Source organism: Rothia sp. HMSC036D11 (assembly GCF_001814205.1).
Classification (GTDB): domain Bacteria; phylum Actinomycetota; class Actinomycetes; order Actinomycetales; family Micrococcaceae; genus Rothia; species Rothia dentocariosa.
In genome coordinates this window covers 169,549-217,453 of the sequence record NZ_KV815278.1, presented here as the reverse complement: position 1 = coordinate 217,453, position 47,905 = coordinate 169,549, and the positions used below count along the sequence as shown (strand labels likewise).

The 47,905-nt window shown below is 54.4% G+C and carries 39 protein-coding genes, 3 tRNA genes and 1 pseudogene; 16 read left to right on the top strand and 27 right to left on the bottom strand.

Features of this window, described 5'->3' with window-relative positions; genetic code table 11:
* Positions 1-153: 153 nt before the first annotated feature.
* Positions 154-588 carry a lysozyme gene (locus HMPREF2958_RS03150; RefSeq protein WP_246828005.1) on the bottom strand — a complete coding sequence of 145 codons (435 nt, stop codon included), beginning with the start codon at positions 586-588 and terminating at the stop codon, positions 154-156.
* Between the two features lie 179 nt (positions 589-767).
* Positions 768-2,564, bottom strand: a complete 1,797-nt coding sequence (locus HMPREF2958_RS03145; RefSeq protein WP_083313685.1) for a long-chain-fatty-acid--CoA ligase — start codon at positions 2,562-2,564, stop codon at positions 768-770.
* A 240-nt stretch (positions 2,565-2,804) separates the two neighbouring features.
* Here HMPREF2958_RS03145 and HMPREF2958_RS03140 point away from each other — a divergent pair, with 240 nt between their 5' ends.
* Positions 2,805-3,344, top strand: coding sequence for a potassium channel protein (locus HMPREF2958_RS03140; protein WP_070696500.1), 540 nt, complete (start codon positions 2,805-2,807; stop codon positions 3,342-3,344).
* Positions 3,345-3,374: 30 nt separating this feature from the next.
* On the opposite strand, the gene HMPREF2958_RS03135 is transcribed toward HMPREF2958_RS03140, so the two are convergent.
* From HMPREF2958_RS03135 to HMPREF2958_RS03125, 3 genes are all read right to left on the bottom strand, one after another.
* A complete protein-coding gene (locus HMPREF2958_RS03135) occupies positions 3,375-4,331 on the bottom strand; it encodes a hypothetical protein (protein ID WP_141755785.1) in 957 nt (318 codons plus the stop codon).
* Positions 4,332-4,968: 637 nt separating this feature from the next.
* Positions 4,969-6,093, bottom strand: coding sequence for a helix-turn-helix domain-containing protein (locus tag HMPREF2958_RS03130; RefSeq protein WP_070696493.1), 1,125 nt, complete (start codon positions 6,091-6,093; stop codon positions 4,969-4,971).
* A gap of 24 nt (positions 6,094-6,117) precedes the next feature.
* Positions 6,118-6,906 (bottom strand): hypothetical protein, encoded by a 789-nt coding sequence (locus HMPREF2958_RS03125; RefSeq protein WP_070660298.1) that lies wholly within the window; start codon positions 6,904-6,906, stop codon positions 6,118-6,120.
* A 223-nt stretch (positions 6,907-7,129) separates the two neighbouring features.
* Between HMPREF2958_RS03125 and HMPREF2958_RS10960 the strand changes: the two genes are divergently transcribed.
* The 3 genes from HMPREF2958_RS10960 (at position 7,130) to HMPREF2958_RS03115 (ending at position 9,200) form a co-directional block, all read left to right on the top strand.
* Positions 7,130-7,282, top strand: a complete 153-nt coding sequence (locus HMPREF2958_RS10960) for a hypothetical protein (protein WP_004005629.1) — start codon at positions 7,130-7,132, stop codon at positions 7,280-7,282.
* Positions 7,279-7,953, top strand: a complete 675-nt coding sequence (locus HMPREF2958_RS03120; RefSeq protein WP_070696489.1) for a sugar O-acetyltransferase — start codon at positions 7,279-7,281, stop codon at positions 7,951-7,953. The genes HMPREF2958_RS10960 and HMPREF2958_RS03120 overlap by 4 nt, the downstream gene beginning before the upstream one ends.
* A gap of 107 nt (positions 7,954-8,060) precedes the next feature.
* Complete coding sequence (locus tag HMPREF2958_RS03115; RefSeq protein WP_246828004.1) at positions 8,061-9,200, top strand: hypothetical protein; 1,140 nt, start codon at positions 8,061-8,063, stop codon at positions 9,198-9,200.
* Positions 9,201-9,422: 222 nt separating this feature from the next.
* Here HMPREF2958_RS03115 and HMPREF2958_RS03110 read toward each other — a convergent pair whose 3' ends face one another.
* The 6 genes from HMPREF2958_RS03110 to HMPREF2958_RS03085 all read right to left on the bottom strand — a co-directional run bounded on the left by HMPREF2958_RS03110 (position 9,423) and on the right by HMPREF2958_RS03085 (position 17,492).
* Positions 9,423-10,913: a dihydrolipoamide acetyltransferase family protein gene (locus HMPREF2958_RS03110; RefSeq protein ID WP_070696483.1), complete on the bottom strand. Its 1,491-nt coding sequence runs from the start codon at positions 10,911-10,913 to the stop codon at positions 9,423-9,425.
* A 77-nt stretch (positions 10,914-10,990) separates the two neighbouring features.
* Positions 10,991-11,986 (bottom strand): alpha-ketoacid dehydrogenase subunit beta, encoded by a 996-nt coding sequence (locus HMPREF2958_RS03105; protein ID WP_070696480.1) that lies wholly within the window; start codon positions 11,984-11,986, stop codon positions 10,991-10,993.
* Between the two features lie 2 nt (positions 11,987-11,988).
* Positions 11,989-13,155 carry a thiamine pyrophosphate-dependent enzyme gene (locus HMPREF2958_RS03100; RefSeq protein ID WP_070696477.1) on the bottom strand — a complete coding sequence of 389 codons (1,167 nt, stop codon included), beginning with the start codon at positions 13,153-13,155 and terminating at the stop codon, positions 11,989-11,991.
* 297 nt (positions 13,156-13,452) lie between these two features.
* Entirely contained in the window at positions 13,453-14,586 is a 1,134-nt protein-coding gene (locus HMPREF2958_RS03095) for a histidinol-phosphate transaminase (protein ID WP_210400874.1), read from the bottom strand.
* 86 nt (positions 14,587-14,672) lie between these two features.
* Positions 14,673-16,850, bottom strand: a complete 2,178-nt coding sequence (locus tag HMPREF2958_RS03090) for a hypothetical protein (RefSeq protein ID WP_070696470.1) — start codon at positions 16,848-16,850, stop codon at positions 14,673-14,675.
* A 27-nt stretch (positions 16,851-16,877) separates the two neighbouring features.
* Positions 16,878-17,492, bottom strand: a complete 615-nt coding sequence (locus HMPREF2958_RS03085; RefSeq protein WP_070696467.1) for a hypothetical protein — start codon at positions 17,490-17,492, stop codon at positions 16,878-16,880.
* Positions 17,493-17,925: 433 nt separating this feature from the next.
* Here HMPREF2958_RS03085 and purB point away from each other — a divergent pair, with 433 nt between their 5' ends.
* The gene (purB, locus tag HMPREF2958_RS03080; protein ID WP_070696464.1) at positions 17,926-19,365 is read left to right on the top strand and encodes an adenylosuccinate lyase; all 1,440 of its coding nucleotides are present in this window, start codon (positions 17,926-17,928) and stop codon (positions 19,363-19,365) included.
* A gap of 278 nt (positions 19,366-19,643) precedes the next feature.
* Here the strand turns inward: purB and HMPREF2958_RS03075 are convergent, their stop codons facing one another.
* Together HMPREF2958_RS03075 and HMPREF2958_RS03070 are read right to left on the bottom strand one after the other, a co-directional pair.
* Positions 19,644-21,386 carry a DUF5635 domain-containing protein gene (locus HMPREF2958_RS03075; protein ID WP_070696461.1) on the bottom strand — a complete coding sequence of 581 codons (1,743 nt, stop codon included), beginning with the start codon at positions 21,384-21,386 and terminating at the stop codon, positions 19,644-19,646.
* Between the two features lie 260 nt (positions 21,387-21,646).
* Positions 21,647-22,534, bottom strand: coding sequence for a hypothetical protein (locus tag HMPREF2958_RS03070; RefSeq protein ID WP_013397908.1), 888 nt, complete (start codon positions 22,532-22,534; stop codon positions 21,647-21,649).
* Between the two features lie 441 nt (positions 22,535-22,975).
* Between HMPREF2958_RS03070 and HMPREF2958_RS03065 the strand changes: the two genes are divergently transcribed.
* Positions 22,976-24,046: an EamA family transporter gene (locus HMPREF2958_RS03065; protein WP_070696458.1), complete on the top strand. Its 1,071-nt coding sequence runs from the start codon at positions 22,976-22,978 to the stop codon at positions 24,044-24,046.
* Positions 24,047-24,159: 113 nt separating this feature from the next.
* Complete coding sequence (locus tag HMPREF2958_RS03060; RefSeq protein ID WP_070696455.1) at positions 24,160-25,197, top strand: EamA family transporter; 1,038 nt, start codon at positions 24,160-24,162, stop codon at positions 25,195-25,197.
* 47 nt (positions 25,198-25,244) lie between these two features.
* On the opposite strand, the gene HMPREF2958_RS03055 is transcribed toward HMPREF2958_RS03060, so the two are convergent.
* Complete coding sequence (locus HMPREF2958_RS03055) at positions 25,245-26,090, bottom strand: spermidine synthase (RefSeq protein WP_070696452.1); 846 nt, start codon at positions 26,088-26,090, stop codon at positions 25,245-25,247.
* A 9-nt stretch (positions 26,091-26,099) separates the two neighbouring features.
* Positions 26,100-26,921 carry a DsbA family protein gene (locus tag HMPREF2958_RS03050; protein WP_048751815.1) on the bottom strand — a complete coding sequence of 274 codons (822 nt, stop codon included), beginning with the start codon at positions 26,919-26,921 and terminating at the stop codon, positions 26,100-26,102.
* A 159-nt stretch (positions 26,922-27,080) separates the two neighbouring features.
* On the opposite strand from HMPREF2958_RS03050, the gene HMPREF2958_RS03045 reads away from it, so the two are divergent.
* The 4 genes from HMPREF2958_RS03045 to HMPREF2958_RS03030 all read left to right on the top strand — a co-directional run bounded on the left by HMPREF2958_RS03045 (position 27,081) and on the right by HMPREF2958_RS03030 (position 29,201).
* Positions 27,081-27,155 (top strand) — tRNA-Thr (locus HMPREF2958_RS03045).
* A gap of 317 nt (positions 27,156-27,472) precedes the next feature.
* Complete coding sequence (locus HMPREF2958_RS03040; protein ID WP_070696449.1) at positions 27,473-28,075, top strand: TetR/AcrR family transcriptional regulator; 603 nt, start codon at positions 27,473-27,475, stop codon at positions 28,073-28,075.
* Between the two features lie 37 nt (positions 28,076-28,112).
* Entirely contained in the window at positions 28,113-28,682 is a 570-nt protein-coding gene (locus HMPREF2958_RS03035; protein WP_070696446.1) for a DUF4865 family protein, read from the top strand.
* A gap of 324 nt (positions 28,683-29,006) precedes the next feature.
* The gene (locus tag HMPREF2958_RS03030) at positions 29,007-29,201 is read left to right on the top strand and encodes a hypothetical protein (RefSeq protein ID WP_013397915.1); all 195 of its coding nucleotides are present in this window, start codon (positions 29,007-29,009) and stop codon (positions 29,199-29,201) included.
* Positions 29,202-29,293: 92 nt separating this feature from the next.
* On the opposite strand, the gene HMPREF2958_RS03025 is transcribed toward HMPREF2958_RS03030, so the two are convergent.
* The 3 genes from HMPREF2958_RS03025 to HMPREF2958_RS03015 all read right to left on the bottom strand — a co-directional run bounded on the left by HMPREF2958_RS03025 (position 29,294) and on the right by HMPREF2958_RS03015 (position 32,131).
* Complete coding sequence (locus HMPREF2958_RS03025; protein WP_004005648.1) at positions 29,294-30,169, bottom strand: HpcH/HpaI aldolase/citrate lyase family protein; 876 nt, start codon at positions 30,167-30,169, stop codon at positions 29,294-29,296.
* Between the two features lie 268 nt (positions 30,170-30,437).
* A complete protein-coding gene (locus tag HMPREF2958_RS03020) occupies positions 30,438-30,956 on the bottom strand; it encodes a dehydrogenase (RefSeq protein WP_070696442.1) in 519 nt (172 codons plus the stop codon).
* A gap of 164 nt (positions 30,957-31,120) precedes the next feature.
* Entirely contained in the window at positions 31,121-32,131 is a 1,011-nt protein-coding gene (locus HMPREF2958_RS03015; RefSeq protein WP_070696835.1) for an NAD(P)H-quinone oxidoreductase, read from the bottom strand.
* A gap of 149 nt (positions 32,132-32,280) precedes the next feature.
* Between HMPREF2958_RS03015 and HMPREF2958_RS03010 the strand changes: the two genes are divergently transcribed.
* A tRNA-Ser gene (locus HMPREF2958_RS03010) sits at positions 32,281-32,368 on the top strand.
* Positions 32,369-33,001: 633 nt separating this feature from the next.
* Here HMPREF2958_RS03010 and HMPREF2958_RS03005 read toward each other — a convergent pair.
* Entirely contained in the window at positions 33,002-33,571 is a 570-nt protein-coding gene (locus tag HMPREF2958_RS03005; protein WP_070449324.1) for a cell division protein FtsK, read from the bottom strand.
* Between the two features lie 228 nt (positions 33,572-33,799).
* On the opposite strand from HMPREF2958_RS03005, the gene HMPREF2958_RS03000 reads away from it, so the two are divergent.
* Positions 33,800-33,891, top strand: a tRNA-Ser gene (locus HMPREF2958_RS03000).
* A 190-nt stretch (positions 33,892-34,081) separates the two neighbouring features.
* Here HMPREF2958_RS03000 and HMPREF2958_RS02995 read toward each other — a convergent pair.
* The 8 genes from HMPREF2958_RS02995 to HMPREF2958_RS02960 form a co-directional block, all read right to left on the bottom strand.
* On the bottom strand, positions 34,082-34,603 hold the full coding sequence (locus tag HMPREF2958_RS02995) for a SixA phosphatase family protein (protein WP_004005656.1): 522 nt from the start codon (positions 34,601-34,603) through the stop codon (positions 34,082-34,084).
* A gap of 122 nt (positions 34,604-34,725) precedes the next feature.
* On the bottom strand, positions 34,726-35,493 hold the full coding sequence (locus HMPREF2958_RS02990) for a winged helix-turn-helix domain-containing protein (RefSeq protein ID WP_048754982.1): 768 nt from the start codon (positions 35,491-35,493) through the stop codon (positions 34,726-34,728).
* A gap of 544 nt (positions 35,494-36,037) precedes the next feature.
* The gene (upp, locus tag HMPREF2958_RS02985) at positions 36,038-36,676 is read right to left on the bottom strand and encodes a uracil phosphoribosyltransferase (protein WP_013397921.1); all 639 of its coding nucleotides are present in this window, start codon (positions 36,674-36,676) and stop codon (positions 36,038-36,040) included.
* A 47-nt stretch (positions 36,677-36,723) separates the two neighbouring features.
* Positions 36,724-37,365: a hypothetical protein gene (locus HMPREF2958_RS02980; RefSeq protein WP_070696439.1), complete on the bottom strand. Its 642-nt coding sequence runs from the start codon at positions 37,363-37,365 to the stop codon at positions 36,724-36,726.
* 6 nt (positions 37,366-37,371) lie between these two features.
* Positions 37,372-38,043 carry a hypothetical protein gene (locus HMPREF2958_RS02975; protein ID WP_070696436.1) on the bottom strand — a complete coding sequence of 224 codons (672 nt, stop codon included), beginning with the start codon at positions 38,041-38,043 and terminating at the stop codon, positions 37,372-37,374.
* 152 nt (positions 38,044-38,195) lie between these two features.
* Positions 38,196-39,038, bottom strand: coding sequence for a hypothetical protein (locus tag HMPREF2958_RS02970; protein ID WP_070696433.1), 843 nt, complete (start codon positions 39,036-39,038; stop codon positions 38,196-38,198).
* An 85-nt stretch (positions 39,039-39,123) separates the two neighbouring features.
* Entirely contained in the window at positions 39,124-39,276 is a 153-nt protein-coding gene (locus HMPREF2958_RS11125; protein ID WP_246828003.1) for a hypothetical protein, read from the bottom strand.
* Between the two features lie 354 nt (positions 39,277-39,630).
* Complete coding sequence (locus HMPREF2958_RS02960; RefSeq protein WP_070696427.1) at positions 39,631-45,882, bottom strand: DUF6531 domain-containing protein; 6,252 nt, start codon at positions 45,880-45,882, stop codon at positions 39,631-39,633.
* A gap of 384 nt (positions 45,883-46,266) precedes the next feature.
* Here HMPREF2958_RS02960 and HMPREF2958_RS02955 point away from each other — a divergent pair, with 384 nt between their 5' ends.
* The 3 genes and pseudogenes from HMPREF2958_RS02955 to HMPREF2958_RS02945 all read left to right on the top strand — a co-directional run.
* Entirely contained in the window at positions 46,267-47,202 is a 936-nt protein-coding gene (locus HMPREF2958_RS02955; protein ID WP_070450979.1) for a hypothetical protein, read from the top strand.
* 32 nt (positions 47,203-47,234) lie between these two features.
* On the top strand, positions 47,235-47,393 hold the full coding sequence (locus tag HMPREF2958_RS02950; RefSeq protein ID WP_070696424.1) for a peptide methionine sulfoxide reductase: 159 nt from the start codon (positions 47,235-47,237) through the stop codon (positions 47,391-47,393).
* A pseudogene (locus tag HMPREF2958_RS02945) lies at positions 47,383-47,905 on the top strand (hypothetical protein); the annotation flags it as partial. The gene HMPREF2958_RS02950 and the pseudogene HMPREF2958_RS02945, both read left to right, overlap by 11 nt.

Here is a 47,905-nt window from a genome sequence, read left to right as displayed (position 1 = left end):
CCTCGTAGTCTTGTAGAGCGTATCCGTTAGACCAGATCACGCACTACCTATTCTGAGTAGCCAGTCAGGGGTCTCCACCGATTCGGAAGCTTTGGAGCTTTTCCCCAAGAACCCGTCATGATAGCCGACCCCGACATCGTACCGCACTGAATCTTATGCTTGGGGAAGCGAAGAAAGATACATAGCCTTTTCCTCTTCCCTGCGCTTGTACAGCCCCGGGATGAATTCTCCGCCAGCGTGCGAGTATTGCAGCAGAGCATCCGCGGCAGCCTGATAATTTCCCTGGTTTGTGAGTTCGAGAACATCACTCGACTTAAAGGTACCCGCACCCAGGTTGAAGGTGAATGACACGAGCGCGTCGTATTGCTTCTGAGTAATTTCACGAGTAACAGCAGAATTCACAACGGCTTCGGTAGGCTTCAAATCTGCACGAAGGATCTTTTCCCCTTCTTCTTCGGTGATATGCTGCCCCTCATGGATGGGGTATTCCTCAATACTGGGCGCATAGATCGAATGCCCGTAACCAATCGTGAGAACACCCGCCACGTCGTAGTAGGCGTCACTCCTGAACCCTTCTTTCTCTTTCAAGAAGGCAATTCCTTCAGGTGATATCTGATGCATTGGTATCAACTCCTCTGAAGAATAATTACGATTTCATTAAGAGGTTCCGGTCCCCACCGTAACTAAGGATTCAGAGTCATACAAGAGGTATGACAGACAGTCTTCTGCCTTGACGCTCGAACTCGCAGTTGTGCCAGAGTGTGTTTTTAATCAAACTCCCCGCTGGCGATTAACTGTTCACGTACCTTGCGGCGCAGAATCTTGCCGAGCATCGACCGGGGCAGATCATCCACCGCCACAATCTTGCGCGGCACCTTATAGCGGGTCACACGCGCATAGCAGTGCTCGCGCAGTGCATGTTCATCAACCGCGTGCCCTTCGGCGGGAATCACGGCGGCGACTACCATCTCTCCCCCACTGGCCTGCGGGATGCCCACGACCGCCGCATCCGCCACGGAATCGTGCTGTTTCAGGGCGGTTTCCACTTCGGTGGGCGAAACGTTGAACCCGCCGGTAATGATGACTTCCTTAATGCGATCTACGATCTGAATGAAGTAGTCTTCGTCCAGGCGCACAATATCGCCGGTGCGCAGCCAGCCGTCAGCCGTAATGGTTTTCTGCGTGTCTTCTTCGCGTTTCCAGTACCCGGCGAAACACTGCGGGCCGTGAACCCACAGTTCCCCCTCTTCGCCGAGCGGCACATCCTGAAGGGTTTCGGGATCTACCACGCGAATATCGGTCGAGGGGAAGGGAATACCGATTGACCCGGCGCGGCGCGTATCGTTGAGCGGATTACATGAGACGAGCGGCGCGCACTCGGTCAGCCCGTACCCCTCAACCATGTACCCGCCGGATGCATCCTCCCACTCTGCCACCAGCTCGGGCGGCAGGTTCATGGCGCCCGAAACCGCATAGCGAACGCCCTGCAGCGATATGCCCTGCTCTTTGGCGACGTCCATCAGGCGGCGATATACCGGCGGTACTGCGGGCAGAATCGTGGGGCGGGTCTTCTTCATCGCCTTAGTAATCAGACCCATATCGACGGTTGGGAAGAGCACCAGCCGGGCGCGGCACAGCGCCGCAATCGTTACGCCCAAGGTCATGCCGTAGGCGTGGAAGAGCGGCAGCACCGAGTAAATACTTTCATCGTCGCCAGGCTGAATCCAGGCTTCGCCCATGCGCCCGTTCGATTCGAGGTTGCGGTGGGTGAGCATGACGCCCTTGGGCAGTCCGGTGGTGCCGGAGGTGTACTGCAAGAGCGCTACGTCGTGAGCGGTGGGCCGTTTAAAGTCGGGGTCGATCGGCGGGCTCTTGAGCAGCTGCGCCCAGCTTGTGGTTCCGGGGGCGGCTCCTTCGAGTTTTTCGCGGGATTCGCGCGCCTTTTTGACCGGCAGTTTGAGCGCCGCACGGGTGAGAGCGGGCATCGCTTTAATAAGGTTCACGGCGTAAATATGCGCCGGTCTGATGTCTGCGGGCAGGCCCGTAATATGCCCGGAAATTTTATCCCACACGATGGCGGCCTTCGCGCCGTGATCCTCAAACATGTGCCGCAGCTCGGCGCCGGTGTAGAGGGGGTTGTGCTCCACAACGATCGCACCCAGACGCAGAATCGCGTAGAAGGCAACAATATGCTGCGGGCAGTTGGGCAGAATCAGGGCGACCCGATCCCCCGCCTGCACCCCGGCCAGGCGCAGCCCTTCGGCGGCGCGGTCGATCTGACTGCCAAGTTCGGCGTAAGTGGTGGTTGCACCGAAAAATTCGAGGGCGACCTTATGGGGAACCTCGCGGACAGCATCGTCAATCAGGTGGCTCAGCGAGGTTTCGGGCAAGTGAACGTCTACGGCGACGCCGGGTGAATAATTTTTGAGCCAGGGGCGATGCGCCAGCGGGTTCTGCCCGGAAGCGGCATTAGGCGTAGTTTGAGCGGGTGCGGGTCTTTGAGATTCCTGCGTGGAGGCTTGGGCATCGTGCGGATGCGAGTCGTGATATTGCGGGTCAGTCATGCTTCGATTGTGCCTGTTGAGACCTGTTTCGCTCAACCCGCGACGCGCTGTACGCATCCATTTCGCGAGCAGATAGGATTTCGACGAGCAGATAACAATCCGCTATCTTTTCGTCGAAATCCTATCTGCTCGCGGGTGATATTCGAGGTTCCTTCGACTATGCGCTCCCGCTTACAACATCTCTATATACGACGACGTACACCATGCATCAGTACACATCGCAATGTTACGGTGGAAAATATGAGTGAGAAGTCTTTCGGTAATAATCCCACGCACCAGAATTCGAGCTCGCAGATCTCAGTAGCGGGCACCGCACGCCCGGCTCTTCCTCTCCGGAAGCTCTATGGTATGCGTTTGGGGTTGGCAGGTATAACGCTTGCGCTCATGGCTCAGACTTTTCTTGCCATCTTTTATCCGAGTTCTCTCAATTATTTCCCGATATATACATCCTCACCTATCCTCGTTACTGTGCTCTACTGGGCTCTGCAGATCACCGCGACAATATTTTATCTGCGGTCACGGTATTTAGGGTTTATCCTCGGAGCCAATATCGTAGGTGCGCTGCATCATGGGCTTGACCTCTTCATGCTTATCTTCCTGGGGATTCTGTATCATCCGAACGGTATCGGTCATTATCTCGAAGGTGCAAACGCTGTATATATAATTGCTTACTGGCTCGGACAGGCTGTTACCCTCATCGACTTTACGCTCTGCATTGTCTTTATCATCGTGCTCGTGCGTGTGTTTTCTCGCCGCCGCCAGAGCACAGTTCAGTTCTAGCGACTAGCCGAGTTCCCCTCGGTTAAGCCTCTATTTTTTAGTAGGTAACTTCCAAGGTTGTTTGAAAGTATCCAAAAAGTTCTCAAGGTACTCATTTACCTTAATGACAATCTCTGCCTTCAAAATAGGAAGAAGGCAATACTCCCATACAGCTCGATGTGCATATGGATTGGGGCACATAAGAAGAGCTAAAATACGCACATTCTGCTGAAGTTCGCCAAGCTTTGTTGTGATTGGAAGGGTTGATCCTTTTAAACTTTTCTTAACTATTTTTTCAACTAATCTCTTAGTCACGTTTTCCAGAAATACATCCCCTAATCCAGCTTCCTCATCTTTTTTGAGACGGGTTTTAGCCACTTCCCTCTTCTTTGACCGCGGGTTAGGGCTACCACTCGTCGTAGAACTACTTCGCTCTTGTTTGAGTATTTCCCATACCAAATTAGCTATATATGAAGAAATATTTTCAGAAATACTATCTATTTTTTTACTTACTTCATCGATAGCATGAGCCAAAGCCGCCAATACATCGCACCAAAAATGGTCAGCCAATCGTTTGTGCTTCCCAGGAAATTTTTTCAATATTTCCTCACAGGCATCACCAACCTGATTAGCTATCCACTCAATCTGCTTCCTCTCAGTCGGATGCTCAATGAGCCAATCAACGATATCAATAGAGCGGTTAGACTCGAAAAACCACCGAGCATCACCCTGGCGAGGCTTATTGTAAGGGTCAGGAAGTTTCTTATAAGATTCCTGCTGTTCTTCAACGCGATGCCTTACATAAGCCCTACGCCCCTGGGCGATATCTGCAGTACGATGTTGCCTACCTGTCCGTTTTTCTTTCGGCACCTCCAGAGCCTCAGCCCATAAGATACGCCCTTTTACCCCATGCTTGCTACCCCCACATGAGCAACAACAAATTTGACCCGTAGCATGACTGCAAGAACTACTACACCCTGATTGATTTTCACCTGTATTCTGTGACATATATAACCTAACTTCAAGTCGCTTCCTACGCCCAACTTATAAAACATTAATGTCAAGTTTTATATATTTAACTTGAATCTACCACATTTAATAGTAAGAGTAAACAATCCCTAGAAATGGATAGTATAGACCATAACTGCACGAACATTAGATTAGATATAGCAAAGTCTAGTGACTGCTTTGATTCCCCTAATAGTCCACACATTACATGAGAGAACACATTTACAGAATCAGCATTGTTAACACAGAGAACTTAGTCGGGATATCGCGGAAATATACCGAAACTTCTACGAGTCTAGGACTATCAAGAAAACAGTCTGTCACAGCACCGCCAAAGGCGTGAAATCTATAACTGATAGGCCACATCAAAAGATATATGTCCCTTTTTGAAATGTTCCAAAAATAGAATGATAAAGAAGCTCCTGAACCGTCACCGCGATGCGCGTTCTCTACTACCATCACTCGTTCCGGGAGCAGTTTTTCATTCCGCTGAGGAGAACGAGTCAAGTTTAACCGCTCCCTAATGAAGAAAATGCTCCCGCTTTAAGCACCAGCCCGCGGAATACAGTCTCACGAGACAAAAAAGGGATGGACGCACGCTATCAAACGCGCATCCATCCCCTTTTACACGATCCTGCTAGATAATCCTCTGCGTATAAGGCACTCGGGACGTAATCACCTCGAAATACTCCGGCGGCACCTGTGAACTCTCGCGCAAAAGCTCAGGGATAATTCCGTTCTCAGTAACCATTTCAAGGGCCCGCGGAAAGAGCGAAGGCTGTTCCAGCGTTGAAATAGCACCAGGTTCTTTCACCCTCCACTTATTCTTAGATACCGTGATCATTGCGTTACGGTACGACGTATCAGACAGGCACCCCAACGACTTAGCACGGTAGAGCAAGGCCTGCATACTCACGCCCCAATATTCTTTCAGTTCCTTGAGCTTCATCCAACCGGCACCAGTCATCCGAGTAGGCAGCTCCTCCCGAATAGAATCAGCGGGCATCAGGAACTCAGCCGCAAACTCGTGCGCCTGCGCTTCAATAGTTTTATTGCCGGGCTCCGCATCTGCATGCATAATCAGATGCCCCAACTCGTGCGCGGCATCAAAGCGCTGACGGTAATAGTCGTTCTTCAAGGGATGAAGTACAACGATAGGCAGGAAGCCGGTATCCACAGAATAAGCATCAATGGCGTCGCTCTGCTGAGGGGCGAATACAACCGCCGCACCGTGTTTCTCAAGCTCACGGATAACATGGCGAATCGGACCGGTTCCAAGACCCCAATCAGCACGAACCTGCTGCGCGGCAAGCTCAGGGATAGGGCTGTTCTTCACCTCAGGATCAGCGGGCAAATCCGGTATCTGCCGTTCGGGGAAATCTATATGCCGTGAAAGCGCCCCGGCCACATCATGCACAAGGTGCGTATAGGCTTCTGCCTGGTCGCGCTGAAGCTGCGTAGTTGCCCGAAGCGACCGAAAATGCGGTGCGCTGCTGGCAACAAGACCATTGATAGTTTCAACGTCTTGAGATTTTGTGTGCTGATACTCTGCGTTCACCTCAAAAAAAGAAGGCGGAAGCGAAAAAGCATCTGCGAGCGCTTCAATATTCTCCGTCGTGGGTTTCCGAGCACCGGATTCCCAGGTGGTGATAGCAGAAGCGCTCACGCCCGCCTTTGCTGCGAGTTCGTTCTTCCGGATTCCTGCAAGCTGACGTGCTAGGACCAACCGGTTCTTGTCAAAGATGACGTTGAAGGAAGACATAGTTCTTTCTGCGTAGTTATTGTGTTACTCATGAGTAGCCTCGCGCTTGAGTTGAAGCTCGATATCTGGAATCTGCTCTTGAGGCACGGGGCTGGCTTGAGTAGCCGTAGGTGTAACCTGCACTTTGCGATCGGGGTGAGCCAGGATATTGTGTGTCCAAAGCCACGGAGTATCAGACGTGTTGTGAGCCGGAGTAGGTACCCCAATCACACCCTCTAGCAACTCTCCCTCTGGAGAGATATTATATGCGACCACGAGCGCTGGCAGGTGCATAGGTACAGAGGCTTCGAAACCATCCAGGTCAAAGTCTTCAGGGGAGAATAGGGCATCGTCCCCTACATAATGTTGCGTCTCTGCGACTATGGTCTGCTTGGTGCTTCGCTCCCAGCGGACACCTTGAACACCATCTTCAAATCGGTTCGCACTCTGAACGATGAGAGAGCAGAAATCGTCTACTTCCCAATATGGAACATTTTTAAACGTATTCCACGTGTAGATGCCGTGAGTCGGTTCAAGTGGGAGAAAATTACGAGCTTCAGGCGGAAGACCCTCCATGAGTGTATCTATCTCCGTATGAGGCTCTACACCGTCGTCAAGCTGGTATTCTCCGGTGAGCGTCACACGCGACATGACGGAACGAACAAGGTCATAGTGAAAAGAACCTTTAGTCGTGTTCCTAGTGTAGGGGATGAACTCGTTACGATCGGCAGCTACCCTCAGGATACGAAACATAGCTTCAAGGCGACCTAGAACTCCAAGTTCTTGAAGCTTCTCAATAGTGGCACGTTGATTCGAAAAATCGAAGTCTTTCATAGATATGATTTACCTTTCATTATTTTTATGCGCAAAAATTTACATAATACACAAATTGTAGCAAATAATTTACATACAGGTTTGTTCGTGCTGAATCCTTATTGCAATTCCCATATCCTATAGATAGAAGTCCGGAAGTAGTATCTAACCCGGAATAACGCCCTTCTTGCGAGAACCATGAGTAAGCCTGCATCCGGTGGGGCCTTTCTGAGATACTAGGTGTATGAGCAACAGGCATGACATTACCGACGAGCAGTTTAAAAAGCTGCTCCGAGAAATCTCGAAACGCTTCGCCATTCTGGGCGGCATCGTGATTCTCATCGGCTTAGCGATTATCCTCATCATGTACTTCTGGATGGGAGGGACTCACTCATGAGCAAGCCCAACCGCCAGAACCTCAGTGAGGCTTTTGAACGCATGACGGCGGGCAAAGCCTACCGCTTTACCGAGGAGAATAAGCAAGTCGGCGATTCCATCTACCAGGCGGTCAAGTTTTTCGAGCAGTACTATGCGCGCGGCGAGCACGCCCACGGCATGCATGTGCTCCGCGAGCACTTGGGCAGCCTGGGTGAGCATACCCAGATGCGCCCGCCGGTTGCCTTCGATTTTGGGGTCAATACCCATATCGGCAAGTATTGTTTCTTCAATTTCAACACCACGTTCCTAGACGTAGCCCCCATTACCATCGGCGACTATGTGTTTGTCGGCCCCGGCTGCCAGTTCCTCACCCCCACCCACCCGATTAATGTTCAGGATCGCATCAATTTTTGGGAGGGTGCCCTGCCGATCACGGTGGGCAATAACGTGTGGATAGGCGGCGGAGCCATTATTCTTGGAGGCGTCACAATCGGCGAAAACGCGGTGATCGGGGCGGGATCTGTGGTCACGAAAGACGTGCCCGAGAACACGATCGTCGCCGGTAATCCGGCCCGCGTTATCCGCACGATTGACCCGCAGCAGCGACCGGCGCATCCGCACCAATACAGTGAACAGGAAATGACGCAGGCGCAGGAATTTTATGCGCGCCTTGAAGCTGATAACTTTTAATATCGCTCAACTTCCGACCCTTAAACCGAGCGCCACAAGCGCCACGGTTTTTATGAGCATATATAGATAAAAATTCTCAGATGCCAACCACCGATATGGAGGAGACCATGACATCTACCCCAAAGAATACCTCAGGTCCCCATCGCAATACCCCTGCTGAAGAAAATACCGCGCACGCGAAAAATAAAACGAACCAGAGTGAGCTTCGGGAGAGCTCTCATGACGCATGGGACGCCGCTTTTGAGAGCGACGACCCGACCGTTGTGCTCTCCCCCAAGGATGTACCGGTCGACGATATATCCGAAGAGAAAACCCGTCCTCTCTCTGCAGCCGACCAGCAGAAATATCTTGAGGAAAGCGCTTCATCCGCCAATGCACAGATGAAGACCGATGCGGGTACCGCCAAGGATCGTTCGCGCAATGGCGATTCTTCCTTCGACTGGTTAGAAGATTCCGACGAGTCTGCCAGCAGCGACTCCGTGGATCAGTTACGCCCCGCCGTGCCCAGCAGCATGGTTACCTACAGTACCGAGGCGCTTCCCCCGCTCCCCGAGCATCCCACAACGCCCAGGGAAGGCGGCGACAGTGATGCCATCGTAGCCGTGTCCGCTCCTTCCCCCGCGCAAAATTACCTCATAGAAGACGGTGAAGATACCGACGAGCACGCCCCCATTCTCACGGCGGCAACTGCATTCGAGCTTCAGAAAGCACGCTACGGACGACTTCAGGTTATCCCCGGGTTGATGGGCTGGTTCGCCGCAATGGGTGTTTTGCAGTTTTTGCTCTGGGTTACAGCGATTGTGGTCGAGGCTAATCACGGCACCCCCTACGATTCCATGGCTCCTATTGTGCGCGGGTTATTCTCGGGGAACGATGCGCTCGCTCTCTGGCAGGGTGTCGGAACCGGTGCCGCGTACCTGGTGGCGTACTGCATCGGCGGGTATGTGGCTGGCCGCATGGCGCGGTTCTCCAGCGCAAAGCAGGGCATTTCGGTGTGGCTGTGGCAGGTCATGATCATGTTTGCGGCAAGCCTGCTCACCTATTTCACGCCCCAGGTTTTCCAGGGAGGCTCCGCAAACCTTTCCGTGCAGTGGTATACGCAGCACGGTACGGCAAGCGCTATTCTTTCGGTTGCGTTGGTTCTCTGCATCACCTTCATCGCCGCAGTTCTGGGCGGCCTGTTGGGCGGTCTCTATCACCGTCGTGTGGAACGCTACGCACAAAACTATGTGGACCAGGAGTTATAGCGTTTCAGGTATATAGCCCATAGGGAATATAGCGATCGGGGCAGGGTTTCGTGACGACATGAGAACCCTGCCCCCATTTTTGTGTGCACGATATGGCTATATGCCAACTCGGGAATATTCCAGAAACAGAATATATGTGGTTTCAAGACCCAAAAAAATACACTAGGGCGCCGAAAGAGGAGAATCCTTCGGCGCCCTTGAGCGTTACTGTACTTGTAAGCGCTACATATCCAAAAGCATAGCGGGCTCTTCGAGAATCGCGGCAACATCCGCCATGAAACGCGCCGAGAGATCGCCGTCTACCACGCGATGATCGAAAGAACCGCCCAGCGTGGTTACCCAGCGCGGAATAACCTCACCATCAACCACCCAGGGCTTCTGCTTAATCGTGCCGAAGGCAACGATCGCCACCTCGCCGGGGTTGATAATCGGGGTCCCTGTATCGATACCAAGCGAACCGATATTCGTAATCGTCAGGGTTCCATTCGCCATCTCGGCGGGCTGGGTCTTCCCCTCACGGGCGCGAGTCGTCAGGTTATTCAAGGCGATCGCCAGCTCACGCAGAGAGAGCTCCTGCGCGTCCTTGATATTCGGCACCATCAGCCCGCGCGGGGTCGCCGCCGCAATACCCAAGTTCATAAAGCGCTTGATCTGAATCTCGCTGTCCGTCCACGTAGCGTTCACCTGGGGGTTCCGTTCGGCCGCCCAAATCACGGCGGCGGCAAGCACCAGCAGCGGAGTTACCTTCACGCCCTCGAAGTGGCGCGACTTCTTCAAACGCTTGATAAATTCCATGGTGCGCGAAGCATCGACATCTACGAAAATCGACACATGCGGGGCGCTAAACGCCGAAGAAACCATAGCCTTCGCGGTTGCCTTGCGCACCCCGCGCACCGGAATGTGCTGCATGCGGTCGCCCTGTGCGGACGGGGACTGCCAGAAACGCTGGCTCGTGGACTCCTGCACATCGTTAAGATGCGCCACATAGTTCAACAGGTCTTGTTTCGTCACCTGCCCGCGCGAGCCGGTCGCAGTCACATTCGCCAGATCGACGCCCAGCTCTTTTGCCGCCAAACGCACAGGTGGCGCCGCCAACGACGGACGATGCGGCACCGGCTCCTGCGTCGGCTGTGCAGTTACGACGGGCACCTCAGCCCCGCCCTGGAAACGCTGCACCACCGTATTGAACGGGCTGTTCTCTACGAATTTGGAGGCGCGCTCGGCAAGCTCGCTGAAAAGCCCCTGATTGCGCGGCTCGGGTGACGAGGGAGTATGCGCCACCGGCATCTCCTGAGCGGGCGAAACCTGGGCCTGCGGTGCGGCATTCTGAGCCGTTGCGGATGCGGGGCGCTTGCGGGCGCGGCGCTTCACCGAATCGGCCTTGGGTCCCGAACCTACGAGTGCGTGGTTACCACTCTCGCCCTCATCGGCGGATGCGGCGGGCGCATCCTGCGGTTCTTCTGCGGTGGATGCGGCACTGCCGGAGATCGCGATAATAGGCGTCCCAACTTCGATCGTCTCGCCTTCGCTCACCAGAATCTTCTCCACGGTACCGGTGTAGGGCGAAGGCAGTTCCACAACGGATTTTGCGGTCTCGATTTCGACAAGAACATCGTTGATACTGACCTCGCTGCCAACGCTGACTTTCCAGGTGAGGATCTCAGCCTCGGTAAGACCCTCACCCACATCGGGGAGATTAAAAATCTGGGACATTTTATGCCTTTCGCTAGGGAATATAGCCTATCGGGAATATTCTTCGCGGGTTATATAAAGAATATGGAATATACGATTTAGTATTCAAATGAGCGATCAACGGCTTCAAGAATACGGTCAATATCGGGCACGTATTCGTCCTCCGTGCGTGGTACCGGGTACGGCATATAGTAGCCGCCCACGCGCAGCACCGGGGCCTGCAGGCTGTAGAAGCAGCGCTCAGTGATCGCGGCGGCGAGTTCGCCGCCCATGCCCCCGAAGGTCGGCGCTTCGTGGGCAACGATCAGGCGCCCGGTCTTCACCACGGATGCGGCGACGGTGCGCACATCCATCGGGGAGATCGACCGCAGGTCAATGACTTCGATCGAGCGCCCATCTTCGACGGCAGCCTCTGCGGCGGCGAGCGCTACCGGAACCAGCGGACCGTATGCCACGATAGTCGCGTCTGTGCCTTCGCGCACCACCTGCGCCTGGAACGGATCAAAATCGGTGTCCGCAAAATTTACCTCGCCCTTGAGCCAGTAGCGGCGTTTGGGTTCGAAAATAATCACCGGGTCGTCGCATTCAATGGATTTGCGGGTCATCCAGTAGGCGTCATGCGGTGAGGACGGTGTTACGATGCGCAGCCCGGCGGTGTGCGCGAACAGCGCCTCGGGCGATTCTGAGTGATGCTCGACCGCCCCGATTACGCCGCCGTAGGGAATGCGTATCGTAACCGGAACAACGTATTTTTTGTCGCTGCGGTTGTGGATTTTGGCGAGCTGGGTGGTGATCTGGTTGTAGGCGGGGAAGACGAACCCGTCGAACTGAATCTCGGCTACGGGCCGATAGCCGCGCATCGCCATGCCGATGGAGGTGCCCACGATACCGGCCTCTCCAAGGGGAGAATCCATCACGCGCTTCTGCCCGTGCTTCGCCAGAAGCCCTTCGGTTACGCGGTATACGCCGCCGAGTTTGCCGATATCTTCACCGATCAGCACGACTTTGCGGTTATCTGCCATCGCGTCGTCGAGGCCGCGAGTGATCGCTTTCGCCAGGGTCAGGCGCTCAACCTGTGCATTCTGCTCGCTCATTCTTAGTCCTCCTCGAAACCTGCGACGTAGTTGCGGTAGAACTCGCGTTCTTCTTCTACCTGAAGGTGTTCTTCGGCGTAGGCGCGGTCGAAGAATCGGTCGAATTCATAGGGTTCGGAGGCAATCGCCGCCTCGCGCACCCCGTTGGCAAGTTCTTGTGCTTCTTCGGCGAGTTTTTCGAAGAAGGCATCATCTGCGTGCCCGTTCTCGCGCAGATATTTTTCCAGGCGAATCAGCGGGTCTGCGTTCAGACGCTGCTGGAGTTCTTCGTCGTCACGGTATTTGGTGGGGTCGTCGGCGGTGGTATGCGGGCCCAGGCGGTATGTTTCCGCCTCGATCAGTACGGGACCTTCGCCGCGGCGGATTTTATCGAGCGCGTAGCGGGTGACGGCGAGGGTACCGAGCACATCGTTGCCGTCAACGCGCAGCCCTTCAAAGCCGTAACCTTGGGCGCGGGTTGAGATGGGCACGCGCGACTGCACGTCGAAGGGTACCGAAATAGCCCAGCGGTTGTTTTGCACGAAAAAGAGCACGGGGGCATCGTAGGATGCGGCGAAGGCCATGGCCTCGTGGGCTTCGCCTTCGGTGGAGGAGCCGTCGCCGAAGTAGACGCCGACGGCGGGTTTCACGGTGTCGTTATCGGGGTTGGTAGCCTGCCCTTGGCCTGTCTGCAGCTGCCCGGTTTCCGCCGCAATATCGGCATCAAAGTTCAGTCCCATGGCGTAGCCGACTGCGTGCGGAATCTGTGCGGCAAGCACTTTGGTGTAGACGTGGAAGTTATGTTTTTTAGGGTCCCACCCGTGGGTGTGTGAACCGCGGAAAACCGTGATGAGTTCGCGGAAATCTACGCCGCGGGCAAAGGCGACCGCGTGTTCACGGTAGGAGGGAAAAATATAGTCGTTGGGGGCGAATGCCAGTGCAGAGCCGACCTGCGCCGCTTCCTGCCCGCGGCTGGGCACCCACAGAGCCATTTGCCCTTGCCTCTGAAGTGCCGTTCCTTCGTCGTCAATGCGGCGGGTGATGTACATCAGGCGGTAGGCCTCGCGAAGCTGTTCTGCGTCTACGTCCTGCACATAAGAGCTGAAGGTGGGGTTCTCGTGTACCTTGCCGTTCTCATCCATCAGCTGGATGCGTTCGGGTACTCCCGGATATTTTTCGTTCTCGTGCATCAATCCTCCACGCAGATACGAGCTGTCCTTCACGCCGAGCGCACGCAGAGAGTTTCGGCACGCGGGGCGGAAGGCTTGGGCATATTTCCTCTTATTTTACTCGCTTAAGAACGAAGTGAAGGTTTATTGTGCGGTTTTCTATGCTTTCCTTCTGGCGTAATGCACCGTTTCTGTGTGCATGTTGGTTCGCGGAATACTTACGTGGGCGGGGAGCATTCTAAGTGTTGTCGCTGAGAGCCCACACGGTCTCTTCCCGAGCCCTCGGCGACATAGCTCAACCCCGCGAGTTGAGGGATTTTAGACTCTGTGCGGGAACTGCTCACAGATGCTGATGAAGCGGTCATTTGCCTCATCTTCGCCGATGCTCACCCGCACACCCTCGGAGTCGAAAGCACGCACCGCCAGGGCGTTAGCGCGCGCCAGTTCAGTAAATTCCGCAGTGTGTTCTCCCAGGGGGAGCCACACGAAGTTGGCGTAGGTTTGCGGGATGTTGTACCCCAGCTCGTGCAGCCGGGCGACCACGCGTTCACGCTCAGCCACCAGGTGTTGTACACGTTCCATCACCTGATCTTCATGTTCTATGGAGGCGACGGCGGCGGCCTCTGCCACGGCGGTAACGGCGAAGGTTGTGGCGCTCACCCGCAAATACTGGGTCAGCTGCGGATGCGACACCGAATACCCCACGCGAAGCCCCGCAAGTCCCTGTGCTTTCGAGAAGGTTCTGAGCACGATCACGTTCGGGTATTCACGGTACAGGCGCAGACCGTCCAGCGGCGCATCTTCCCCGTCGGGCACGGGTGATACCGTGCAGAACTCGAAATATGCTTCGTCGAGCACCACCACAATATGAGGCGGCACCTGCGCTAGGAACTCGCGGATTTGTTTTTCGGTGACGGCGGGCCCGGTGGGGTTATTAGGGGTGCACACCAGGATCACGCGAGTGCGGTCGGTGATCGCATTAAGCATTCCCTGCAGGTCGTGGGCACCGTTGGGCAGGTTCGGAATCTGCACGCTTTTTGCGCCCAGCAGCCCCACCAGAATGGGGTATGCCTCAAAGGAACGCCAGGCGTATATGACTTCGTCCTGCACACCGTCGGCATCGACTCCGGCAAACGCTTTGAGGATCTGGTTGAGTGCGCCCAGGCTTCCGGCGCCGGTCACGATATTCTCGGCATCCAGGTTGAACCGCTTGGCGAGCGCTTCACGCAGCTTCGTTGAGAGCGGGTCTGGGTAGCGGTGTACCGCATCGAAGGTGCTGAGAATTTCGGCGACCTTGGGTACGGGTCCGAGAGGGTTCTCGTTGGAAGATAGTTTGTACTGGGTTAGTCCGGCAACCTGCGGCGCGGGTTTTCCTGCTACGTAGGCCGGAAGGTTCGCAAAAATATGGCGCGGGGGAATCGGTGATGTCTGCGGTTGGTGTGATTCACTCATATCCACAGTATAGTGCTCGCCAACCTCCGCGCCCCGGATTTTCGCGCTAGATCACGCGGGTTTCTGCCGATCGGGCGCGGTTGCGTTTACGCTGGTGCGCCTAGGAGCCTGGGGTCGTGTGAGGTGCGCATCTCGGGGTCTGGGGTGTTGGTGGGCATGCGGCTGCCGGTATCGGCGGGGGTTACGGTCTCACCATCGGGCTGCAACTGATTCTGCGGTATGTGCAGGCGCGGTGCCTCGGTGGGGTTGCCCATCAGGTGCTCACCCAGCGGCGGCAGGTACCCTTCCTGTGTTTTCAGGTCAAGGCTCGGCAACAGGTTTTCGCCTCCGCCCGTGCCGTGGGGCATATCGAGCTTGGGCAGATGTAGGTCATCCAGCAGGCGCGGCGCATAATACGGTTCGGCGTGGGAACCTGCCCCGGAGGGTATGAGTCCTTCCCCGTGATAGCTGTACGGCATGGGTTTTGGCCCCGATATGTTCTCCAGCGACTCGGGGGCATGCCATGCTGCGGGTGAGTGTTGGGTATCTGCGGTACCGGGGTTCTGCACCGGTGCGGGCAGTCCCGAAATCTTCGGGTCCGTGTAATCGACGGGCTTTCGTGGATCAAGCGCATCCATACTGGGTTTCAAAAAATCGGGTGTCCATGACCGTGCCTTATCTTGGGCCAAATCAATCCCCATATTTCCAGCTACTTGAGGATTTACACCACGCTCATTTGATAATGTTGCAGCTCCGCTCTCCCATAACGAAGGTCCTCCCTCAGAGGTAGCGTTATAGACATTTCCACCTTCGTAGGTGTAGTTACCTTGAGGGACAGCCGCCATAGGTTTCTGCGCATTAGCATTCCGTTCTAATGATTCACGATAAAACCTCATATCGTGAGTCATTTCATGTGGTTTAGGATCGCCGCCCTGACGAAAACTTCTACGATCAGTAATCACGGTCGAGTCACCTGGGCGTTCCTTCCACGTCTGACCGCTGATGATTGCGGGAATAGGATCGCCTTTGTCTTTGGTTTGATGCACGCGGAAGGTCTTATTTCCTCGGTCTGGTAATGCTTGTACGGGGCCGCCGAAAGTGTACACATCGCTCACGTGGTAGCGTGAGGCAAATTCGTTGTTATTGGCGGCGTTATAGGCGATAGCCGCGCCTTGGGAATGTCCCACGAGAATCACATCATCGGCTGAGGTTACGCCTTGGTCTCTTAGCGCACGGTCTAGGGCGCGCATCATGATATGGCTGTTTTGTATGGAAGCGTTCGGGGTATCGGCGCCTATCTGCAAGGTACCTTGGATACCGTCGGGTTCGCCAGGTTTATTAGAAAAGTCCGTCCCCGGGATATAGGCGTATACAATTTTGCGCCCGGTTTGGGGGTCTCGGTATACCTGTACCTCAATCCCCGAATAACCGTGTCCGTCTTTATCTTCGCCTTCGTATTTTTTCGAGAGGTCTCCCTTGCTCACGCGCTCCATATTCTGGGCGATCTCGGCGCGGGTACGGGGCATTTTATCCGCCGGCTCTGCCTTATCACGATGCCAGTTCTTGAGTTCACCGCGGTTCTTGTTGTCCTGTTCTTTCTTCCCGAGCCACGGCATTTTTCCATTCGCAATTCGTTCGGCTATCTCACGGGGAATACCCATTTTTTCGAGTCTTCGCGCTATACGCCTGCGCGCCATCTCCGGGTTAGCGCGCATATCCTGGTAGGCGGTCGCCCCGAAGAGGGTAATCGCCGTCAGTGCGGAAAAGCCCATAATATAGGGGTTGCCGCTACGCATACCCCAACCGAAAATGCTCTCTGCGGCGCTATATCCAAGCTCGTACTTTTCCCAGGACCACATGTCGTTGAAGGCGCCTTGCGGATGCATGATCGCGTTGCGCATCCATTCTTCCTGCGACATGCCGTTAGGCATCTTCCCATCCTGAGTGAGCCCGATGCGGTTGAACAGTCCCTTCGCGGCTTCTTCTGCCTGATGGTAGCCCTTCGAGCAGGTGTCTATTGCGCTGGCGGTTGCCTCCAGCTTAACGGCCCGCTCCCCCAGAGTCGCCGCGGCAGAGGTAGTCATGACCGAGGCTTGCCGCCCGTGCTCGTTGGTGCCGAGAAAAAGCATGAGCTGCGCCGCGATACCGCCCAGCGGCAGGGGTAATGACCCGCAATCGCCGCCTAGCTGGTGTACATTCTGTGCGAGCTGCGGCAGCTCTTCCAGCAGAACGCTAATGGTTTTATCGTCCCCACCGGCTGCTATCTGTTGTCCCGGAGCGTTCATCGTGAGTCCTTCCCTGTTATCTAGCGATTAGTGAATGCCCGAGCTCTGTAAGAGCCCGGTGGGAACTTGCGAATAATTGAGTAACTGATCCAAGGCATGCTGAGCGTTCAGCGCGCCGGAGGATTTGATGATGTCTGCGGGGTTCAGGTTGTCGAGGGCATCGGCGGTGGTATTCAGCAGGCCTTTGAGCATCCCGTCTAATCCAGCGGCGGCACCTAAAATAGTGTTTGCTTGGGATTCCAAGGCCGCGGCAACTTCTTCGCCAGCGCGGCGGGCATCCTCGGCTGCGTGCTGTACCTGCTGGTGAGTTTCGGTCAGGCTTTTTTCGTGCTGTTCTAACGTGTTTCGATAGGCTCTCCCGGCCGAGGATTTCCAGTGTTCGGCACGCATACCGTGGGCTTTGTGAAGCATCGTCTGAATGCTCGCAGCATGCTGTTCTAAGCTGGCGGCGAGTTCCTGACCCTTACTGCGCGCCTGCCCCGCTAACCCTTGCAAAGACGCCGCAAAACTGGTTGCGGCGCTGGTACCGATCCCCATATCACCGGCGGCACGCAGAATATCTGCGGACGTGGGCGGATGCGCGCCCGGGGGAATATCGCCGGTATGCGGCTGGGGCGTTGGTGCGGGTGCGATGGCTGTCATATCTTCCTCGTTAGCTCTTAGGTCACGCCGGGCAGCTCCCGGTGTGCGGTCGCACGGGTACACCTGAGTACCCGTGCGCGTGACCGATGCTGCGGCTGCTGTACCTGATTTACCTTCACCCTAGAAGGCTCGGCTCCGGTTAATACCCGCTCTCTCAGCGCTCTGTGGATAACCTGCCGTAGTGGGACACTTTCACTGATTATCCACAGGTTATTTCTCCCGATTTCGCTGGGTGCGCGCACTCGCATGACCGAATATGACGCAGACCCACACAGGCGTGGCAGACCGCGCATCCCATAAATAACGCCTTAGCAGATCACAGAAAGACGTCCGAAACTCGCAATACGCTGTGCTCAAGACAGACACGGCACGTCATCCGCCGCAGAAGACACCCAATCTGACCTTTTACGCCAAAACATGCGAAGATAGAGGTATGTCTCACCCTGAAAACGCTCTCCTGCCCTCGGGAAGAATCGACCTGGGCACCAGTAATCTTGCGCTCGGTCCCCTCGATGGGCGTTATGCCCCTGTGACCGCGCCTTTAACGAACTACCTCTCCGAAGCCGCACTGAACCGCGACCGCATTCACGTGGAAGTCGAATGGTTCATATACCTGTGCGAGCATGCCGTTCTTCCCGGGCTCACACCGCTCACCGATGAGCAGAAGTCCGGTTTGCGCGCTATCGTGACCGAGTTCAACACCAATTCCGTCACCGAACTCGCCGAGATTGAGGCGGTCACTGTTCACGATGTGAAAGCCGTCGAGTACTATATCGGTCGCCGCCTCGAAGCGCTGGGACTGGGGCATCTGGTGCCGCTCGTGCATTTTGGGTGCACCTCCGAAGACATTAATAACCTCTCCTATGCCCTGGGTATTAAGGACGCGGTCGAGAACGTATGGCTTCCCGCTGCCCGCGATCTGGTGCAGGTTTTGCTGGATCTCGCAGAGACCGGCAGGGATATTCCGATGCTCTCTCGCACGCACGGTCAGCCCGCAACACCCACCACGCTGGGCAAGGAAATGGCTGTGCTGGCGTACCGTTTGAAGCGCCAGATTTCCCATGTTGCCGCTACCGAGTTCCTGGGCAAGATTAACGGCGCGACGGGCACCTATGCGGCGCATTACGCCTCGGTTCCGGGGGCTGACTGGCAGGCTATTTCGCGGGGTTTCGTGGAGCATCTGGGGCTTAGCTGGAACCCGCTGACCACACAGATCGAATCGCATGACTGGCAGGCGGAGCTGTACTCTGATGTGGCGCATTTCAACCGCGTGCTGCATAATCTGTGCACCGATGTGTGGAGCTATATTTCAATTGGCTTCTTCCGCCAGATTCCAGTGGCTGGTGCAACGGGCTCGTCGACGATGCCGCATAAGGTGAACCCGATCCGCTTTGAGAATGCGGAAGCTAATCTTGAACTCTCCAATGCGATCTTCGATTCGCTGGCCTCCACGTTGGTGACTTCGCGTTGGCAGCGTGATTTGACCGATTCTTCGGCGCAGCGCAATATTGGCGTGGCATTTGGGCATTCGGTGCTGGCGATTTCCAATGTGATTAAGGGTCTGCAGCGCCTCGATATTGCCGCCGACGTTATTGCCGCCGACCTGGAGTCCAACTGGGAGGTTCTGGCGGAAGCCATTCAGATGGTTATGCGCGCGGAGGCAATCGCGGGCACCCCCGACATGGAGAACCCCTATGAGCGTCTGAAGGAGCTTACGCGCGGTCATCGGGTGGATGCGGTTCGCCTCAAAGAATTTGTGGGCACCCTGGGTCTGTCTGCCGAGGCGCAGGAGCGGCTGTCGAACTTGACCCCGCATACCTACAACGGCATCGCCGCGCAGCTGGTGGATCACGCGAAGGATGCGCAAGGCTAAACTCCTTCGACTCCTTTCGCCCGCTCTCTACGTTCTAAAAAGGCTCTTTATTCACATAAAGCGGTTTTTCCAATGCTTTATGTGAATAAAGAGCCTTTTTACGGTTCCGGCAGGGTCTACAGAACACCCATTTATTCGCCAGTTTTCCTTCTCAACACAAAAAGTTGTTAGATTAAGGAGGCTCTAATCTAACAACTTTTCGCACTTTGACGGAAAACTGTTAGATTAGCACCCCGCTAATCTAACATCAACTACTCCACCTACAGAAATTCAGCAGATTACTGCTCCTGATGAACCATAACGTACCTTGTGGAACGACCCTGTCCTTCCTGCCTTAGAGTACCTTCATCGACTAGAGCGTCTAAAGCCCTTTTGGCGGTACCGCGGGCTATATGCGTCAGCTCCATCAAATCTCCCGTTGTGATTGCACCGGTGAGGTCACACCACGCCCGAATCACATCGTGCATAACCTGCGAGGATCGTGACAGATAGGGCAGCACATAGTGGTCGTTCTCGCCCCGAGCATTCTGAGCAAGATTAAGCGCACCTTCACCCAGAACCCACACCTGTTGCTCTTTAAGACGGGCTACCAGCGGAACACCCTCAATAACGGTCTGTTCGGCAGCCCGCAGCGTGAGCGCCGCTGATTCTTCAGAAGACTGCAGACGTTCGGCCAAAGTTTTCAATGTGATAAAAGGGTGCTGCATCAAATAGCTGAGAATAATAGCGATTCCCACGTCTTTCTGACGTGCGGTGGGAACAATCGCAGAGGCGACTTCCAGTACAGGCAGTACTGGTGTTCCTCCCACGAGCGTACATTCAATATGCGGACCCACCACCTCCTCGAAGATAGGGGGCAGATGCCCAAGAACCATCATGGACTGGTACATCCGATCAACCCCCACTCCCTGTTTCTCTACAAGGGTCAGGGCACGGAACAAATCGGCGAGCGCGGGGTATCGTGCAGAACGATTACTGAGCACATTATCCGCAGTAACTCCACCGTAAAATCCGCCTGGGCTTCGCACCACGAGGGTATTATCGAGTGTAATCCAGCGGATATCGGTAGGTTCAGAGCTGTTCCAATCGCGGTGAATAATGCCGTTGAGAATAGCCTCACGCACAGCATTTTCGGGAACCTGCCGGACTGTGCGGTGCGCAAACCCGGTGGGAAGCGTAATTTGTGTATTCACGTTTTGCAGAGCCTGCTCGATCTGCCGTATTTGTTCCAGCAGCGGCAGGTCAGCGTCGGGTCGCACAGTATTGAGGATCGACCCGGCAGGAACGTCGAAGATAGTGAGTTCAAGTAGGGTTCGGGATGCGGGGCACAGGGTGAGCGCGGCGGCTTGCGAGAGCTTTCCATCGGAACGCAGTGCGCCCAAACGCTGCAAGACCTCGCGGTCCGTGAGGGCTGTATCGGCTCCGAGCAGGGCGCGCACATAGTTCATGGTGGAGCGTGGAATATCTTCAGGCGCGTAGCGGGTGCTTTGAGCCATTTCGTCGTATTCCCGCATATTTTCACGGTGTTCCCACCAAAGGGAGCGGTCAATAGGCTTGCAGTGATCCCCAACGCGCCACCGCAGCTTATTGCCGGTATCATACACAGGCTCTTTGGCCTGGGGCACGTAGAGAACCAGCACGCGCAGACCCTGGGCTCCGCCAAGGTGGTGTTCCACAATATCGGGGGCGACCTGTACCGCCTCATCAATACGCTGGCGCAGCCATTCAGTATCAAGCTCGGTGCCGAGTACCGTTCCATGACTGTCTTCAACGCCTAGGATCAGGGCGCCTCCGCCGGGTGTATTGGCAAAGCACGCGACTTCATCCGCAAGTTTTGATGCTGCTTCAGCGTTGCGTGTTTCGCCGGGCAGAAGAATACCGCCAGCGCCTCGGCGTCCTGCTTCCTCTTTGAAATCTATGGATGCGCTCTCCCGATTCGCGTGAAGCTGCCCGTCTCGATACGAAGCAAGGATTTCGGCGACCTGTTTTTCAAGGTCTCGCCTGCGTTCCGAAAGTATCATGCTGTCTCCACAACAGTAGGTTTCAGGGTGGTTGGAGTGTTCTTCTTGACCAACGTCACCATCAAGTCTACCTAAAAACACAAAAAGTTGTTAGATTAAGGAGACTCTAATCTAACAACTTTTCGCACTTTGATGGAAAACTGATAGATTAGCACCCCGCTAATCTAACACTCTCCCGTATATGTCTCATGAAAACCGCATCAAAACGGGCGCTCTTACCCGCGAAATACCGGCGGACAGGGGCAAGGGGCTAGTTTCTTCTAGTTCCCCATCGTCTTGCGATGCTGCGCACCAGGATTTTGCAGCCCGTGAGCGTGCGCATCGTGGTTCTTCGTATCGGCCTTGGTGCGCTTGAACTTACCGGTCAGTGCTCGCGTAACCTTGGGTCCGTGAGAGTTTTTCTGCTCATCAGACGTGAACTTGGGGGCACGCGGGGTAAGCATCAGCTCAGCCGGGAAAAACGCGGGAGCATCACCAAACGCATTACGGGCGCTCTTAACCACGTCACGCCCCAGCGCCAAGTTTGCGCCGCCGCCGACCACCGCGCCCACGCCGAACGGCAGGGCACGCCCCAGCAGGGCTCCGCTCTGGCGGGTCAAGAAACGCTTGATAAACATATTGCGAATCGTGCGTTCCACGCTAAAAGTCTTGCCCGCCGACTTACCACCCAGCAGCATGCCCCACCGATTGGAAACGCCGCTCGCCTTCCCGGTCTGCAGCAACACGGTATTCATCAGCTGAGAGCCTTCTTCGCCGAGCATAATCGCCATCACCATCGAACGTGCAACCTCGGGGTTCTCCACGTGCACGCCGTGCAGCTCAGCCACCGCCTGCGCGAACAGCGCGGTCCTTTCCAGGTACCCGCCAACCGCGAGCGCCGAAAGGCTCATCGAGGTCACGGTTCCGATTCCGGGCACGAAAGCGGATGCGCCCGTCACCCCGCCGATCGCGGTCACGTCACGCAGATAGTTGCGTTCAAGGCGCCGCAGAATCTTTTCGGGGGTTTCGTCCGGATGCGCCGCCCGCAAACTTTTCACCATCGACAGCGCTAGGGGGCGCTGAACGCGCAGAACGGTATCAAGCGTTTTGGTGAGTGCCGGGCGGGGATTGCCGTTATCGTCAAAAAGTGACTTTTTCGGGTCTAGCATAATGTCAGTAAAGCACGTTTTGACTCAAAGTAGGTACCGCATCCTGCAGAAACGGTGCTTATTCCGCCCAGCGAGTATTCCGCCGCGTTCATGATACGCCCCTGGCCTGGAATTTTGGTGCGTCAAGAACTACTTTCCCCGGCTCTACCTGTGCACACTACACATGACATAAATCTTGCCCGCTAACCCATCGGTACGGTATATGCGCCCAAGCCCAGGCCTGGTATCTCAAAGCGGCATAGCTCTTTCTGCCGCTTGCCTTCGATAGATTTCATGAGGGAGTAAATTTCACGGTATGACGTTTTAGTTCGGCTTTTCGCCCCGAGGGCTTAGAATTGAGCTAGGTTACACAACGCACTCGTTCATTCAGGCGCTCCGACGCGTCTTCTGCGGTGTTTAGCAATGGCACTAACACCGGCCTTCACACAGTAAGGAACCTATATGTCTGCTCCTGCTTCGGCGCGCTCGCCACTGGCGACTCAGGGCCTCGGTATGGCGTATGCTATCGGCGCCATCATTTCGGCACAGTTCGGTTCTGCGCTCGCTAAGACGATGATGGGCGATCTGGGCGCGTGGGGCGTGGTGGCTCTGCGCATGATCACCTCGTCGCTTCTGCTGTATCTCTTTTTCCGCCCGCAAGTTCGTCAATGGACGCGCCCGCAGTGGCTTGCCGTGATCGTCTTGGGGGTTGCGCTTTTCGGTGCGAACGCTTTCTTCTATGTGGCAATTCAGCAGGTTCCGCTGGCGATCGCGGTGGCTATCGAGTTTATGGGTCCGCTCGTGTTGGCAACGGTTCTTTCACGAAGAAAACTCGACCTGATCTGGATTCTTCTTTCCTTTACCGGTATGGCTATTTTGACGGCAGAGTCGCAGTCAAAACCCGAAGATTTCGCACTGATAGGTATATTTTTCGCTATTCTCACCGCCGTTTCTCGTGCCGCCTATATCCTGGCAACAGAGCGTGTGGGTGCCACAATTCCGGGGATGGGCGGTATGGTGATGGGCAATCTTGTCTCCACACTCTTGGTTATCCCTTTCCCTTTCTTCATCACAGGCAATCATTTAGGGAAAGTTATCACCGATCCCGCCTTACTGGCGCTTGGTTTTGCGATGGGACTTCTGGCATCCGCGCTTCCCGCACTGGGCGAGATCTCGGCGCTTCGCATGCTCCCCTCGAATGTATACAGCGTGGTGCTTTCGCTGGAGCCTGCCGCGGCGGCGCTGGTGGGCGTTATTATTCTGCAAGAACCCACCGATGCGGTGCGTTGGATTGCAATTGCGCTGCTGATTACGGCGAGTATCGGGATTACGATATCGCACGCTCGGGTGGAACGCCGAGCCCTTGAGGAAGGTACGGCAGAGACAATTACGCACTTCCTGCCTGGCGCGGTTGACAGCATCGGTGCCGACCTTGTGCAGAAGACCGGGGTGATTACCCTGCCCACCACCGAGCAGATCAAGCTCGACCGGCAGGCTAAAGAAACCCGGTCAGGAGGTTCCTCCCAAACGTAGAATATCCTTCACATTTGGGGTATGTCCTAGGTTACAACAGTACACAGGCGGCGGTACCATTATTCTCACGTGGTACCGCCGCCTGTTGTCGATGTGATCCCTAGGAGGTTTTCTTGACCAGCCTCACCCCTCATAGTCGCCGCAAGCGCCCCAGCGTCGGCATCATTTTTGTGATCATCTCGTGCCTTTCTCTGCAATTCGGCGCGGCTTTCGCGGTGCACCTTTTTCCGCTTTTTGGTCCGTGGCTCGTCACAGTTCTGCGCCTGCTTCTCGCCGCGTTCACGGTGGGTGCGGCGGTCTGGATTGCCGGGCGCTGGCGGGCGCATCGGGCAGGTGCACAACCCGCATATATGGCAATACCCGCGAAAACATCCGATGGGTTCTTAGGCTGGTCTTACCGCCATTGGCGTGCCATGCTCATTTTTGGTGTCACGCTCGGGCTCATGAACGGCTTCTTCTACAATGCGCTGGCTCGCATCCCGCTCGGGCTGGCGGTGGCGGTCGAGTTTACCGGTCCGCTCGTACTGGCCTCTATCCTCACGCGGCGTAAACGCGACCTAGTGTGGGTATTCTGCGCGGCGGCAGGCATGGCGGTACTCGGCTTTGAGGCGGTACACGGGCAGGAAACTGACTTGCTGGGTGTACTATACGCCCTGATTGCGGGCGCATTCTGGGCGCTCTACATTCGCTCAAGCGCCTCAGTCGGTGAGCTCGTGCCCGGTGCAGGCGGACTCGCCGTAGCAATGGTCGTGGGAGCCATCTGCGTGGTCCCCGGAGCCCTGCTTTTCCCTGGCCCCGTAGCGCTCTGGAGCGTTACGCACGACACCCAACTGGTGCTCTTCATCATCGGAACCTCCCTGCTGGCATCGGTCGTACCGTACAGCAGCGAGTTGGCAGCCCTGCGGCACCTCCCTGAACAGGTCTTCAGTGTGCTTCTCAGTCTGGAACCGGCGATTGCGGCGCTCGCGGGGTGGGCGCTGTTGGGCCAGGAAACCGGCCTGATGCGCTGGGTTGCGATTATCCTGCTGATCACGGCAAGTATCGGAATTACCCAAACGACCGGGGGCTCGGCGCCTGCGGACGAAACTTCGGATTCTTACCGGAAGAACGAGCCTCCCGAGCATACCTCTCCCCTGCCGCTGCCGGAATAGACTGCGGGCTACTATGCTGCGTGCCGGGTCGGTTCTGCGGCGGGCGGCTATTGCCCGGCCAGGTACCCCAGAAAATCCCGCAGTTCTTCGGTACCCAGCACCTCCGCCGGATGCGGTCCCCGCGCGAACAGCGCATCGGCTGTGTCTTCGTCGAGTTCGCGTGCGGTTGCGATCAGCACCAGGTTACCCTCGTGCTCACCGCTCAGCATGGAAGAATCGCACAGGCACCACACATGCTCGAACGTATCCAATAGGGCGCGTGCCTGCCCCTGGAAGAAGGGCAGCCCGGCATCATCGCCAACGTTCACGGCGAGTACCCCGCGAGCGCTCAGGAGCTCACGCAGCTCGGCGTAGTAGCTGGCGTTGGCAAGGTGTTCGGGCGCATCCATGCCCGTAAAAATATCAAGAATAATGGCGTCGATCCCGCGAAAAACGCCGCCGTCGGATGTGGCATGAGCGCCGAAAAGCGCGGGAATCTTGGGGAGTACGGCGCGCGCATCCGCAACCACGAACTCGCACCGGGTACCTGCGGGCAACGGCAGCACCTCGGTCACAAACCCCATCAGCTGTGGCTCATAATCGACGGCCACTTGCGAAGACCCCGGGCGCGTAGCCTGCACATAGCGGGCGAGCGTGAGCGCTCCGGCCCCCAGGTGAAGAGCCGTCACGGGTTCGCGCGGCGGTTCGAGTACATCCAGTACATTGGCGATGCGCCGCAGATACTCGTAAAACACGACGGTCGCATCAGCAGCATCAACATGGGATTGTTCGGCACCGCCGATGTCAAGCACATAGCCGTGCTCGCTGAATCCGTCCTCAAGAATGCGGGCGCGCTGGCCGCTCACACTCAGGTGAACGCCCAGCGCGGCACGCTCTCGCTGTCTTTCATCCATCACGAAAGACTAGTTCAGCCCTGCGGCTTTCTTGAATTCTTTGGCCATATCCTCGGCGGAGGTCGAAGAATCCACATTCTCAAGAGGCTTGTCGTTCACCGCGAATTGGGGGGTGCCCTTCACGCCGATCTTTTGGCCGTACTCAAAATCGCCCTTGATCAAGTCGATGGTTTTTGGATCGACCAGGTCAGTCTTGAATTTCTCCTCATCCAACCCAAGTTCCTGAGCATAGCTGAGGAGAACTCCCGCAAACTCGGTCTGCTCGGTAATATCCTTCCAGCTGTCCTGAGTTTCAAAAAGCTTATTCGCCATCTCCAGGTGCTTACCCTGAAGCTCTGCCGCCTGCACGGCCTGTGCGGCAGCAATAGCATTCTTGTGAATTTGGGACAACGGCATATTGCGCACGGTCACATTCATGGTGCCCTCAAGGTCCTTGGCAACCTTCTCATAGGTGGGTTCGGCCTTGGCGCAGTAGGGGCACTGGTAGTCGGTGTACAGGGTCACGGTGGGCGCACCCTGCTTGGGGGTGTTGAGGTGGTATCCAACCTCGTCACGCTCGCCAACTTTGGTGGCGGTCATTTTGGCGGAGTCACCCGAGGCCGAAGCCGAACCGGATGCGCTTGCCTCTCCCCCGGCGCTAGCGCTGCCGGAAGCATCGCCCGAGGGAGCGCTGCTCGCTGAGCCGCTTGAGCTGGCGTTAGAACTTGAGCTACCGCTTGCGGATGCACTCGACCCGGAATTTGAGGTGGCGTTACCGCATGCGGAGAGTACGACTGCGAGAGCGGGTACCCCGAGTGAAAGCGCGGTACGGCGATTGAGCATAGATGTCATGAGGGTTCCTTTACCGTAAAGATAATAGACTTACCTTTCATCCTCCCATATCTTGCGGGGGAACGCACCCCTTTCGAGTTATGGGTCATATTCGCCCTACCCTGTAATCTCTGCTAATATTGGCGATGGTATACGCGCTATATAGGTCGTATATCGTGCGCCTCCTTAGCTCAGGGGTAGAGCATTTCCCTCGTAAAGAAAAGGTCGTGGGTTCGAATCCCACAGGGGGCTCCATTCGCACGTCACTCTGGATACAAGAAATCCCGCTCCAGCCGGGAGGTGTCCAGTGTGGCGTTTTTGCTGTTCTGGCGCGGTTTTTGCGAGGCTCGGATGTTCGGTGGCAGCGACCCGACCTACGAGCGTTCCTGAGACCCAGAGAGTGCCTTCGCGAGCTACGGCAATCGGGGCAGGGGAGGCTTCGTCGCCGGTTGCCACCAAATAGGACACCCCATATCAAAAGGTTTACGGTGTTTGGCTGAGACCTATGCGTGAGCTGGAATCCAATGTGAAGGCGCTAAGCTTGCAAATTGTAACTACTAGTATGTACAGTTATGGTTATGGACAGCAGGACTCGACTTGTGGAGGCAACCCAAGATCTCCTGTGGGAACAGGGGTATTCAGCAACCAGCCCGAAAGATATCATGCGCCGATCAGGTGCTGGTCAGGGCAGTATGTACCACCACTTCACTAATAAGCAGGAACTGGCCGTGGTAGCTCTAGAATGCAGCGCCCAATCCATGCGTCACGACACAGAAAAGCTGCTTGCGACAGATGGTAGTGCTTACGAAATAGCAACAGCTTATCTGCGTCGACAGCGCGATGTTCTGAAGGGATGCCGCATGGGAAGAATGACATTCGATGCCGATGTCTTGAACACCCCGGAACTCATCGAGCCTGTCAAACGCACGTTTGTGTGGCTGCTCGAAGCTCTCACAGTACTCTTTGAGCGAGGCAGAGACCAAGGCGAGTTTGCAGCAGACATTGATGCCCGCAATCTGGCTTCACTGGTGGTAGCAACAGTACAAGGAGGCTATGTGCTAGCACGTGCCACACGAGATACGGATGCCTTTGATGCGGCGGTTGAAGGGGCTGCTGCGCTCCTACGCAAGGCCACAGTACCTCTGACTACCGAGGCGTCGGATCATTCTGAGTGAGTAACCGCATGAGCTAAGAAGAAATGGGGAAAGACGTATGTATTCAATGCAGTACCGTGTCCAGCTTCCAGCGGACTACGACATGGAGATCATCAGGGACCGCGTCCGTCGCACTGGACACTTGATGGATGGATATCCGGGACTGGAATTCAAGGCGTACCTTATCCAGGAGAAAGCCAAAGGAGCCATGGAAAACTGCTACGCACCATTTTACGTCTGGAACGACACAGAGGGAATGCGATCTTTCTGCTGGGGAGAGCCTGGGTACTCATCAATTGTGCGCGATTTCGGCCGTCACCCCATCCAAGATTGGACAGTCCACAAACTTATCAAAGGAACTACACCTCTCACCCAAGCACGCAGCCTCAATATCCAAACTGTCACCCTGCCCGAGTTTACCGCACCGTCTGACATCATAGAGCCCCTGGCTGCGGACTTCCTTAACGGACAGAACGCTAACACGCTCTGCCGCCTGGCCGCAGTCGACATCACAACTTGGAAACTCATCCAGGTTGAACTCAGCAGTGCCAACCCCGACCACGCACAACCAAAAACCACCTCCTATGAGGTCCTCCACGTCTCGACCGCCGATATTGACTCCCGCTGATCAGGAAACCACTCAGCACGAACCCCAACTTTGCTGGGAGGTGTTCGGGCGGCGTTTTACCTGTTCTGGGGCGGTTTTGCAGGGGTGGAGTGGTTTGACGCCAAGCGGTCTGAGAGTTAATGGTTATCATCGGTTTCTGATTCCTAAACTTTCTTGCTAGAGCACCTCAACTGGTCCATCCATCAAATAGCCACCTGCTCTTGGTAGGGCGAGAATATCCAGGATAGACACACAATATATATCCTATAAACCCGATTACCCTTGAAAACCCGTACAATAAGGGAAAGAGTTTTACCGTTTTGTTTGCACTTCGAGAGGGGCATCATGCGTCATAAAAAACAGACCCAGCGTTTTGGGTTGGTGTTCGTGCTTCTGCTGATACCGTGTTGTGCGCTGTGGTTCTTTTATCGATGGATTTTCGGTGAAGATACCATTATTGCCGTTCCCATCGTGCTGGGGGTTGTGACCTCCTATATTTGCGCCTATGCCTTTACCGGCGGCAGGACCCCATACAACTAGCTGCTCACGACAGTCGTGCCGTATAGAGAACACGTGAGCCGCGCATCCTAACCAGAGGCAGGATGCGCGGCTCACGTTTATATACCAAGACTTTAGACGTTGGCGCGCTGGGCGTCGCTTTCGGTCTTTCCCCACAGCCCGTAGACTTTGGCAAGTTCTTTAACCTTCTTGGCACGCAGGTAACGCGGCAGATATGAACCGTCGTGCGGCCCGTCGATGGGAACATCAAGCATTTTGTGCGCCTCGGCGATTTCGTGGTCACTCGGCGAGAATGCCTGGTTAATGGTATCTGCCTGATCGGAGTCAAGAGTGAGTTTTCCGGTCATGCCGTGGGCCGTGGCGTAGGTGCAGGCTTCGGTGAGTGCCGCCTTGTACTTACCCACGGATGGTCCGTCGATAGGACCGGGAATACCGCCCAAAGTTGAAGCGATCACGAGTTGCGAGCGCACATAGGCGAGCGCCATGGGGGTGTCGCTGGAACCGGTATCGCGGCGGTAATCGCCTGCCCCGAAGGCGATGCGGAAGGTTCCGATGGCGCTGGCGATTTCGACGGCGTTGTGCACCCCGAGAGCCGATTCGATAAGCGCGATGATGGGCGTTCCGGCGGGCAGTTCGGAGGCGGTGCGGTCGATATCGGTCGCGTGTTCTGCGGTGGCGAGCATAACGCCGCGCAGACCTTTGGTGTTTTTGAGGGCTTTAACGTCTTTCCACCAGTGCTCGGTGGTGATAGCGTTGATGCGCACCCATGCGACCACGCCGGAGTTGAGCATTTTGACGACTCGACTGCGGGCTTCGTCTTTTTCGTCTTCGGGGCACCCGTCTTCGAGGTCTAGAATAATGGAGTCTGCTTCACTGGCGAACGCTTCTTCAAAGTCTTTTTCGGCTGAATTAGGGCGTACAAGAAGCCAGGAGCGAGAGAGACTGGGGCGTAGCTGGCGTGCACGTTCATTGCGATGGAATTCGAGCATTGGTTGGTCTTTTCCCTGATGTGCTGGTGTCCGAGCTTTTAGTGTAGGTGTCTGGTCCATGATGGTTATACTAAGCTCAACCTTAGTTAAGGTTCTAGTTACCTCATGTCGTGTGGGATTTTACGCGGATTTATATGGTTTTATGTTGGATAGTTCGCGACGTGGAACCCTCAAAAGACACTAAACCCCCGAAATTATCGAGGAAATTATACGGAGCCCGCGACTACACAACTATTCGCACATCGCCGTTAGTTTCACGTTTATGACGTTAAACCGAGGTTGTCTGCAGAGCCGGGTTTTCGTTGCGCGCCTGTGCAGCTTTTTCATCACGTGCACGGGCGATCAGGCGTTCCGCATTCTCGACATGCTCAACCACACTCTGCACGCGGCGCTCCACCGTAATTTTGCGGTGGCACTGCACACTGCACTCGCCAAAGCACCGCGCCATCGCCAGCGCCTCAGCGCAGAGGGCTACCGCATTGCCAGCTTTCGAAAGCGCCCGATGCAGATCCGAGAACGTGCCCTCAGGGGAGGCAGGAATATCCATGCCATCACTGGGGGCAATACGCTGCGCCTCCATCGCGACGGTACGAACCCGCGGAATAAGATCGGTAAGAGTATTCGCATCCGGTACGATAAGTTCGATCATCTCGGTATCGGCAAGGCGTTCAAGAACCTGGTGGAAACGATCAATACCGCGAATAAACCGGTCGTGCGCACGACGCCAGAGACCACGCCCAAGTTCCGCATCATCACGCCGTGATTGCAGGAAATCTTTGAGTCCCATAGCCCCTCCTCATGCTCAGCCGGTCGTGCGTCTAGAAAGCTCTATATACTTAGGGTACCCTAAATCTCGTTTTGGTGACAGGATGTCGTACAAAAAATGTTGATATGGGATTAAGCTCTCGAAAAATTCACGTATTTAGCCCGGCCAAACCGGCACAACACGACTTACATCACACGCAAAACAACCTTGCCGCGATGCTGACCAGCATCAAAGTACTCATGAGCCTGCGACGCCTGCCACCACGGAAATTCACGATCAAGATTCGCCGAAAGAACGCCGCGCTCAAGGAACGGTAACACGTTCTCATGCACCCCTGCCATAATTTTTGCCTTCTCATCCGCAGACCGTGACCGCAAAGACGTGCCGTGCACCGATAGGCGCTTCGTTAGCATAAGACCCAGGTCAAGTTCCGCGCGGCGACCGCCCTGCACGGCAATCGTCGCCAGATGCCCACCATCGGCTAAAGACCGCAGATTATCTTCCAGGTATTTCGCGCCCACCACATCAAGAATATAATTCACGCCGTGACCGGCGCTCTCACGCTGAATCACCTGACGAAAAGACTCCGTGCGGTAATTAATCGGATGCGCCCCCAACGCCCGCACAGTCTGAGCCTTTTCGTCATCACCGACCGTCGCAAAAACCCGCACACCGGCGGTGCGCGCCAGCTGAATAGCGTGCATACCCACGCCCCCGGTACCGCCATGCACCAGAAGCGAAGTCTGCTCATCTTCCGCCGGGTTATTCTGCGCGGGATCAAGGCTCATCCCGCACAGAAGCACCAAATTCGAGTACACCGTCGCGGCAACCTCCGGGATGCACGCTGCCTCAACCATGCTCATACCCTTGGGAACGGGCAGGGTATGGCGCACATCTACCGCCGCATACTCGGCGTAACCGCCGCCAGCAAGAAGCGCCATAACGCGCTCGCCCGCCAGAGTGGGATCAACGCCCTCGCCCACAGCCTCTACCACACCCGCGATCTCAAGACCGTATATGGAGCTTGCCCCCGCAGGAGGCGGATAATGCCCGCGCCGCTGCAGGGAATCCGCCCGGTTCAGCCCGGCGGCATGCACCCGCACCAAGACCTGCCCGGGTGCAGGGGCGGGAATCGGAACCTCAGAGAGCGTTAGAACCTCTGGATCTCCATGTTCTTTCTCGACAATGGCGCGCATAGTAGCCTCAACAACCTTCTTATCTGTATCTTCCTGCACCGAGAGTAGCATGTGTTCTCGGGGCATACCGCAATGTTCAGATTTACAGAAAAGCATAGAACATGAGATAATCGGCGGGTACCTTTTCCGCTCAAGGGCGGAAAATACCGGGATGGTTGTCCGAGCGGCCGAAGGAGCTGGTCTTGAAAACCAGTAGGCGGTAACCCCGTCTCAAGGGTTCAAATCCCTTACCATCCGCACACTAAACCCCGCGATGCGCCTGAATTTTCAGGTGTACCGCGGGGTTTTCTGCGTAGAATCTGCAGGTTACGAGACCAACCTTGAGAGGAACCACAGCACAATATCAAAGACACCGAGGATACCCCCGATAAGCGCCATAGCGGTATAGCCAGCATTCTTTCCCTTATTAGCAATAAGACCCCTAATACAGGAAACTACGGCAACAATCCCAAAACCGATGGCAAAAATCCCAATACCGACAGCACCTAGAACAAGGGAAGTAATGGAATAGATTTTTGCGTTTTTCTCTGCCTTGATTGCTTCAGGATCAATTGTCGGCGGGTACGGCTGCTGGTAACCCTACTGGGGGTATCCGTCTTGCGGGTTCTGCTGAGGCTGGAAGTTATAGTTTTCGGACATTACTATCCTTCTTGGGGTAGACGATCCTATCGTCGGACATAAGATCAGTTTTATTATCGGCTTTATTTACTGTACAGGGTTAAAGATAAGTACACACTTTCCAACATGCCGTGTTAACAAATCCGTACCAACACGGCATACACGTTAAAGCGCCCAGATCATGCACAATAAAGCCCCGCTGTCCTCCCGGCATCGGGATTCTGCGGGGCTGCATCTGTAAGCCCACAGCTGCTACCGAGTGCTGGCTATAGCGGCTATCACAAACGCCACCATCGGAATAAAGAAGAACAGAGTCTCAATCGCCCCCAGCGACAGGGCAATCCAGCTGGTGGCAAGGCCGCCTCCGGCGGGAACTCCGACACGTGAAGCCTGAGCACCTTTAACCGCACCCCAGATCCCCAAACCCAGTGGAATCACACTCGTGACCCAGAAGAGGGCGAGCACCAAACCAACAATGCCCAGCGCTAAAGAGGTTTGTGCCGCCTGCTCACCGGCAATCTGCTGCGGGGTTTTGGGGACAACCGTCATCATGGGCACGGGCTGCACATATACCGGCTGCTGATAGTAGTGTTGAGGAGCAGGCTGTTGGTAATACTGTTGAGGGGCGGACTGGTGATAGTACTGCTGAGGAACAGTTTGTTGATAGTCTTGCTGTCTAGGAGCGGGCTGCTGTTGGTTCTGATAAAGCTTAGTGTATTCGGGCAGAGAGTCAGAGAGAGGGCGAGTTTTCTCGTAGGCGTCCTCACCCTGATGGGGGTTTTGCGACTGAGACGGTTGCTCTCCCGCGGGATACTCAGACATAGCTATTCCTTTCGGTGACAAAAAGCGACAACTAGACCTGCCCACTGTCTACCTGCTGTAAGGAAATATCTGGGGAACCATTTTCAGCCTGCGTGAATGGGCGTGGCAATAACTCTAACTATAGCGCGTTGTTTTTCGCTCATGGGGGAAGTTTGGTCGGCAATTCCGAATTGACCAGCCTGCTTACTCCCGATATTCTTATAGGGATGCACTCGTTTTGTGCACCGTGGAGACGTGCCAGAGCGGCCGAATGGACTTCACTGCTAATGAAGGGTCGGGGTTGAACTCGACCGGGGGTTCAAATCCCCCCGTCTCCGCCAAAGAACGAACCCCCGAACCGTAAAAGGTGCGGGGGTTCGCTGCGTCCTAGGTGCGTAGGGCATCAAGTTTTTGCAGTCTGTCTTATGATGCAGCTTTGTTTCCGCTTGGCTAACCTTGCCCTCCCGGTCGAAAAACTGCGGTTCAGCGGAAGAAAGAACGGGGGCGCAGTGTGCCGACTGCGGATAGGATTTAGAAGCTCATAAAGTCGATGAGGCGCGCATCCGCACCGTCAAGAAGCGCCCACTCCCCCGGCACCTCAAAGACCGCTACGGACGAAGGCGAAAAGCCATAGGAAGCGTCCATCAGGGAATTATAGTCAGAGTCGGGGCTCGCAAGCTGTAAGGTCACATCCTGCACCGCAGGCAGATGCGACACCACCATAAGCGTGCGCACGCTCTCAGAAACCCCGTTAATGCGCGCCAGCACCCGGGATGCAGGAACCTCATACAGACCCTCGTCCAGGTGCGGAGTAGGTGCCTGTTCGCCGAGCGCATCCGAAATCCAGGTGGTGGTCTGCCGGGTGCGCAGCGCCGCCGAAGACATCAGCTGCTCGGGAATATAGCCCTTCTGCTTGAGCCAGGAGCCCGCATCCGCAGCCTGCCGATGCCCGCGTTTAGTCAGTGGGCGATCAAAATCATCCATACCCCAGTCGGCTTCAGCATGACGCATGATAATCAGGCGCTTAACGTCTCGGAGTGAGTTCTCAACCATACCTTCATAGTACAACGTAGGCGCCCCGATACGCCGGGTTGCCGCATGATAGCGCGCCACAAAACGGCATGCGAAAACCCCGCGCTCTTAAGAAAAAACGCGGGGTTTCGAGCGTAAAAAGACTAGATAGAGTATTCGGGGGCTGCCCACACCACAACTTCGGGATGCTCAAAGAACCTGTACCCCTGACCGCGCACGGTACGCACGGTTCCCGAAAGACGCCCCAACTTCGAACGCAGACGCCGAATATGCACATCAATAGTGCGTTCGTGGGGATGCTCATCCCCGGCGCTCCAGAGCGACTCCAAAAGCTCATCGCGCCCCACGGTACGGGTGGAGTTCTCAACCAGATGCGCCAGAAGCTCAAACTCTTTGAAGGTGAGCATCAGCTGTTCCCCATCAAGGAACACCTCACGACGCGCCAAATCGATCAGAACGCCATTGGAACTAGGAGTTGCGGGCTGCTCGGCTTCACGCGCCTGCTTGTGCAGCTCAGCCTGGTAGAACACGGCAGTCGGATCGCCAAGCGCATTGCGCACAACCTCAAGATCGCTGCCCTCCGCATGAACGGGAGCCAAAGCAACGGCGGCATAGGATTCGGCCTCAGGTGCCAGATGGTGTGCATAGGTTCGCAAATCCTGCACAATACGCACCAGCGATGTGCCGTTGGCTGCGGCAAGTTCTTCATTGAGCCCCACATACAGCACAAACCCGCGCGCCTCGTTCTCCTGAGCTCCTGCCTTCTGGGCGCCCTGCTGATCCCCGGAGGAGAAGGTCATCGGGCGCAAAGTAGCTGCGGACCCTTGTGTGCGGTTCTGCTGCGGCACTTGACGCTTTGCAGCACGACCACGCTGGGAGATGTGGACGTATCCAGGTACTGCACCTGACATTGTTCAACCTTCTCTCAAGATTTGTTGCGTACGGGTCCCTTGATTCTGCATGATGCGGAATGCTCAAACACCGCGCGGTAAAGGCGGCGTTTCCTTTGCTATCAATATTTCTATTATTTGACTCATAAATCAAGCAGCTTGGGGTATCTGCGACGTTCTGCTCGCAGCTTCACACCCTCGTGAACTTTGATTCAGTGCCGGGAAACGACGCTGACAAGCACCGTTTCTCCCTCATATTATACATGGAGATTCGGAACCGATACCCCAAAAAGCCGCGCGCTCAGAGCCCCTGACCGCATACGAACCGGGCGCAATTTCCACGTTCTGGAGCGGAGGCTCCCAAGGGTACCAGCGACTCGTGCACTACTAGTGTTTTTCGCCGCACTCGCAGATGCATGTGGGGAAAGGGGCACACCGCAGTATCAAGGGGTTCTGAAGGGCCGACGCTCCGCACGCAATCGTCAGAGTCAAGTCCCAAAGCACATGTTTGCGGCGCCCGACGTCTAAGACCGCCCGCGCAGATCGTCAGACCCGTAAGGATGCGCTACTGCGCCAGCCCGTAGAGGCGGTCGCCTGCATCGCCCAAACCGGGAACAATATACGCCCTTTCGTTCAGACGCTCATCTTTAGCGGCAAGGAACAGGTCAATATTCCGCAGACCCTCAACGCCCTTTTCGAGAGCCGCAATACCTTCGGGGGCGGCAATCAGGCAGACACAGGTGATGGATTCGGCGCCGCGTTCGCGCAGGAATTTAATAGCCTCAATCAAGGTGCCGCCAGTAGCGAGCATAGGATCGAGCAGGTACACCTGACGGCCGGTCAGGTCTTCGGGCAGACGCTCGGCGTACGTGACAATATCGAGGGTCTCTTCGTTACGGGCCATGCCCAAAAACCCGACTTCGGCGGTGGGCACTAGACGAGTCATGCCTTCGAGCATGCCCAGTCCGGCGCGCAGAATCGGCACGACCAGAGGCTTCGGGTTAGCGATAACGGTTCCCATCGTACGCGCCACCGGGGTTTCGATAGGGCGCTGCTCAACCCGAATCTCACGGGTAGCCTCATAGGCGAGCAGGGTAACGAGTTCATCGACGAGCTGGCGGAACGTGGGTGAGGGAGTGTTTTTATCGCGGAGCACACTAATCTTGTGCGCCACCAGCGGGTGATCAAGAATCTTAATACGCATACTCTCAGTTTACTCTGCCTGCTAGTGCGGGTGCTGTTTGCCGGTTCCTACAGTTTGCCGTGCGGGTGGTCCAGAAGATACTGTACTCCACTATTGGTTTCGATGGATTCCTCAAGTTTTTGCCGGTCATCAGTGCTATACGGTTGAGCCCAGCGTCCTTCAGTCATGCGGAAAGCCAAGTGGAAAAGGGATAACTGCGTAGAGGTTTTTAAGGGGCGGATAAGAGTTTTTCTGCCCCGAAAGTCTTTAATGATGAGCTTATCGCTGTGTGGTTTAAAGATGTACTCAGAAATATCTGTATAGGGTACATTCTTCATGCGCCCATAGAATTTTCTCGTGGTTATACCTTGGGAATCTATGCGCACATACATATCACTGAAAGATTTGTGAATATATAAGAACAGAATAGAGAAGATAGCTATAATTACCCAAAACATAGGGGCAACAAGCACCCTAGGACCTGATGTTATCGATCCCCATATCAAGAATACAGCGACCAATAAACAAATAATATCAATGACTACTACAGAAATTTTGTATACCCAATGGAGCCTAAATTCTGTATTATCATCTGCACCAGAAACAAATGGTTTAGGTTCTGAAATTCGAGCAATGAATGAAACACACCAAAATACGGCGATAATTGCCGAGATAGGGATAAAGAATCGTAACAAATCTATCAGTGCCATGATCTGTCACTCTGGTTTCTCTTCAGGAACATGTTCAATAACGCAACGAGAAATTTGAAAGAGATATTCACATGTCTCTTTGTCGTTTTCTAGATATTCCTGAATCTCCCGCTGGTCTTCTGGGCTATCGATCCGTGCCCAGTATCCTTTTTGGAGGCGGAACGCCAGCTGCGCCATCAGTAAACCGGCATCCGTTAGTATGGGGTCAAAACGTAAAGTACCTCCACGAGCTGTTTTTACCACAAGCCACGTAAGATCAATATCGATATCTCCGCTATTGCGTGAGTTATAGGTAAATTTAACAATATCTTTATACGGCGCGTGATGAGATATTGCCAAGAAATTAGCCCACATCATACCCTCTGGTGTCGTCTGCAAATAAAAATTTTTACAATCTAGATACATAAACAAACATAAATACCAGCCCAAAAATCCCAAAGGCAACATAACAAATGCACCACCAAATTCTGGGTCAAATAATATTAAAAGAACCGTTATAGAATTCAAAATAAAGCAACACACTAGCCCAAATTTTGTAAATCTTTCAAATATATATGCCCTTCTTCCACAACGAGGAAATCTATAAGTAGTGTAATTTTTATTTTTTACACTCTTATATATCAAGACACAGGATAAAAGCTGAAGAGCAAGAAGAGTAACTCCAAAAATCTGATCCACTTCTAAAATCCTTTAGCATGCTTTGCTACATCCTCATATACACTTTTATAGCCTATAATCTATCCCTGTGTACGGATAGGCTAAGAGAGTCTATTTTTAGTGTAGGGCACTTTTCAAAAATCCCATAAATCCGTACACCCTAGATAATCTTCTTACGTTAAAACGAAGTTTTTAGCCCACGTGAAATCTCCCGATACGCTCTGCCTACTACGGAACTCGGACCCGAAATCAGGACCACCAGCAGGACAATACTCTTTCCCGTACCCACCATGAGCTAACCCCGAAACAGTGGGCACCTCCAACAGACGCTGCACCCACAATTTTTCCCGAATATACTGCACGAGTATTTCAGCGTCCTGAGTATTGTTCGGATCAGCCCAATACCCATAATCCACCCGAAACGCCACCTGAGAACCCACGTACCGGCACGGTTCTACATGCGGTTTAAACCGGTGCACTATCCCTGTGGTGTCGGTGAGCTCAAAAAGCCCGTTCTCATCCCCTAATAGGGTGAAATAACTAGAGTCAATCTGCCAGTAGTGCAGTGTAAGTTTCCGTCCCCGGTTCGTGACCCTCATGAGTTTCTCGGGCAGGATTTCCCGGTACGAGACCCTGCACACCCACAAACCCCACACCACAGAAGGAAAACCCACAATAATAAGTCCTAATTCAACCCATTCACTTGTGGTATATCCAGGCTTATGATCCTGTGAAACAAGAGTCGCGATAGTCATAAGGCCCAAAAGAGAAGCCAAAAAGAGTAACAGCAAAAGCGTTACCCATAAGAGCATTTTGATGAACCACGAGGCTTGTAACCGCACCGACACCAACACCCGCACCACAGCCCGAGGATCAGAGGTTTCTTCTACCACCTGCTGCTGTTGCCTAATACGCTCACGCTTATTACCCCACCGTACTAATAGGTAAAGAACAGCGTACATTAGGGCGATAGACCCAAAAATAGCCAGAAGCAGGATAACGGAGCCGTTATTCATCGGTAACACCTGCATCTGAAGAACCAGTCTGGACAACGACCACGGAGGTGAAGTCGACCAGTACCTCAATACAACACGGTGCCCATTAGGGTCGTTCTGCCTTCTCAAACTTCGTCACAGACGTAGACCCAGAGTTAAAAACCTGAAAATCCAGCAGTGTCACCTTATAATACCCGCCGACCTCCAAAGATCCCGCATACTCGTCCATAGACTTCTTCGGATCAGGAGAATCCGACATATGTAAATTCCCGCACTCTTTTGTCTTAAAATCTGCTACACGCTTATAATCAGTATTCCCCGAGACCAGACCACCCCGATCGTGCACATCAACATGCTCGAGGGTGCAGTACTTGTAAGTCCCTGCACTATCATTACGTGAAAGAAAATATAAAAACGCATAAAAGCTTACAGCAACGACAACAATGATGCATGTTACCAGTGTTTCTTTAATATTCTTCTTTCTCTCATTCCTCATCAAAACTTCCTCATGCCCAAGTAGACAACACCGAACTGTTCATTAGGCTACATTTTAAGATTCTGCCCCCCTGACACCAGAGGAATGAATCCTTGGAAGACTTAACCTCGTAACCATTTAGCGCAGGGCTGGAGGGGTGAAAAAGTTATCCACCCCTTCCTTAACACCATCTTTGATCTTCATCGCGGCAGCTTGAGTAGTCTGCACCGGATGCACCATACGTGACCGCGCTGAAGCAGCAGTAGAATCATCCATCTTAGTACCACTTTTCACCCCAGATTTAAATGCATCTTTGGCGAAACCAGATGAAGTTTTTTGCCACAAGGTATCTGTATTGAACTCCTTCTGGTAAGCGACAGTCTCAGCAGTGTATCTTGTAGCCTCACGCACACTACCACCAGCACCATCAGCTACCGCAGTACGGAAACCAGCGTTAAACTTATTCATCGTTTCGTTAGATCCAGGACCGTACCCCGGAACTTTCATTTTCGTCTTAAGCCTATTCCCTGTCACAGCACCTAAACCACCAGTACCAGTACCTATAAAGAACATACCAACTGCCTGTTGAGGATTACGTCCTCCCTGCCGGAAATACTCTACAGTGCTACCAGTTCCTTGAGTAACACCATCTTTAACAGTCTCCTGAATCAACTTATTATCAGCGACGAAGTTGCCGACCTTCCCCAACTTCCCCAGATCTTTAAGCTTCGCCAAGTTCGTGAAACCACCACCAATTGCACCCGAGACAGCACCAGTAATAGCACCCTTAATAGCCTCTTGACCAGCCTTACCCCAATCAATAGACTTACCTGAGACCTTCTGCTCCAATGCATACATGCCAGCACCCATCAAAGCGCCCGAAGCCGCGCCAAAAGCAGCACCGCCTAAAGGACCTAGTCCAGTCGCCATAGCCCCAAGAACAGCACCAAAACCAATCATCGCAACCGTAGCAACCCATTCGCCAACATTACGTACGCCTTGCCAGAACTTATCGTATTGCTCCTGGGAATATTTCTGGAACTCATCCGGCGACATCGGCTTCAGACCCCACGGGTCCATCAGTCCTACCGGGTTGTTCCCACAGAACGCATATACATCCGCGAAGAAACCAGTACCCGGCACCTGGGCCAGCGGGTCCGTCGAGAGGAAACGCTTCGAGGCACCATCAAAGACGCGGGCACCCATCACATCCAAACCGACAACACGCACAGACCCGGCACCGGTAAACGAGAACCCGGCAGGAAGCATAGATTCCCACATACCGCTATCATCCGCACTCGAGGTACGTGGAAGACCGGGAATATTCATCCCCTGAGCATCCGGTGCAGAACCCAGTATGGGCGGCACAGCCCACGGGTCAAAACCACCGGCAGTACCAACCTGGGAGAAACCGCCGTCAGACCCGGGAGCAGGCATGCCGCCAGCACCTAAAATCTGTGGCATAGCAGCATCCGGATCCCACAACAATGGCGTCGAAACACCATTCACCCCGGCTACCTGGGCAAGTTCACCAGTCACATCAGTTACCATACGAACCCGTGATGCAGCTTCACCACCGTGAGCAGTCACATACGTATCCGTTACCGAGGCCAGCCCGGAATACGCGCCCCAAGCGTACTCACGAACCCGTTGTACACCCCTGTCATTGGTGATAATCTCACGGGTACGTTCACCAGCGGCATTGTACTCGTACGTAGTCACTGTCGTTAACGTATGCTCCGCTGTATGGTCGGTAGCAATAATTTCGGTGAGTTGGTTCAAACGGTTATAGGCGAACGAACGTTCACCCGCTAGCACCCGCGAAGTCTCCTCAGATTCGCCCGTGCCACTGGAATGACGCCAAGTGCGCTCAGAAACCATGAGCCCGGCTTCAAACACCCATTCAAACTCCAGATCACCAGAACGAGAACCCGTGAGCTGACCGGCAGCATCATAGGTATACACCACCAGCCCATCGGCAGAATCCAAGCCCACAATACGACCCTGCTCATCACGAATAACCTCGGTACGTTCCACCGAATCCGCCCTCGCCGTGTTCTCACGCGAGTACGAGCACACCAGACCGGACTCACCATCAAACTCCCAGCGCGAGAGAATGTCGCCTAACTGGGCACGGATCAGCCTGCCCATCGCATCGTAGGAATACTGCACCGCCGGGCTCTCACCGTGAGCGTCTTGATCAGCGCGTGACATACTCACCACGCGGCCAGCACCATCGTAGGCAATCGCAGTCTCACCGTACGGAGTCACCATGCGCGTGCGGTAACCGTCGGCATCGTACCCCAGCGTGAGTGTGTACGCGCCCGTGTTCGTGAAAGTATTCAACGCCTGAACCTGCGCATCTACATCCGCCGAGCCAGAGGATGCACCCGAAGTATCGGTCATCACGCTCGAGCGTGAACGTTCCATCAGCAAACCGCGTGCATCATATACAAACCGATGCTGCACAAACGCGTCCTCAGACGCATTACCGTCAACGGCTTGAGCGCTGGCGTAATCGCGCACCCACACGGTACGCCCTTGATCCTCGACCCCAAACTCGGCAGCCTTCACACCATCAACACAGGTGTGTGACAGGCGGCCACCGGCAGCGTAATCATAAGTATGCGTATACTCGCGTACACCATCGTGAGCACGAATCAGACGACCGGCAGCATCATAGGCGTACTCCTGCACCGACTCATCATCCGTACCCGCAGCCTTGATAACACGCACCAGACGATCTAGCGCATCGTACTCATAGTCGGTCACCTGGCCGGTGGCATCGACAACTCGGCAAACCTGCCCGGTTGCGGTATACGAGAAATGCGTGCGGAACCCCAGACCGTCCGTTGCCTGGATAATCTGACCGGCAGCATCGTACTTAAACCTTCGCTGCCCAAAAGAACTATCGCGCACACCAATTAAGCGACCGCACAAATCGTACTCGTACGATGCCACACGTACACCGGCTTCCACACCGGTCACTCGACCACACACGTCATAGGTGATCTTCTCAACCGTACCGTCAGGGTTAATACGCTTAATAATCTGCGAGGCGGCATCATACTCCAGGCGAGTTATCGCCCAAGCAGAGGGCTCAACAACCCGCGAAACCCCCGCTTCATCGGTGTAACGCTCAGGAGCATCCAGACCAACAGCATGAGAGATCACCCGCCCGGCAGCATCATAGTCATAGGTCTCGATACGGCCTTCAGCAGAAATCACCCGCAGCACACGCCCAGCGCCATCACGTTCACAACGGGTCAGACCACCGGCAGCATCAAGAATCTCAACCGGGCGACCCGCGGCATCATAAGTGATAAACTCGCTCTCAACATCGGCCTTCTTCGCAGAAGACCCACCCCGGGCACGCTTCTGCTCAGACGTAACCCGACCGAAAATATCCGTATGAATGAACGAGGACGAGAACGCATCCGCGATCTCCTCAATACCGCGCTGACGATCTACCCTGCGTTTAATTTCAACACCGGTAGCATCCGTCACCGAAGACAACTCGCCGTTCAAATCATAGGAATACCGGGTGACAGCGCCGCTCGGATCGGTAGCCTCAACCAGCTGAGACAAACCATCATAAACGTAATTCCATACGGCACCGCTGGCGGTAGTGAGGCCAACAAGGTTACCCCATGTGTCAAAAGTGCCTTCGGTCGTATGACCTAGCGGGTTAGTGACACTAGCGATTTCTCCGCCTGCATTGTAGGTAAACCGGATAGTGGCACCGTAGGGATCCGTTACCGAAATGGGGAGATTTCCACGACTCCAAGACGTATTGGTGCTGTTACGCACAAGCGCGGGTAGGGATTCTACGGCAACCTCGGGGTACGCAAAAGTCCAGCGGGCACCATCTGCGTTTTCGATACTCGCAAGCGCGCCTGAAGAATTGTACGTCGCCGTACCGCGACGACCAAGCGGATCTATAACCCCAATAACACGTCCGTGGTCATCACGTATCAAGGTTGTAGTATTACCCGCACCGTTTGTCACGAGGACGAGATCACCGTAAGCATCGTACTCGAAGGTTGTGGATACACCCGTTGGGTCAGTGACTCGGGTAAGAAGACCCCTGTCGTCCCAATCATAAAGCGTCTGAGCACCGTCTGCGTCAATCACAGCGCTTGGGTTTGGGTTCACCGAATCCGCATATTCATAGCTCACGGTCATTGGCGTACCCAGATTGCGGGGATCACGTGCATCCCGCACAGATACGCCGGTTATGCGATCGTGTTCATCCCACCCGTAGGTGTAGTCGGTACCCTCAGGGGTACGTTCACGCTTCAGCCTGCCTCGGTTATCGAATACGCGCGCGGTCCTAGAACCATCGCGCTCAGTAATACCCACACGGTTTCCGAAAGAATCGTACCGCATGGTCTGACGGCTGCCGTCGGTGGCGGTGATTCCGATCAAACGCCCCTTAGAATCGCTTGTCCAGAGGTTAGAGTTATCCCCTGTTTCAGCATCCGCCACAATAGTAACCAAGCTCGGGGTATAGGTGTACGAAACTTCGCGCCCATACTCGGTGAGCTGGTGAGCTACCCGGCCCAGTTCATCGTAGGTGTTGGTAACCTCTACAATCCCGGTGGCATTGATAACCTCACGGATAAGTCCGGCATCTGTGTGAGTATACGAACGGACACCCGCATTTGTTGTCACACTCGTCAGATGCTCACCCTCATACGAATATTCGGCGGCCATTAGTGGCGTATCGGCTTCGGTACCGGTCGTGTTATAGGTATAAGCACTAATCGGGCGATACTCGGGAGCCTCAGTGCTTTGAACTAGCGCTTCATAGTTCACACGAATTCCGCGCTGGGATCCTGGATGCACCAGATCTGTAACCTGCCCCTGCGCATCACGGAATGCGACCACAGTATTTGATGGGTGCCCATCAGTAGCACTCACCCAATCCCCAGAAGCGCTGAACCCAAAGGATTCGTGAGCATTATTCATCACGATCCAATAGAAGGGTTCCTGCGTGAAAGCTTGAACTGCGGATTCATCTAAGCCACGAGAATTCTTGAGCTGTTGCTGTGTTTCACGCTGCAAGGCTTCGATACGCGCATACGCATCAGAGCCCGGTTCTGCCTTTGTCAGCCACCATGCTTCCCCAGAGGCACGCGCGAATCCTTCACCTTCACGCGCGAACGTGAGGATGCGCCCATCGGCGGTAAACCATGATGCTTTATCGGCATCAAACTCAAGACGCTGATCCAGAGTAGAGGACCATCCGATGCCAAAAACACCTGAAGGAATATCTTGCGAGTTAGTCACAGCCAAGCTGTTATACATACGTTTCAGGTTCAGATTACGCGCAAAAGTTCCCGGGAAAGAAAGGTCGGTTTCAGGCTCAATGAAGTTACCCGTTGCCACGTTTACCGGATCATTTGCGAATCCGGAAGTAGGGATTTCGCCCGTGACCTGAGCGGGATGAACCTCGATTTTCTGAACCTGAGGAGCACCAGTTCCACGCTCCTGCATACGCTGATCCAGATATGCATTCGAGACGGTTTTGATGTTACCGGTGCCAGACCCAGCATCCCTAAAATCCTGGGCAACTCCAGAAACCCAGGTATTGACCTGGTTGCTCTGTTGAAGCCACCCCGCCATGCTGTTGATTGTTTCGCTGATATCGAGCGACCCGTGATGACACGAACTTGTGTAGGTGTTTAGCGCATTCGTAATGTCGGTATGCTTGAGGCCTGCTTCGTTGTCGTAGGATACACAGGCAGTATTGTAGCCGTCGAGGTTCTCTGGAATAGCAGAGGAAGTGCCGCCAGATGCATCAGGGGCGCCAGCATTGACATCGCGCTGCGGGGCAGAGCCGGGCTCAGCAGGTTTCGACGGGTTGGGAGCATAATCGGGACGGTGTTTGTTGAGAACAACACCATCCCAAGTTTGCTGCAAACCGTTGCGGTTCTCCCACTCCCGGGCTTTCTTACGGTTTTCGTTTTCAACATGTGCGCACTCTTTGATGTAATCTACCAGCTTCGCGCCATAACGGAGCATCGCCACAACGTTGGCGGAGTTATTGGCAAGTTGTACGTGGCACATATGAAAGTCGTGGGCGTATTTGCCCTCAAATTTATCTCGTGCAGTATCAAAAAGACCGTCTCGTCCACCCTGCTGGGTTTCGATAGTGTCTGCGGCAGAATTCAGCGCATTTCTGAGGTTATCGGATGCCCCATCATCAAACTGAACGTCAGGCATAGCGCGCGGCTTATCAGCCGTGCCGATACTCATGTTGTCGTCAACAGAGCTTTGCGGAGGATCAACATGCTTGAGCTCAGGCATAGGCGCAGGCTTACCGCCCAAAGAACTTGGTGAACCGCTGTTTTCAGGGGCGATAGGTTCAGGGCGGACGTGCGGCATAGCTGCTCCTTGTGTGGTTGTAGTTATATCAACGTAGATATAGTTAATGTTTGCGAGTGTCACAGAACACTGTATAGGATATATTTACCCTAACCTTCACATAAGGGTTAGTCAAGGATATTCGTCATGAACAGTACATTTAGGCGCGGCATGTCGGGCTGCTTCGCGCGTGAGGCGGTTGCTGAACCACGCACATGCAGGAACGGGCATGCACCGGTCGAGTACAACCAACCTGGCCTTTAAGTAGTGATGTTTAGATTTCTACCTCCGGCAGTGTAGGCACTGTACTCGCTCGCAGGAAGTCCTGACTTAAAGGTCGAAATCATAAGTTATTGGTAGGAATAATAGGGATAAAGAGTATAAGGGGCCTGGAGAATAGCAACAATGGGAAACTATATTTATTATTCCCTCATCTTTAGCGGCATCGCTATCTTTAGTTACCTCTCGTATCGAAGCGAGAAAAAACAAAAGAACTACTATCAGAAAATAACCTCGGCGTATACCATGGATTGGGGTGCCACACCGTCCTCGCATCGTGTGCCAACATTCGGCAAAGCAGGAGAAGACTCGTCTGCTGAGGGAAGTGCTGTGCATAAGAATGAGCGCTCTGATACTTTGGGAGAAACTCCTGAATCTGTTCCTGCTAGGGATGTCGAGGAGTTCGTGGAGAGTTTTACGAATATTGTTCAGAGGCGTCCTTTATTGTTCCCCATTGCAGGATGGGCCATGATGATAACAATCATATTTTTTGTAGGCTATATTGCTCTAGCTTTTATTGCAAGAAGGCCTTCGGAAGAATACGTCCCTTTTATTTTTGTTGTTTGTGTAACGTTTCCCGTTGCTGTTTTTTGTATTAGGTTCGGTCGTGATGATTATGTGAATTTTCGGCGTGCGGAGATTGTGCATAAACCTTTGGGTGGTGCTCGAAAGAGTTTTCCATATCATGCGATTGCTGGGTATTATTTTGATCCTCGTAATACAGAGCATGGGGTGTTTGAGGTGCAGACTCGGCAGGGGTATAAGGCGCGGTTTGTGCCAGGGATGTATAACTGTGTGTATGTGGGGTCGCAGATTGCGTTTCGGCTGGATTATGGGTATTGGGCTGATCCGTTATCTGTGTCTGATATGTGTGCGCTTGCTGCGTATGTGACAGATTTTCGGTGGGTGTATCGTTTGTTGGAGGTGCCTGCTAGTGCTCATTTGGATCAGCGTGATGTGGGGCTAAGGCCGGTGGGGAGTCCTTCGCCGGGTGCTGAGTATGTTCGCGTGGTTCCTGAGGTGGAGGATTTTGTGTATGCGAAATCTGTGATTACACGGTAGGTATTTGAGCGGTTCAAGGATTAATTCGCTTGATGATTCATAAGGTTGGGGTGAATAGCATTAAGTCTGGGTTCACTGCCGGGGCGAAAACCTACGGCGGCAACATTAAAAATGCTCGTGGGGAATCCGAAGCTCCCGGGGCTACTCTTCAGACCGGCACATCAGGGGCGGTAGCTGCTGATGAGCAGTGAACTTATCTTTGGTCTCTTCTGCCTAGTCTTTGTGGTGGGGACGTTTTGGCTCTCAGCAGTATTTGAAGGACGTCGGCGTGAGCGTGAGCAGAAAATTCAGCAGATATTAGAAGAAGCCTCTGACCCTCGGGCTGTAGTGCGGGTGCTGGCGTCGGTGCGGTTACAAGCGTCGTGGTTCATGAAAATGCTCTTATGGGTACTGCTTATCTTGATTATCTTGATGCAGCTGTCCTTCTTTGACCGTGTCCTCTCTGGTGGATCACCGGAAATACCGGTTATCTGGATCAACTTCACGTTTTTGGTTCTGGGGCTTCCTGCCACTGTGTGGGGTTTGTGGGTGTGCAGGGTCTCGTACCGGGAAATCCTGCCCGAGAAACTCATGAGGGTCACGAACCGGGGACGGAAACTTACACTGCACTACTGGCAGATTGACTCTAGTTATTTCACCCTATTAGGAGATGAAAACGGGCTCTTCGAACTCACCGACACCACAGGGATAGTGCACCGGTTTA

Coding starts and splice junctions, on each gene's coding strand:
- HMPREF2958_RS02955 (WP_070450979.1), top strand. CDS start 46,267: ATGGGAAACTATATTTATTATTCCCTCATCTTTAGCGGCATCGCTATC.
- HMPREF2958_RS03090 (WP_070696470.1), bottom strand. CDS start 16,850: ATGAACGCTCCGGGACAACAGATAGCAGCCGGTGGGGACGATAAAACC.
- HMPREF2958_RS03115 (WP_246828004.1), top strand. CDS start 8,061: ATGACATCTACCCCAAAGAATACCTCAGGTCCCCATCGCAATACCCCT.
- HMPREF2958_RS03015 (WP_070696835.1), bottom strand. CDS start 32,131: ATGCGCGCCATTGTCGAGAAAGAACATGGAGATCCAGAGGTTCTAACG.
- HMPREF2958_RS03055 (WP_070696452.1), bottom strand. CDS start 26,090: ATGGATGAAAGACAGCGAGAGCGTGCCGCGCTGGGCGTTCACCTGAGT.
- HMPREF2958_RS03030 (WP_013397915.1), top strand. CDS start 29,007: ATGCGTCATAAAAAACAGACCCAGCGTTTTGGGTTGGTGTTCGTGCTT.
- HMPREF2958_RS03105 (WP_070696480.1), bottom strand. CDS start 11,986: ATGAGCGAGCAGAATGCACAGGTTGAGCGCCTGACCCTGGCGAAAGCG.
- purB (WP_070696464.1), top strand. CDS start 17,926: ATGTCTCACCCTGAAAACGCTCTCCTGCCCTCGGGAAGAATCGACCTG.
- HMPREF2958_RS03070 (WP_013397908.1), bottom strand. CDS start 22,534: ATGCTAGACCCGAAAAAGTCACTTTTTGACGATAACGGCAATCCCCGC.
- HMPREF2958_RS03095 (WP_210400874.1), bottom strand. CDS start 14,586: ATGAGTGAATCACACCAACCGCAGACATCACCGATTCCCCCGCGCCAT.
- HMPREF2958_RS03005 (WP_070449324.1), bottom strand. CDS start 33,571: ATGTCTGAGTATCCCGCGGGAGAGCAACCGTCTCAGTCGCAAAACCCC.
- HMPREF2958_RS02970 (WP_070696433.1), bottom strand. CDS start 39,038: ATGAATAACGGCTCCGTTATCCTGCTTCTGGCTATTTTTGGGTCTATC.
- HMPREF2958_RS03120 (WP_070696489.1), top strand. CDS start 7,279: ATGAGCAAGCCCAACCGCCAGAACCTCAGTGAGGCTTTTGAACGCATG.
- HMPREF2958_RS03020 (WP_070696442.1), bottom strand. CDS start 30,956: ATGGGACTCAAAGATTTCCTGCAATCACGGCGTGATGATGCGGAACTT.
- HMPREF2958_RS02960 (WP_070696427.1), bottom strand. CDS start 45,882: ATGCCGCACGTCCGCCCTGAACCTATCGCCCCTGAAAACAGCGGTTCA.
- HMPREF2958_RS03100 (WP_070696477.1), bottom strand. CDS start 13,155: ATGCACGAGAACGAAAAATATCCGGGAGTACCCGAACGCATCCAGCTG.
- HMPREF2958_RS11125 (WP_246828003.1), bottom strand. CDS start 39,276: ATGTCGGATTCTCCTGATCCGAAGAAGTCTATGGACGAGTATGCGGGA.
- HMPREF2958_RS03025 (WP_004005648.1), bottom strand. CDS start 30,169: ATGCTCGAATTCCATCGCAATGAACGTGCACGCCAGCTACGCCCCAGT.
- HMPREF2958_RS03110 (WP_070696483.1), bottom strand. CDS start 10,913: ATGTCCCAGATTTTTAATCTCCCCGATGTGGGTGAGGGTCTTACCGAG.
- HMPREF2958_RS03140 (WP_070696500.1), top strand. CDS start 2,805: ATGAGTGAGAAGTCTTTCGGTAATAATCCCACGCACCAGAATTCGAGC.
- HMPREF2958_RS03145 (WP_083313685.1), bottom strand. CDS start 2,564: ATGACTGACCCGCAATATCACGACTCGCATCCGCACGATGCCCAAGCC.
- HMPREF2958_RS03040 (WP_070696449.1), top strand. CDS start 27,473: ATGGTTATGGACAGCAGGACTCGACTTGTGGAGGCAACCCAAGATCTC.
- HMPREF2958_RS03130 (WP_070696493.1), bottom strand. CDS start 6,093: ATGTCTTCCTTCAACGTCATCTTTGACAAGAACCGGTTGGTCCTAGCA.
- HMPREF2958_RS02980 (WP_070696439.1), bottom strand. CDS start 37,365: ATGGCACTGATAGATTTGTTACGATTCTTTATCCCTATCTCGGCAATT.
- upp (WP_013397921.1), bottom strand. CDS start 36,676: ATGCGTATTAAGATTCTTGATCACCCGCTGGTGGCGCACAAGATTAGT.
- HMPREF2958_RS03085 (WP_070696467.1), bottom strand. CDS start 17,492: ATGACAGCCATCGCACCCGCACCAACGCCCCAGCCGCATACCGGCGAT.
- HMPREF2958_RS03050 (WP_048751815.1), bottom strand. CDS start 26,921: ATGACATCTATGCTCAATCGCCGTACCGCGCTTTCACTCGGGGTACCC.
- HMPREF2958_RS03125 (WP_070660298.1), bottom strand. CDS start 6,906: ATGAAAGACTTCGATTTTTCGAATCAACGTGCCACTATTGAGAAGCTT.
- HMPREF2958_RS03035 (WP_070696446.1), top strand. CDS start 28,113: ATGTATTCAATGCAGTACCGTGTCCAGCTTCCAGCGGACTACGACATG.
- HMPREF2958_RS02990 (WP_048754982.1), bottom strand. CDS start 35,493: ATGTCAGGTGCAGTACCTGGATACGTCCACATCTCCCAGCGTGGTCGT.
- HMPREF2958_RS02950 (WP_070696424.1), top strand. CDS start 47,235: ATGATTCATAAGGTTGGGGTGAATAGCATTAAGTCTGGGTTCACTGCC.
- HMPREF2958_RS02995 (WP_004005656.1), bottom strand. CDS start 34,603: ATGGTTGAGAACTCACTCCGAGACGTTAAGCGCCTGATTATCATGCGT.
- HMPREF2958_RS10960 (WP_004005629.1), top strand. CDS start 7,130: ATGAGCAACAGGCATGACATTACCGACGAGCAGTTTAAAAAGCTGCTC.
- HMPREF2958_RS03135 (WP_141755785.1), bottom strand. CDS start 4,331: ATGTCACAGAATACAGGTGAAAATCAATCAGGGTGTAGTAGTTCTTGC.
- HMPREF2958_RS03065 (WP_070696458.1), top strand. CDS start 22,976: ATGTCTGCTCCTGCTTCGGCGCGCTCGCCACTGGCGACTCAGGGCCTC.
- HMPREF2958_RS03075 (WP_070696461.1), bottom strand. CDS start 21,386: ATGATACTTTCGGAACGCAGGCGAGACCTTGAAAAACAGGTCGCCGAA.